The sequence below is a fragment of the Phaeodactylibacter xiamenensis genome (assembly GCF_965229835.1).
GTDB lineage: Bacteria > Bacteroidota > Bacteroidia > Chitinophagales > Saprospiraceae > Phaeodactylibacter > Phaeodactylibacter xiamenensis.
Genome location: NZ_OZ245931.1, coordinates 4010063 through 4066343, shown reverse-complemented (window position 1 = coordinate 4066343; position 56281 = coordinate 4010063). Strand labels below are relative to the sequence as shown.

At 50.3% G+C, this 56281-nt stretch carries 56 protein-coding genes and 1 pseudogene (2 of these 57 cut by a window edge); 39 read left to right on the top strand and 18 right to left on the bottom strand.

Features of this window, described 5'->3' with window-relative positions:
* On the top strand, positions 1-524 hold the 3' portion of the coding sequence (atpG, locus tag ACO08I_RS15445) for an ATP synthase F1 subunit gamma (RefSeq protein WP_282784066.1). 379 nt of this gene lie to the left of the window's left edge; 524 of the gene's 903 nt are visible here — the last part of the coding sequence; its start codon lies beyond the left edge, outside the window; it ends in the stop codon at positions 522-524.
* A 128-nt stretch (positions 525-652) separates the two neighbouring features.
* Here atpG and ACO08I_RS15440 read toward each other — a convergent pair whose 3' ends face one another.
* Entirely contained in the window at positions 653-1204 is a 552-nt protein-coding gene (locus ACO08I_RS15440; protein ID WP_282784068.1) for a DUF192 domain-containing protein, read from the bottom strand.
* A 212-nt stretch (positions 1205-1416) separates the two neighbouring features.
* Here ACO08I_RS15440 and ACO08I_RS15435 point away from each other — a divergent pair, with 212 nt between their 5' ends.
* On the top strand, positions 1417-1638 hold the full coding sequence (locus ACO08I_RS15435; RefSeq protein ID WP_044217759.1) for a hypothetical protein: 222 nt from the start codon (positions 1417-1419) through the stop codon (positions 1636-1638).
* A complete protein-coding gene (locus tag ACO08I_RS15430) occupies positions 1628-2026 on the top strand; it encodes a hypothetical protein (RefSeq protein ID WP_282784070.1) in 399 nt (132 codons plus the stop codon). Before ACO08I_RS15435 ends, ACO08I_RS15430 begins: the two co-directional genes overlap by 11 nt.
* Positions 2027-2182: 156 nt before the next feature.
* Here the strand turns inward: ACO08I_RS15430 and ACO08I_RS15425 are convergent, their stop codons facing one another.
* The 3 genes from ACO08I_RS15425 to ACO08I_RS15415 all read right to left on the bottom strand — a co-directional run bounded on the left by ACO08I_RS15425 (position 2183) and on the right by ACO08I_RS15415 (position 8076).
* Positions 2183-3307 (bottom strand): efflux RND transporter periplasmic adaptor subunit, encoded by a 1125-nt coding sequence (locus tag ACO08I_RS15425; RefSeq protein WP_421946397.1) that lies wholly within the window; start codon positions 3305-3307, stop codon positions 2183-2185.
* A gap of 20 nt (positions 3308-3327) precedes the next feature.
* Positions 3328-7614 carry a CusA/CzcA family heavy metal efflux RND transporter gene (locus ACO08I_RS15420; protein ID WP_421946396.1) on the bottom strand — a complete coding sequence of 1429 codons (4287 nt, stop codon included), beginning with the start codon at positions 7612-7614 and terminating at the stop codon, positions 3328-3330.
* Between the two features lie 66 nt (positions 7615-7680).
* Positions 7681-8076: a hypothetical protein gene (locus ACO08I_RS15415; protein ID WP_282784076.1), complete on the bottom strand. Its 396-nt coding sequence runs from the start codon at positions 8074-8076 to the stop codon at positions 7681-7683.
* A gap of 275 nt (positions 8077-8351) precedes the next feature.
* Between ACO08I_RS15415 and ribA the strand changes: the two genes are divergently transcribed.
* Genes ribA through ACO08I_RS15385 form a run of 6 tightly spaced genes read left to right on the top strand, consistent with a single transcriptional unit; the run spans position 8352 to position 13210 of the window.
* A complete protein-coding gene (gene ribA, locus ACO08I_RS15410) occupies positions 8352-8936 on the top strand; it encodes a GTP cyclohydrolase II (protein ID WP_421946395.1) in 585 nt (194 codons plus the stop codon).
* A 3-nt stretch (positions 8937-8939) separates the two neighbouring features.
* Positions 8940-9935, top strand: a complete 996-nt coding sequence (locus ACO08I_RS15405; RefSeq protein WP_421946394.1) for a RibD family protein — start codon at positions 8940-8942, stop codon at positions 9933-9935.
* A 2-nt stretch (positions 9936-9937) separates the two neighbouring features.
* Complete coding sequence (locus tag ACO08I_RS15400) at positions 9938-10891, top strand: zinc-dependent alcohol dehydrogenase (protein WP_421946393.1); 954 nt, start codon at positions 9938-9940, stop codon at positions 10889-10891.
* A 3-nt stretch (positions 10892-10894) separates the two neighbouring features.
* Positions 10895-11266 carry a 6-pyruvoyl trahydropterin synthase family protein gene (locus ACO08I_RS15395; protein ID WP_282774900.1) on the top strand — a complete coding sequence of 124 codons (372 nt, stop codon included), beginning with the start codon at positions 10895-10897 and terminating at the stop codon, positions 11264-11266.
* The gene (locus ACO08I_RS15390; protein ID WP_282774902.1) at positions 11256-12230 is read left to right on the top strand and encodes a glycosyltransferase family 4 protein; all 975 of its coding nucleotides are present in this window, start codon (positions 11256-11258) and stop codon (positions 12228-12230) included. The genes ACO08I_RS15395 and ACO08I_RS15390 overlap by 11 nt, the downstream gene beginning before the upstream one ends.
* Complete coding sequence (locus tag ACO08I_RS15385) at positions 12227-13210, top strand: NAD(P)H-quinone oxidoreductase (RefSeq protein ID WP_421946392.1); 984 nt, start codon at positions 12227-12229, stop codon at positions 13208-13210. The genes ACO08I_RS15390 and ACO08I_RS15385 overlap by 4 nt, the downstream gene beginning before the upstream one ends.
* On the opposite strand, the pseudogene ACO08I_RS15380 reads toward ACO08I_RS15385, so the two are convergent.
* The 4 genes and pseudogenes from ACO08I_RS15380 to ACO08I_RS15365 all read right to left on the bottom strand — a co-directional run.
* Positions 13203-13424: pseudogene (locus ACO08I_RS15380) on the bottom strand (Fic family protein); the annotation flags it as partial. The gene ACO08I_RS15385 and the pseudogene ACO08I_RS15380 sit on opposite strands and share 8 nt — an antisense overlap.
* A 136-nt stretch (positions 13425-13560) precedes the next feature.
* Complete coding sequence (locus ACO08I_RS15375) at positions 13561-16761, bottom strand: S8 family serine peptidase (RefSeq protein WP_421946391.1); 3201 nt, start codon at positions 16759-16761, stop codon at positions 13561-13563.
* Between the two features lie 159 nt (positions 16762-16920).
* On the bottom strand, positions 16921-17133 hold the full coding sequence (locus ACO08I_RS15370) for a hypothetical protein (RefSeq protein WP_044217735.1): 213 nt from the start codon (positions 17131-17133) through the stop codon (positions 16921-16923).
* Between the two features lie 144 nt (positions 17134-17277).
* Positions 17278-18165: a hypothetical protein gene (locus tag ACO08I_RS15365; protein WP_044217734.1), complete on the bottom strand. Its 888-nt coding sequence runs from the start codon at positions 18163-18165 to the stop codon at positions 17278-17280.
* Between the two features lie 121 nt (positions 18166-18286).
* Here ACO08I_RS15365 and ACO08I_RS15360 point away from each other — a divergent pair, with 121 nt between their 5' ends.
* From ACO08I_RS15360 to ACO08I_RS15345, 4 genes are all read left to right on the top strand, one after another.
* Positions 18287-18721 (top strand): DUF4174 domain-containing protein, encoded by a 435-nt coding sequence (locus ACO08I_RS15360; protein WP_282783166.1) that lies wholly within the window; start codon positions 18287-18289, stop codon positions 18719-18721.
* 114 nt (positions 18722-18835) lie between these two features.
* A complete protein-coding gene (locus ACO08I_RS15355; protein WP_421946390.1) occupies positions 18836-20500 on the top strand; it encodes a S41 family peptidase in 1665 nt (554 codons plus the stop codon).
* A 10-nt stretch (positions 20501-20510) separates the two neighbouring features.
* Complete coding sequence (locus ACO08I_RS15350) at positions 20511-21137, top strand: ABC transporter ATP-binding protein (protein ID WP_044217726.1); 627 nt, start codon at positions 20511-20513, stop codon at positions 21135-21137.
* Positions 21137-21931, top strand: a complete 795-nt coding sequence (locus ACO08I_RS15345; RefSeq protein ID WP_282783172.1) for an ABC transporter permease — start codon at positions 21137-21139, stop codon at positions 21929-21931. The genes ACO08I_RS15350 and ACO08I_RS15345 overlap by 1 nt, the downstream gene beginning before the upstream one ends.
* A gap of 704 nt (positions 21932-22635) precedes the next feature.
* On the opposite strand, the gene ACO08I_RS15340 is transcribed toward ACO08I_RS15345, so the two are convergent.
* The 3 genes from ACO08I_RS15340 to ACO08I_RS15330 form a co-directional block, all read right to left on the bottom strand.
* Positions 22636-24261 (bottom strand): S8/S53 family peptidase, encoded by a 1626-nt coding sequence (locus ACO08I_RS15340; RefSeq protein ID WP_282783174.1) that lies wholly within the window; start codon positions 24259-24261, stop codon positions 22636-22638.
* Between the two features lie 94 nt (positions 24262-24355).
* A complete protein-coding gene (locus ACO08I_RS15335) occupies positions 24356-25147 on the bottom strand; it encodes a helical backbone metal receptor (RefSeq protein WP_421946389.1) in 792 nt (263 codons plus the stop codon).
* Between the two features lie 3 nt (positions 25148-25150).
* The gene (locus tag ACO08I_RS15330) at positions 25151-25657 is read right to left on the bottom strand and encodes an FKBP-type peptidyl-prolyl cis-trans isomerase (RefSeq protein WP_282783177.1); all 507 of its coding nucleotides are present in this window, start codon (positions 25655-25657) and stop codon (positions 25151-25153) included.
* A gap of 307 nt (positions 25658-25964) precedes the next feature.
* Between ACO08I_RS15330 and ACO08I_RS15325 the strand changes: the two genes are divergently transcribed.
* Positions 25965-26684 carry a tetratricopeptide repeat protein gene (locus ACO08I_RS15325; RefSeq protein ID WP_421946388.1) on the top strand — a complete coding sequence of 240 codons (720 nt, stop codon included), beginning with the start codon at positions 25965-25967 and terminating at the stop codon, positions 26682-26684.
* Between the two features lie 32 nt (positions 26685-26716).
* Here ACO08I_RS15325 and ACO08I_RS15320 read toward each other — a convergent pair whose 3' ends face one another.
* Entirely contained in the window at positions 26717-27388 is a 672-nt protein-coding gene (locus ACO08I_RS15320; protein ID WP_282783180.1) for a hypothetical protein, read from the bottom strand.
* Between the two features lie 268 nt (positions 27389-27656).
* Between ACO08I_RS15320 and ACO08I_RS15315 the strand changes: the two genes are divergently transcribed.
* From ACO08I_RS15315 to ACO08I_RS15270, 10 genes are all read left to right on the top strand, one after another.
* Complete coding sequence (locus tag ACO08I_RS15315) at positions 27657-28208, top strand: DUF4240 domain-containing protein (RefSeq protein WP_421946387.1); 552 nt, start codon at positions 27657-27659, stop codon at positions 28206-28208.
* Positions 28205-28522, top strand: a complete 318-nt coding sequence (locus ACO08I_RS15310; protein WP_421946386.1) for a hypothetical protein — start codon at positions 28205-28207, stop codon at positions 28520-28522. Before ACO08I_RS15315 ends, ACO08I_RS15310 begins: the two co-directional genes overlap by 4 nt.
* A 55-nt stretch (positions 28523-28577) precedes the next feature.
* Entirely contained in the window at positions 28578-29489 is a 912-nt protein-coding gene (locus ACO08I_RS15305) for an HNH endonuclease (RefSeq protein WP_421946385.1), read from the top strand.
* Between the two features lie 206 nt (positions 29490-29695).
* Positions 29696-32434 carry a DEAD/DEAH box helicase family protein gene (locus ACO08I_RS15300; RefSeq protein ID WP_421946384.1) on the top strand — a complete coding sequence of 913 codons (2739 nt, stop codon included), beginning with the start codon at positions 29696-29698 and terminating at the stop codon, positions 32432-32434.
* Complete coding sequence (locus tag ACO08I_RS15295; RefSeq protein ID WP_421946383.1) at positions 32435-34186, top strand: restriction endonuclease subunit S; 1752 nt, start codon at positions 32435-32437, stop codon at positions 34184-34186. It abuts the gene before it with no gap.
* On the top strand, positions 34183-35787 hold the full coding sequence (locus tag ACO08I_RS15290) for an AAA family ATPase (protein ID WP_421946382.1): 1605 nt from the start codon (positions 34183-34185) through the stop codon (positions 35785-35787). Before ACO08I_RS15295 ends, ACO08I_RS15290 begins: the two co-directional genes overlap by 4 nt.
* A complete protein-coding gene (locus ACO08I_RS15285; RefSeq protein WP_421946381.1) occupies positions 35787-36629 on the top strand; it encodes a hypothetical protein in 843 nt (280 codons plus the stop codon). The genes ACO08I_RS15290 and ACO08I_RS15285 overlap by 1 nt, the downstream gene beginning before the upstream one ends.
* Complete coding sequence (locus tag ACO08I_RS15280) at positions 36630-38105, top strand: N-6 DNA methylase (RefSeq protein WP_421946380.1); 1476 nt, start codon at positions 36630-36632, stop codon at positions 38103-38105.
* A gap of 153 nt (positions 38106-38258) precedes the next feature.
* Entirely contained in the window at positions 38259-38945 is a 687-nt protein-coding gene (locus ACO08I_RS15275; protein ID WP_421946379.1) for a hypothetical protein, read from the top strand.
* 171 nt (positions 38946-39116) lie between these two features.
* Complete coding sequence (locus ACO08I_RS15270) at positions 39117-39449, top strand: hypothetical protein (RefSeq protein WP_421946378.1); 333 nt, start codon at positions 39117-39119, stop codon at positions 39447-39449.
* 170 nt (positions 39450-39619) lie between these two features.
* Here ACO08I_RS15270 and ACO08I_RS15265 read toward each other — a convergent pair whose 3' ends face one another.
* On the bottom strand, positions 39620-39814 hold the full coding sequence (locus tag ACO08I_RS15265; protein WP_421946377.1) for a hypothetical protein: 195 nt from the start codon (positions 39812-39814) through the stop codon (positions 39620-39622).
* Between the two features lie 30 nt (positions 39815-39844).
* On the opposite strand from ACO08I_RS15265, the gene ACO08I_RS15260 reads away from it, so the two are divergent.
* From ACO08I_RS15260 to ACO08I_RS15210, 11 genes are all read left to right on the top strand, one after another.
* Positions 39845-40498 carry a hypothetical protein gene (locus ACO08I_RS15260; RefSeq protein ID WP_421946376.1) on the top strand — a complete coding sequence of 218 codons (654 nt, stop codon included), beginning with the start codon at positions 39845-39847 and terminating at the stop codon, positions 40496-40498.
* A 431-nt stretch (positions 40499-40929) separates the two neighbouring features.
* Positions 40930-41856 carry an Rpn family recombination-promoting nuclease/putative transposase gene (locus ACO08I_RS15255; RefSeq protein ID WP_421946375.1) on the top strand — a complete coding sequence of 309 codons (927 nt, stop codon included), beginning with the start codon at positions 40930-40932 and terminating at the stop codon, positions 41854-41856.
* Positions 41856-42098, top strand: coding sequence for a hypothetical protein (locus ACO08I_RS15250; RefSeq protein WP_421946374.1), 243 nt, complete (start codon positions 41856-41858; stop codon positions 42096-42098). Before ACO08I_RS15255 ends, ACO08I_RS15250 begins: the two co-directional genes overlap by 1 nt.
* Positions 42086-42343 carry a hypothetical protein gene (locus tag ACO08I_RS15245; protein ID WP_421946373.1) on the top strand — a complete coding sequence of 86 codons (258 nt, stop codon included), beginning with the start codon at positions 42086-42088 and terminating at the stop codon, positions 42341-42343. Before ACO08I_RS15250 ends, ACO08I_RS15245 begins: the two co-directional genes overlap by 13 nt.
* 430 nt (positions 42344-42773) lie before the next feature.
* Positions 42774-43247 (top strand): GNAT family N-acetyltransferase, encoded by a 474-nt coding sequence (locus tag ACO08I_RS15240; RefSeq protein ID WP_421946372.1) that lies wholly within the window; start codon positions 42774-42776, stop codon positions 43245-43247.
* A 76-nt stretch (positions 43248-43323) separates the two neighbouring features.
* A complete protein-coding gene (locus tag ACO08I_RS15235) occupies positions 43324-43668 on the top strand; it encodes a hypothetical protein (protein ID WP_421946371.1) in 345 nt (114 codons plus the stop codon).
* 6 nt (positions 43669-43674) lie between these two features.
* Positions 43675-44670 carry an alpha/beta fold hydrolase gene (locus ACO08I_RS15230; protein ID WP_421946370.1) on the top strand — a complete coding sequence of 332 codons (996 nt, stop codon included), beginning with the start codon at positions 43675-43677 and terminating at the stop codon, positions 44668-44670.
* Positions 44671-44774: 104 nt separating this feature from the next.
* Positions 44775-46250 (top strand): S41 family peptidase, encoded by a 1476-nt coding sequence (locus ACO08I_RS15225; protein WP_421946369.1) that lies wholly within the window; start codon positions 44775-44777, stop codon positions 46248-46250.
* Positions 46251-46335: 85 nt separating this feature from the next.
* On the top strand, positions 46336-46692 hold the full coding sequence (locus ACO08I_RS15220) for a hypothetical protein (RefSeq protein ID WP_421946368.1): 357 nt from the start codon (positions 46336-46338) through the stop codon (positions 46690-46692).
* 85 nt (positions 46693-46777) lie between these two features.
* Positions 46778-47854, top strand: coding sequence for a ligand-binding sensor domain-containing protein (locus ACO08I_RS15215; protein ID WP_421946367.1), 1077 nt, complete (start codon positions 46778-46780; stop codon positions 47852-47854).
* Positions 47855-48267: 413 nt separating this feature from the next.
* Entirely contained in the window at positions 48268-49134 is an 867-nt protein-coding gene (locus ACO08I_RS15210; protein ID WP_044217845.1) for a hypothetical protein, read from the top strand.
* Positions 49135-49257: 123 nt separating this feature from the next.
* On the opposite strand, the gene ACO08I_RS15205 is transcribed toward ACO08I_RS15210, so the two are convergent.
* The 5 genes from ACO08I_RS15205 to ACO08I_RS15185 form a co-directional block, all read right to left on the bottom strand.
* Entirely contained in the window at positions 49258-50169 is a 912-nt protein-coding gene (locus ACO08I_RS15205) for a helix-turn-helix transcriptional regulator (RefSeq protein ID WP_350178105.1), read from the bottom strand.
* 53 nt (positions 50170-50222) lie between these two features.
* Positions 50223-51044, bottom strand: a complete 822-nt coding sequence (locus ACO08I_RS15200) for an SDR family oxidoreductase (protein ID WP_421946366.1) — start codon at positions 51042-51044, stop codon at positions 50223-50225.
* Positions 51045-51050: 6 nt separating this feature from the next.
* On the bottom strand, positions 51051-51542 hold the full coding sequence (locus ACO08I_RS15195; RefSeq protein ID WP_421946365.1) for a hypothetical protein: 492 nt from the start codon (positions 51540-51542) through the stop codon (positions 51051-51053).
* A 21-nt stretch (positions 51543-51563) separates the two neighbouring features.
* Positions 51564-52433: a DJ-1/PfpI family protein gene (locus ACO08I_RS15190; protein WP_421946364.1), complete on the bottom strand. Its 870-nt coding sequence runs from the start codon at positions 52431-52433 to the stop codon at positions 51564-51566.
* 213 nt (positions 52434-52646) lie between these two features.
* Entirely contained in the window at positions 52647-53435 is a 789-nt protein-coding gene (locus ACO08I_RS15185; RefSeq protein ID WP_421946363.1) for a hypothetical protein, read from the bottom strand.
* A gap of 232 nt (positions 53436-53667) precedes the next feature.
* Between ACO08I_RS15185 and ACO08I_RS15180 the strand changes: the two genes are divergently transcribed.
* The 4 genes from ACO08I_RS15180 to ACO08I_RS15165 all read left to right on the top strand — a co-directional run.
* Positions 53668-54105: a winged helix-turn-helix transcriptional regulator gene (locus ACO08I_RS15180; RefSeq protein WP_421946362.1), complete on the top strand. Its 438-nt coding sequence runs from the start codon at positions 53668-53670 to the stop codon at positions 54103-54105.
* A gap of 62 nt (positions 54106-54167) precedes the next feature.
* Positions 54168-55082 carry an Rpn family recombination-promoting nuclease/putative transposase gene (locus ACO08I_RS15175; protein WP_421946361.1) on the top strand — a complete coding sequence of 305 codons (915 nt, stop codon included), beginning with the start codon at positions 54168-54170 and terminating at the stop codon, positions 55080-55082.
* A gap of 50 nt (positions 55083-55132) precedes the next feature.
* Positions 55133-55783 (top strand): hypothetical protein, encoded by a 651-nt coding sequence (locus ACO08I_RS15170; protein WP_421946360.1) that lies wholly within the window; start codon positions 55133-55135, stop codon positions 55781-55783.
* Positions 55784-56026: 243 nt separating this feature from the next.
* Positions 56027-56281, top strand: partial view of a VPS10 domain-containing protein gene (locus ACO08I_RS15165; RefSeq protein WP_421946359.1) — the start only. The gene runs 2994 nt beyond the window's last position; the window shows 255 of its 3249 coding nt (coding positions 1-255); the start codon lies at positions 56027-56029; the stop codon falls past the right edge of the window.

Sequence of the window (56281 nt, the reverse complement as noted above, 5' to 3'; positions counted from 1 at the left end):
CGGAGTACTTTAAAAAGCGCTATCCGGACCTGGACTTCATCCCCGGATACATCGACTTGTTTGAGAACCTGAGCTTCGATAACGTTTCTGAGGTGCCTAAAATGCTCATTCAGTGCTTCGAAGATGGTGACTTTGATGCAGTGGATGTGACCTACGGCAAGTTCAAAAATGCCGCTACTCAAATTACTCAGGTGGAGCAGTTCCTCCCTGTCCCTAAGATTGAGGCGGAAGCTGGTGAAGAAGAAACGGAAGGCATGCTGGCTGACTATATCTTCGAGCCTGGTAAGGAAGCATTGCTGGAGTACCTTATTCCGACCATCCTTCAGACGCAATTCCAAAAGTATGTCCTTGACACCCACGCTTCTGAGCACGGTGCCCGTATGACGGCTATGGACAAGGCAACGGAGAACGCTCAGGAACTGCTGCGCGACCTCAAGATTTCCTACAACAAAGCACGTCAGGAAGCCATTACAAACGAAATCCTCGAAATTGTGGGTGGTGCGGCTGCCCTCGAGAATGGATAATATTGATCCCGCTCAGCGGGTTTTCTAGTACAATTGTTATAATCCCCCCGGCACGGCACGACCGCGTCGGGGGGATTTTTTTAGACTATGCTGGGAATTCACTCCAAAAGCGAATTCCCAGCATAGTCTTATTGGCGCTCAAATTCAATCCGGTCGCCTGGCTTTACCCCCAGCTTATCAGACAGGCCTCCAATTACCTCCAGTACGTATTTGGCATCTCCCTGACTCGTCTGCGGGCTCAGCGTTTGGGGCTGTGCATTCTTGCGGATATTCAGAATGCGCTGCTCTTCACTGATAAACATGATGTCGAGGGGGACATAAGTATTGCGCATCCAAAAGGACTGCGGCTCTGCCCGCTCCATAATGAAAAGCATGCCCTGATTGTCTTCCATGGACTTGCGCCACATCATGCCTTCCGCCCGGCCCATATCATCGGCTTTGATTTCGATATCAATGGTGCTGATCGCCTGATCGCCCTGCTCTGCATAAAACGTAAGCGTGCCCTGTTTGGTAAACTGTGGCCCCGAAGCCTTCGGCGTGGATTTTGGCATAGACATATAGATTAGCCCCCCGACTACAGGGAGTGCGAGAATAGCCATCAAAAGGATAAGGTTGCGTTGTTTGCGCTGCTGCGCTTTTCTGCGCTCCGCGCGGTTGGGAAGGTTGGATTTTGCGGTCATGGGTGTCAGGTCGTTTATGATAGTTAGCGGTAAAAATAACACACTTTGGCAAAAGATGGGAAAGGGGCGGTCTGTTTCCCGGCCTAACAGACCTGAATATTGACTTTATGATTTAGTCACACACTAGTCCGGACTCAGACCAGAAAAACAATGGAGAATTGAACTAAAATGGGTAGAGGTTTTTTGTATTATTGGATACAAACAGTTAAAAAATGGGAAAAATGAATCTTGAATTTGTGGTAGATGAAAGCGGCAACAAGAAGGCGGTAATGATCCCATTTGCAGAATGGGAAGACTTTCAAAATGAGCTGAGCGAATTCTTTGAATATAAAAAGCTTAAAGAGCGTTTAAGGAAAGCCTTCGATGAGGTACAGCAGATCCAATCCGGTGAGTTACCAAGACGCACGATGCAAAACTTTTTAGATGAGTGTTAATGTTATATTGACCCCGAACTTTGAAAGAGAAGCGAAAAAATTAATCAAAAAATACCGCTCTTTGAGGCGGGAGCTTCTGGATTTTACGGCAGAACTAGAGGGGGAACCAAGAATTGGAGTCCAAATCAGTGAAAATGTTTACAAGGTAAGGCTCGCGGTTAGAAGCAAAGGCAAAGGCAAAAGTGGTGGCATGAGGATAATTACTTACGTTGAGACTAAACTAGTCCAAAAACCAAAAGATACCGATATTTATTTATTATCTATTTACGATAAATCAGAACAAGACAATATTTCAAACCGAATGATAGCGCAAATAGTAGGAGAATTACAAGAAGAATTGAAGCAAGCTCTTTCCAGTACTTCAAGGCTAGCAAGTGAAGAAGAGTAGACTTAGCACATCAAGGGAGGTATCCAGCTATAGTTCCTTTTCGAAGACAAGGAAAAAGGCTTTTGGAATAAGAAAGTCTGCGGATGGATCAATCTACCGTGTAATACCACATAAAAGAAGGCACCCGTAATTCACAGGTGCCTCCCCACGTTCGATTTACTCTGTACCATTAATATAATACGCACCCTTAAGCGCCACCGGCGTCCGGTCGGTGATATTGTTTCCACTAATCTCTACATACCCATCGGCAGCGGTGCCCGGCTTTACCGGTATTCGCTGAAAGCCATTCCCGGTTTCCTGGAAGACAAAAGCCTCCTCCCCGGAGCGGATCAGCGCTTCTTCCGGCACGGTCAGCGCCATGCGGCTATCCGTCTGTATTTTGGCAAACAGGAAGCTGCCGATCGCCAGTTTGGAGGTACCTTCATCCAGGTGGACATGCACCCGTGCGGTCTTTTGCTCCATATCAATGCTTTGGTTCACCAGGTGCACTGTACCGGTTATCGGTGTCTCTTCGCCCGGCAGGTTGGCGATCACCGGCTGTCCTTTTTTCACGCGGTGCAGGTCTTTGGCATAGACTTGCAGCTCCAGGTGAAGGTGGCTGTCATCAGTGACCTGGAAAAGCATGGTCTCCGGCTGTACGAGCTGCCCGGAGCGGACTTCCACGTGTGTGAGCTGCCCGCCGGTGGGTGCATAAATGCCGATTGCAGACTGAATCTTCTTCGTTTCCTCCACATTTTTAGCATCGATACCGATGAGTTCCAGCTCTGCTTTCAGGCCTTCGTACCGGGCCTGCATGATGGACAGTTCCGATATCGCCAGCTCATAGTCTCTCTGAGAAGCGGCATCCGACTGAGCCAGTTCGGCCTTACGGTCCCTGTCTTTTTGAAGGTAAGGCAGCTGTGCAGCCGTTTCCAGGAAAGTCCGCTGAAGCCGCACCAGATCAGGGTGGTCAATGCTGGCCAGGCGCTCGCCCCGCCGGATCTGTTCACCAGGCAGATGGCGGATGTCGCGCACAAAACCCATCACCGGGCTGTGCACCGCCTGCTGATAAGCCGGGGGGACATCAATGGTGCCAGAGCAGGAAAGGTAAGTCGGAATTTCCCGCTGCTCGGGCTGTCCGGTTTGGATGCCTGCCTCCTTCAGTTGGGCGGCGGACAAGTGAATGAGGCCATCAGCCGCTTCGGTAGACGCCGGCGTTTCGGTGGCGTCGGTCGGTGCGGCTTCGTTTTGGCAAGCCAATAGGCTCGCGGAAAGGATGAAGATGAAAAATACGTATTTCATGGTGGTTGTTTTAAAGTGGATTACTGAGATAGAAATTCGAGGTACAGCATCGCCTGATTGTAGCGGGCCGTGAGGTTGATGCGTTCGAGCTCGCTGCTCAGGGCAGCATTTAGGCTCTGAGCGTATTGAAAGTAGTTGACTTCCCCCTGCTCCAGTTGCAGTTGGGCGAGCTGCCGCAGCTGCCGGGCCTGAGCCTGTAGTGCCGGGCCCTGTTCTTCCAGTTGCCGGGTCAGTTGCTGCCATTGCACCTGAGCCATCTGCCGTTCCTGTTCGAGCTGCTGCCGCTGCCCCTGCAGTTGCTGCGCGGCTTTGGTCGCCTCCAGTTCTGCCTGAGCGATGCGGGCGCGCTGACTCTTTTGGAAAACCGGTGCCCGTAGCCCGATCTGAACAGCATTCAGTGGGATGTCAGGTCGGATGCTTTGTTGCATATACCCAAACGACAACTGTGGCTGCAGGCGTTGGGCTTCCACCTCGGCATTTGCAGTAGCGGCCTGCATTTCCTGCTCCAGCGGGCGCAGGAAAGCCTGCAGGGCAGCCGTGGTGTCTGCCGTTCCTGAAATGAGCGCCTGCAGGGAATCAGCCGGCCGGACCGAGGCCGGACTATAGGCCAGCTGCTGGAAACGGCGGAACGCTTGTTCCTCCTGTTGCCGGGCTTGGCGGGTAGCGCTTTGGGCTTGTGTCAGTTGCTGTTGAGCCAGGGTGTACGACAAGCGGTCGATGGCACCGGCCCGCAGCTGAAGCGCTGCCCGGTCGGCCAGATTTTGGAACACCAGCTCCTGCCGTTGGTACAATTGCAGGCGCGCCTGTTCGGCCAGCCAGTTTTGTTGGGCCTGCCTGATGCCAAAGGTGACCTGATGCTCCAGCAACGCCTGTTGGCTACCAGACAGTGCCAGCTGAGCGCGGGCAGCCGCCTCCTGCTTTTTATTCAACCCGAATGGAGACAAGGGCTGCGTAATCGAAACCTGATAATCCCCCATCGTGGTGTTGTACTGTCCGAAGCCGGCCATGAACTCCGTTTGCGGGATCTCGCGGGCCGCGGTAATGCCCAATTGCGCCTGTTGGATGCTCAGTGTGCCGTTTTGGAGGTCCGGATTAAGCTCCAGCGCCTGCTGTGTGGCGTAGTCCAGTGTAAGTGGCTGTTGAGCCATCGCCGGTGTGGCCAGGAGCAGCAGGGCAATCATCGCAGCACCAGGGACGGACGGTTTCAGGTTCTTATTGGCCAGGTAGTAAAGCACCGGCAGGACGAGCAGGGTGAGCAGGGTCGCTGTGATCAGCCCGCCGATAACGACCGTCGCCAGTGGCTTTTGCACTTCCGCGCCATTAGAGGTGGAAAGCGCCATAGGCAAAAAGCCCAGGGCTGCCACCGTCGCAGTCATGACCACGGGGCGCATCCGTGCCAGCCCGCCATCAATGACGACCTTCCGGATATCTGTGTACCCTTCTTCGTACCGCAACCGGTTGAAGTGGCTAATGAGTACGATACCATTCAGCACCGCCACGCCAAACAGGGCGATAAAACCGACACCCGCCGAAATACTGAACGGCATGCCCCTGGCCCAGAGCCCCAGGATGCCTCCAACGGCGGCAGTAGGCACGGCCGTGAAGATCATCAGCGCGTATTTCAGTTTGCCAAAGGTGAAGTAGAGCAAAACGAAGATCAGTGCCAGGGCTGCCGGTACGGCAATCCCCAAACGGGCTTTGGCCGCTTCCAGGTTCTCAAACTGCCCACCGTACTTAATGTAGTAACCGGCAGGCAAATCGAGCCCGGATTTGAGCTGCGCTTCGATATCAGCCACCAGGCTTGCCACGTCCCGGTCGCGCACATTCACCCCGATGTTGATGCGGCGGCGGGTGCCTTCCCTGGAAATCTGCATGGGGCCCTCGGTGTAATGCACTTTGGCGACCTCGCTCATCGGCAGTGACCGACCGTCGGGCAGGTGGACAAACAACTGCTGCAGGTCAAGTTCCTGACGGCTTTCCTGATCGAGGCGGACCACGAGATCGAACTTTCGCTCATTCTCAAAGACTACCCCTGCCGTTTCACCGGCAAAAGCAGTGCGCACCAGGGTGTTGAGCTGTTCAATATCTAACCCGTACTCCGCAATCTTCGGCCGGTTGAATTCGACCATCAGTTGGGGCAGGCCTTCGGTTTGTTCTACTTTGACGTCGCCGGCACCAGGGATGCCTTTGATGATATCCGCCGCCCGGTCGGCCTGCTGTTTGAGCACGGTGGTATTCTCCCCGAAAATCTTCACAGCGATATCCGTCTTGGCACCGGTCAGCAGCTCATTGAAGCGCAACTGAATGGGCTGGGTAAACTCAAAAGAAGCACCGGCAATGACTTCCAGTTTTTCCTTCATAGCATCGACCAGCCCCTCCCGGTCCGTAGCGCTCACCCATTCTCCCTGCGGTTTGAGGATGATCATGATGTCGGCATCCTCGATAGCCATAGGGTCGGTGGGGACTTCGGCTGTACCGATTTTGGAAACAACATGCTCCACTTCCGGGAAATTGTCGAGGAGGATCTTTTCGGCTTTGCCAGCCGTTTTTACGCTCTCCTGCAGGGAGCTGCCTGGCTGAATAGCCATCTGCATGGCCAGGTCGCCTTCTTCCAGGGTAGGGAGGAATTCAGCGCCCAGGGTGCGGAACAGGAGCACGGAGCCAATCAGGACTGTAAGTGTGGCACCCAGCACCAGTTGTGGCAGGCGTAGCGCACCCTCAAGTGTGGGGCGGTAGAGCTTGCGTAAAAAGTTAACGATACGGTCTGCAAAAGTTTTGTGGGCTTTTATATTTCGCGGCATCACCCAGGCGGTCATCATCGGTACATAGGTGAGCGAAAGGATAAGCGCACCCAGCACCGCAAAGCTGAACGTCATAGCCATAGGTCGGAACATCTTTCCCTCAATACCCGTGAGCGTCATGATCGGGATAAACACCGTGAGGATAATAAATACCCCAAATACCGCTGCACGGAAGAGCTTGGCAGACTCGTCGATGATAATATTGTCCATCTGCGCCTGCGTCAGCTTTTTGCCGACATGGTAAGTGAATAAGCCGTGGAGCACCCCTTCCACAATAATCACGGCCCCATCCACCACAATACCAAAGTCGATAGCACCGAGGCTCATGAGGTTGGCTGACAGGCCGAAGTAGCTCATCAGGATGAGGGCAAAAAGCATAGCAAGAGGGATAACCGAAGCTACGATCAGCCCCGCCCGCAGGTTGCCCAGCAGGAGTACCAGGACGAAGACCACAATCAGCCCGCCTTCCAGCAGGTTGTTTTTGACGGTGTTGATGGTTTTGCCGACGAGTACAGAGCGGTCGAGATAGGGATAAAGCTCTATGCCTTCCGGCAGGGATTCCCGCACCTGTTCCACCCGGTCGTGCACATTGGCAATGGCTTCCGAGGAGTTGGCGCCTTTAAACATGAGGGTAATGCCCCCAACGGCTTCGCCTTTCCCGTCCATCGTCATCGCCCCGAAGCGCTTGGGGCTGCCGAGCTGCACCTCGCCCACATCGCGGATCAGCACGGGCGTGCCGTTGCGGGTCGCCACCACGATTTGCTCGATATCTTCAAAGCTCTGCACCATACCTTCGGTACGGATGTAGTAGGCATTGGTGTTTTTTTCGATGTAGCTGCCACCGCTGTTTTGGTTGTTGCGGGCCAGGGCATCGAAGACTTCACTAATGGCAATATCGTAGCCCTGCAGGGTAACCGGATTCAGGGCGACCTCGTACTGCTTGAGGTAGCCCCCGAAGCTGCTGATTTCAATGATTCCCTTAGTGCCCGCCATTTGGCGCTTGACGATCCAGTCCTGAATGGTGCGCAGCTCCATAGGGCTGTACTGATCCTCATAGCCAGGCTTCACGCGCAGGACATACTGGTAAATTTCGCCCAGCCCGGTGGTAATCGGCATCAGCTCCGGTGTGCCCAGTCCGGGTGGGATTTCCTGCTCGGCCATGCCTAGTTGTTCTTTGACATACTGCCGGGCTTGTAATATAGGTACACCGGGCTCGAATACTACGGTAACGACTGATAGCCCGAAGCGGGAGATGGAGCGGATTTCGGTAACGTCCGGTATATTCGCTACAGCGATTTCGACCGGGTAGGTGATAAACTGCTCGACTTCCTGAGGGGCCAGAGAGCCGGAGACGGTTACAATTTGCACCTGATTGTTGGTGATGTCAGGTACCGCATCAATGGGGAGACGGGACAGGCTGTAAATACCTGCGCTGATCAACCCCGCTACCAACAGGAGAATGATGAGTTTGTTCCGTACGGAAAACTCAATGATTGCTTTGATCATGTGTGGTTCAATTCAGACTTGAAAAAGAATAGCGGAGATCGCTCCGCCGGTAAAGCAGAATACTAATCAGGCCTGAATGGGTGGTCGGAAAACGTTTGTGAGGTGGTGGTGCGGCAGAAAGTTAAGCGGCTTCTCCGTAAGGAAATGGCTGTTTTCTGCCGGTGCAGGAGAGATGACATAAGGAAACTGCAAGACGAGGTGGTCGAAAGAATGGACATGCTTCAGCGGCAGATCTTTATGGCTTTGACCTCCGTCACCATGGTCGTGATGGTCAGGATTCCAGAAATGCGCCCCCATGAAGTGGTGGAATGACACTGTGTCGCCCTGATCGGCAGCCAGTTCTTTATGCAACTGAAAGTGTCGGAGTGCCGAGGGTAGTTTGCTCAACTGGCTAAAATCCGCTCCGGGCAGAAAACTGCCGAGCAGGAAATAGAATGCCATAAATTGAGCAATGTTCTTCATGGTGACGGTCTCAAATACAATCCAAAGGTAGGATTAGTTTTTTAAAAGTAAAATGATATTCGTCACAGAAGGTGAAAGTGGATAGCAGAACCATCGTCCTTTTCCAGGATGAGAAGCCCGAAGCCTGCATTTTCGCTCATCAAAACTTTTCGCGTGAAATAAGGTTTGAAAAGAAATAAAAGAATGATCAGGTGGCTGCCCCAACAACGGGCAGCCACCGCACTAATGACATAAAGGGGATGGTAAAGCAGATTCAGCAAAAAAACGCAACAGCAATGAAACGGCAGGCAGAAGCCATGATCCCAACGCCCTGGGGCGAGTTCAATATGGTCGCCTTTTCAGAAAGTGATGAGGATTGGATGCCGCACCTGGCGCTCATCCATAAAGACGCTGACCCCTCCGGCCCTATTCTGGTGCGCCTGCACTCTGAATGCATCACCGGTGACCTTTTTGGCTCCAAACGCTGCGATTGCGGGGAGCAACTGGCAGAAGCCCTGCGCCTGGCTGCTGAAAACGGGGGCGTAGTCCTGTATCTGCGGCAGGAAGGCCGGGGCATCGGCATCATCAACAAGCTGAAAGCCTATAACCTGCAGGACAAAGGCATGAATACCGTGGATGCGAATATCCACCTGGGGCTGGAAGTAGACGCCCGGCAGTACAACATCGCCATCGAAATGCTGCAGGAACTGGGGATCGACAAAATCAACCTGCTGACCAATAACCCCGACAAAATCAATGCTTTTGACGATGCGGAAATCGACGTGATCGCCCGCGTGCCGCTCATCATTAAGCCACAAAAAGAAAATTTTGATTACCTCAAGACCAAGCAGGACGAAATGGGGCATCTTTTTAAGCTGTAAACAATGACAGATGGGCTATGGAATGGGGTTTTAGCATTGCGTGTGGCTCTGTCACGCACCACTCAGCCTGTCCATTTTGCCTGCCTTTCCACATCCGGCAAAGCCGCTCTTAATGAGCCGCTTTCCGGAGACAAAGTTGTTTATATCGGGCTTGGCACAGGTACACACGATCCCCTTCCCGGTCAGGCTTACCTCCAAAAAACAGATGCTTTACGGTTTAGCATACGCAAGCACGGGGACTTCGATGCGGCTACCCTGCAATACCTGCGCACCTACCTGCCCTATCTTTTTTTGACCCAAATGGCGGACCACATGCAGCGCGCCTGTACGGTAGCCCACTTTGCACAGTCGCTGGACGGTAAAATCGCCACTGAATCCGGCCACTCCAAATGGATTGGCAATGACGAAAACCTGGTGCACGCCCACCGCATGCGTGCGCTGTGTGATGCCGTACTGATTGGTGGTGGCACCCTGGCCTGCGACCGCCCCCGGCTGACGGTGCGGCATGTCGCCGGCGAGCATCCCGTCCGTGTGGTAGTGGGCCGGCCCGATGCGGATTACGATTCCCTGCTGCAGGCCTGCGATCAGCCCATCTTTGTATACGGTGCTGCGGATGCCCGCGTGGATGCGCCGGTAGACTATACACAATTGCCAGACTTGCCTGATGAGGGCAGGGTGTGTTCCGTTCGGGTACTAAAGGCGCTGTATAGCCGCGGCATTCGGACCGTGTACCTGGAAGGAGGCCCCACCACCACTTCCCGCTTCCTGAAAGACGGCGCAGTGGATATCCTGCAGCTGCATATTTCGCCTATGCTGTTTGGTTCCGGCATGGGGGCTGTGCAATTCGCGCCAATCACCAAAGTAGACGAGGCCATTGCCTTTCGTAGCTTCACCTTTGAGCCGGTGGGCGACACCATGATGTTTGTGGGCATACCCGAAAATATACAACAGTCGGTCCCGGAAACTCCGGAAGTCACCGCCACGCCAAAAAGCCAGTAACTATGCCTCATGCCCTATGGCACCTTTCAGATATCCAATCCACTATTCAGCCTGCTGAGCAGTCTGATGGAGGCCTGCACGTACAGGCGCATTACTCCCTGGTCAGTACCGGCACAGAACGCCTTGTTGCCACCGGCGGGGTGCCCCGTTCCCTGCATGCCGATATGCGGGTGCCGGGTATGATCGGCACCTTCAGCTTTCCGCTGACGTACGGCTATTCCTGGGTAGGGCAAGTGAAGGCGCCTGGCCATCCGCTGCATAAACAAATGGTGCATACCCTCTGGCCCCATCAAACGGAAATCTGTGCGCCTGCTGAAGCCCTTTTTCCCATACCGAAGGAAGTGCCCCCACTGCGGGCTACCCTGGCGAGCAATATGGAGACGGTGGTGAATGCTGTTTGGGACAGCGGTGTCAGCCTGGGCGACCGGGTGCTGGTAGTGGGTTTCGGGATGATCGGGGGCTTACTGGCCCGGACCCTGTCGCGCATGCCGGGCGTGCAGGTGCAGGTGGCAGAAACAGATGAACAACGCCGGTCGCAGCACCTGGATATGGGGTTTGAAGCATGGGACGGACAGCCGGCAGACCTCGCTTTTCACACCACCGCCACAGGAGGAGGGCTGCAACAAGCTATAGACGCTGTAGGGCAGGAAGGCAAGATCATTGAACTAAGCTGGTACGGCGAGCAGGAAGCAAAAGTGCAGCTGGGCGGCGATTTCCACTACGGGCGCAAGCAAATCATCAGTTCTCAGGTGGCCAATCTTCCGTCAGGCCGCCGGGCACGCTGGGATTTCCGCCGCCGCAAAACCGTGGTGATGGAATTGCTCAAAGACCCGGGCTACGATGCCCACATCACCCAGGTGCTGCCGTTCGCGCAGGCTCCGGCTTTTTTTGAGGAACTGCGCTCGGGCGTTATGCCTCCCCTGGGTACCGCCTTTGATTATTCATCCAAAATCTAAGATATGTTCAGCGTTACCATCCGACAGCACATTATGATTGCCCACTCTTTGCCACACCCGGATTTTGGGCCGGCACAGCGGTTGCACGGCGCGACCTACGTTACCGATGTAACCTTCTACAGCAAACAACTCACGGAGATGGGCATCGTCATCGATATTGCGCTCGCCCACGATGCGCTCAAAAAAGCCCTCGCCCCTCTGGATTATCAAAACCTGGACGAGCTGCCGCAATTCAAAGGTAAGCTGACGACTACCGAGTTTCTGGCTCTGTACATTCACGGGCAGGTAAAGGCAGCAGTGGCCGATCAGTTTGATGGCCGGATCAAGGTCGTCCTCGGGGAATCCCACGAAGCCTGGGCGGCCTATGAAGCCTAAGAAGCAAGCGTACGCTTTCCTCATTCCCGACACCGGAGCCTTTGTGTCTGGTGGCAATCTCTACAACCGCCACCTGATCGATGCCCTGCGGGAGCTGGGGCACCCCATTTACGAAAGTGCCCAGCCGGAGGGCCTGCCGGAAGGGGTGCCGATGCTCACAGACACTCTACTTGCCCCAACGCTGCCACCTGCACTTGCGAAGCAATCCGGGCTGATCGTGCACCACCTGCAAAGCCTGCACCCACCGGCGGGGTGGAAGGGGGCAGACTGGTTTCGGGAAAAGGAATGGCCCTGGCTACGCCACTTTGGCTGGTATTTGGCGACAAGCCCCTACACGGCGGATTACCTGCAGAGCCGGGATGTTTCCAAGCCCATTGAGGTGATTGAGCCCGCTTTAAAACAGCTGCCGGTGGTGCAGGACAAAACCGCCCATCCTATTCAAGCCATAGTGGTCGCTAATGTAGTGGAAAGGAAAGGTATACTGCCCCTGCTGAACGCCTGGGCAGCCGCACCCCCTGAAGGCGTAGTGCTTAGTTTAGCTGGTAATCAGGACATGGAACCCGCATACGCCAAACAGTGCCTGTCGGTTGTGGAAAAGCTGGAAGGCGTACACTACCTGGGCACGCTGACGCAGGAAGCCCTGCAGGCAGCCTACGCCCGTTCCAACCTGTTGATTTCGGCTGCCTATATGGAGACCTACGGTATGGCCCTGCAAGAAGCAGCAGCGGCAGGGTTGCCTGTTTTGGCCTATGCCGGGGGCAATGTGCCCAACCACGTGGATGCCGGCCGTAATGGGGAGCTTTGCCCGTCTCATACCGAAATTGTATCTTGGTTGAACAAATGGGCAACGCAGCCTGAAACTTTCAAGCCTTATCTTGAACACGCCCGCGCCCTCGCGCCGAACCGTCAGCGTCTTTGGGCCGATGCTGCAGCTCAGTTTGAAGCCATTAAAATACAACGATGAAAGCCATACAAATTAAAGATTTTGGAGGCCCGGAAGAACTCTATCTGGGCGATTATGAGACCCCTACCCCTGCCGCGAACGAGATACTGGTCAAAGTGGAAGCCACAGCCCTCAACCGGGCGGATACCCTTCAGCGTATGGGCAAATACCCCCCGCCGGAAGGCGATAGCCCGATTATGGGACTGGAGGTGGCTGGCGAGGTCGTAGAAGTTGGCGAGCAGGTCATTCACTGGAAGATTGGCGATAAAGTCTGCGGGTTGTTGGGCGGCGGTGGTTATGCCGAGTATGCGGTGATTCCTGAACGACTGGCCCTGCCCTGGCCCGAAGGCTTTGATGCGGTGCAGTCCGCAGCAGTCCCGGAGGTGTTTCTGACTGCTTTTCAGGCCCTGCGCTGGCTGGCCCACCTGCAGGAAGGCGAGCGGGTACTGATTCATGCGGGCGCAAGCGGGGTAGGCACTGCGGCTATTCAACTGGCGAAGGTCATGGGCGCTCACCCTATCGTAACGGCATCGGCGGGCAAGCATGGCCTTTGTCAGGAACTGGGCGCGGAACTGGCCATTGACTACAAGGCAGAAAATTTCGCCGAAAGGCTACAAGACTATACCAAGGGGGAAGGCGTGAATGTGGTTGTGGACTTCATCGGCGGGCCTTATCTGCAGCAAAACCTCGACGTCATGGGGCTGGAAGGGCGTATGGTGCTCCTGGCTTTTCTGGGCGGGGTGAAAGTGGATAACCTTAACATCGCACCGGTTTTGCGCAAGCGTCTGCAGATCATCGGCTCCACCCTGCGCGCCCGGGACTTGGAGTACAAAATCCGCCTCTCCAGCGATTTGCAGCTCTTTGCCTGGCCCTTGTTTGCGAACGGGCAGCTGCGCCCGGTTGTCGATAAGGTCTACGATTGGTCGGAAGTGGCGGAGGCCCACCGGTATATGGAAAGCAATCAGAGCAAAGGGAAGATTGTGCTGCGGATTAGCCGATGACGGGTTTATTGTCCAGGATGGCAGTGACCTGTGCTTCCGTCAGAGTATTGCCTTCAATAGCGAGGGAGGCGCGGATGGTTTTGATCTTGTTGCGCTTGCGAAGGGTGGGCTGAGGCTTACGGAGCTGTGAGCCGTCGATCACCCCTAGCAGGTGGCCTATGTCTGTAGAAAGGTTGACGATTTCTGCGGTAGGCTCAAAATATTTGTGCTGCATGATACTATCATTTGGTGCTATTAATACGCATTTAGCGGTGGTTTAGTTCTATTGGTATTATCAAATGATGTTATAGCAAAACGGCCGGCACTTCCAATAGAAATGCCGGCCGCTGCAGGTCAGTCCGTCAAACGGGCTATTGTTTAATCACCTTAATAGTAGCGACGCCACGTTCCGTACGCACGCTTAGCCAGTACAGCCCGGCCGGCAGGGTAGCGGTAGACAGGCTGCTTTGCTGAACGCCCTGTGCCAGTGTTTCCTCCTGCTGCAGGAGCTGCTGACCAGCGGCATTGTACAACAGGTATTGCACCGCTTGCGCCTGCTGCAGTTCCAGTTGAATACCTAGGGTTTCCCGGAAGGGGTTAGGCGCAACTTCCAGGCGAAGTTGGCGGGCCAGGTTTTCGGTCCCGGTCAGGCAGGTCGTCTCGAAGTTCATAGTAGCGGAGGGCTGACTGATGTTATTGACGCCCTCGCAGGTGACCCAGATGCGGGCATCGTAGGCCGAGCAGGAATCGAGGTTCTCCAGTTGAAGTTCCAGGCCGGTGGTCGGGTAGGTATCCCAGGCCGTTGTGCCGCTTCTGCGGACCTGCAGCTCATAGCTTAGTGCAGCATCAGGTGCCGCCCAGACCAGCATAGCGGTGGTATCAGTAAGGTCAAGTACGGTTAGCATCGCTGCATCACTGTCGCAGGCCGGATTGCAGATCGTAGAGAAAAAGAAGGATTCGGACCATCCACTTGGGAAGTCACCACAGAAGCCCGACACCTGCACTTCATAACCGGTGCAGACATCCAGTCCTTCGAGGATAAGCATTTGGGCACCAACGCCCTCAACGCCGGACCACTCCGCAGCCCCTTCCGGGCGGAAGCGCAGCTGATAGACCTCACTGCTGCCTTCCCAGCTGAGGTAGGCACTCTGATAACTGATGGAGTCGGTGGTGACAGCCGCCGGTACAGGGCAGGGTGGTACCTCATCGGTGATCTCCAGGCAGTAGTCTTCCGTTTCGCCTTCAATGCTGTTGTTGCATTCTGGTAACTGGTCCTCCTGAAAAGCCATCGCCACCCGCATCCTTGTGCTGCCAGTCAGGGCATCATCCGGGATGAGGATCGGGATTTCTATACTGGTCTCTTCCGAATCGGTTACACTGCCCACCACTTCGGTGCTCAGGTCAAAGGTTCCATCCTGATTAAGGTCGATGAGGACCCAGTAGTTCTCAGAATAGGCGCTGGTCACCCAGCCGGGGGTAATGGTCAGAGTGTAGCCTGCGCCGGTTTCCAGGCTGGTGCTCAGGCCGGTGTAATCTCCGTAGCCGCCATCGTTGCCTGAAGTGTTTTCCAGGTCATTTATGGATACAGCATTGATGAATTCATACTCCGTATTGCCAGTGACCAGGCAGTAGTCGAGGTCGATGCAATTGCCACAGCCCGGTACGTCAAAGAGAATGTCCGTACCCAGGGAGTCGGGTAAGAGGTCATCACTGCACAGGCTTTGGATATTGGCTACACAGGTTTGACAGGAGTCGAGCCCGGTCACCGTTAAGGTGTTGGTGAAGACGCTGTCATAAGTCAGGGTATCCATCAGGCAGGTAACGGTCACCTGATAGGCACTTGCAGCCGATACCGGACGCCAGGACAGCACGGTACTGTCCACTGTGGATTCGGCGAACAAGTCCTGAGGCGCATCACAGCAGCCATCGGTCAGGAAGGTGGCGATGGTTGAGAAAACGGTGGTGTCTGTACAGGTTTCCTCCAGGGCAAACTCATAAGCGCTGCAAGACAGTAAGCCGCTCAGCTCAACCGGGGCCATGGCGTCCGGAATAATCTGCCAGGTCGTGTCCCCGCTTTCCCGCCAGTAGAGGCTGGACTGCAAAGTGGAGTCGGTAGACACCCAGCTGATGGTCGCGCTGCTGTCGGTTACCGCAGTAGCTTCCAGGCCGAAGGCGCCCGGGCAGGGGCCACAGTTTTGGAGCAGCATCTGCAGGCTGTTGTAAAGGTTGAGCGTGCCGCCGGTTACCGTGATGCTATCCAGGCTTGGATTGGGTTTGACCCCGTCAAAGATGGCCCGCCGGACTAAAAGGGCGGCTTCTGCCGGTGCTTCGAGCGACAGCTGTGTAAGCTGGGAGCAGGGTGCGGAGTAGAGCAGGGCAATTGCCCCGGCGACGTGAGGCGTTGCCCCGGAAGTACCGCCAAACCCACCATAGGTATTGCCCTCGGCTGCCGTCCAGGTGCCCTGCCCGGGTGCGCCGAGGTCTATGGTCTCTATACCAAAGCCTGCACCACTGACCTTATTGCCGGTACAGTTGAGGTTGGTCACGCTGATCATGAAGTCACTGCTGCAGGCGGTTGGCAGGTCGCCAACTTCATCCACATTTTGGTTTCCGTTGATCGTAGCGCCCGCATTGAGGATACCGTGCACGCCGAGGGTGTCGTAGAATGCACACCAAAGGGGCGCGTCCTCCGGCTGTCCGAAGTTGACACCCCAGGAGGAGTTGGTGGCTACTACAAAAGAGCCTTCTGCTCCTCCGGTTTCGTTGTAGCGCATGCGGTGGGCAAGCGGGAAGCTGTAGGCCTCCAATACTTCCGACTCTATACCGGAACCGCCAACTACGATCATGAGCTTAACATCCCAGTTGACACCGGCCACGCCGATGCCGTTGTTACCCTGAGCGCCAACGATGCCCGCTACGGGCGTGCCGTGCCCGTTGGATGCATCAATGTCGTCATCATCTGAGCCGGTATTCCAGCCGGCATAGTCATCAATAAAGCCGTTATTGTCATCATCAATGCCGTTACCAGGTATTTCTGCGACATTCACCCAGACGTTGTCGCCAAAGTCCTGATGATTGGGGTCGAGCCCGTCGTCTACGATGCAAACTACGATGTCATCGCCCAGTGCATTGGTGCCACCCGTAGTGATCTCCCAGGCCAGGTCCGCATCAATGTCAGCCCCTTCCACACAGCTACCGGAGCCACCATTGATGTACTGCCACTGATTTTGGAATTCCGGGTCGTCCGGCACGGTGCTCCGCAGCTCTACCAGGTGATTGAACTGAGCGACGGATATGCCGGGCATGCGGTTGAGATGGGCCAGGAAGTCAATTTCCGAGACCGCAGTATGGTCAAACCCCACACGCCAGATGCGCATGTAGGGCACGACTTCCTCAATGATTTTGAAATTGGTAGACCGCCCGTTGAAGGTTTGCAGGCGGCCGGTGAGAGATTGGACGCTGGCTTTTGGCTCCAGCCTGATCAGGGCTTCTCCAAGGACATGATTGAGCTGCTGACCGGCAAGGAGTACCGGAAGTACCAGAGCCAGCAACAGGGGTAAGCATTTTTTCATATTTCCATTTCACAAGGTTAATAATGGGCTGAAAATAAGGTAAAATGTGCGGGGCTTTCCGGTAACAGGTGTTTAGTTCGGTCTTGGCGGCTACAAAAAAAGCGGATGACCCGCCCGGGGCCATCCGCTCTGCCTGAATCTGGTATTCAGGTGATTGGTTTATCGCATGTTGTAATCCTGATAACTCTTGGTGGCAATGCGGTCAGAAAGGGTATTCATGACTTTTTGTGCATGATCGAAGAAGGTGTAGATAGCCTCTTTTTGATTGGTCATCAGCTTACTGCCTTCAATGGCATTTGCTGCTTCTTCGAGCTTTTGCAGTTGGCTTGATGCCATATACACGCCGGCTTCTGACTCAATATCCCTGATCATTGCGGTGGTGTGCGTAAACGCTTTCTTTGTCCAGTCGGCATGTTTGGTGGATGAGCCCGAAAATAAAAAACGCAGCCTTTTCCGAAGAGGGAAGGCTGCGCAGTATTTGGTTTCCTGAGGGCCGGCGCAATTAAGGCAGCCCGGTTATTTTACACGGGTATGGGCGGAAGGCTCCATGACCATTTCTGCCCGGTCATTTTGGCTTTCCAGCGGGCGGCATTTCCAGACCGGGGCATAATCTTTGCCTTCGTGGCTGTACTGGCAGACCTGAGCAGAAGAGCCCTGATTGACGATGAAAGACTCGCTGGCAATTTCATGGTCGGTGGTGTACTCTGCCTGATAGACGCGGTTGAAGTTGGCGCCATCGTAGAAGAAAAAGGCTTTTTCGATGCCGGCCCAGCATCCCACCGTCATGGTGCTGGTTTCGATTACCGGGAAGCCCTGTGTGGTGTTGATGACCCGGAGGAGGGAGCTCGAAGCGCAATCCTCGAACAGGCAGAGCCCGGGCACTGTGGTGGCGGTCAGCAGTTTGCCATCCTGTACCAGGCGCAGTTCACCGTTGATATCTCTTAATTGCTTCCGCTCATGCGTGGAGATGCCCAGCAGGAGGTACTCAGGTGTTTGGTCGTCGTTCAGGTCAGTACGGGTGTAGCCTTTGGCAATATCGGCGCCCCAGACGTAGCCCCGGAAGGGCTTTCCGTTGGCATCGCTGCCGGTCACCTGATACCAGAAATCACCGTATCCGTTAATCTCGTCTTCCGGCAGGAAATAGTCGTCGTTGTAGCTAAGGTTCGTTACCGGAAAAGCCAGCGGCAGGGTAGTCAGCACTTCAGCATCCCGGCAGGGGCCCTCATGTACTTTGGTATCAGCGGTAAAGGTGTAGAGGGTCGTATTCGGTTCGTAGTGGTCTGCTACCTGTGACTGCTCGTGAAACCAGTCGTAGTAGCCCTCCAGGTCGTGGCTGACGAAGCGTTCCTGAGCAGGGGTAGCCTGTACGGCAAAAAGGGCGGAGAGGAGGAGGAAGTTCTTCATGGGTGAAAGGGATTTGAGACGTTTTAGTAAACAATTGCGGACCTTCAGTTATTGCCTTGACTAGCAGGAAATTCTGATTTTTCAGAAAAGTAATGCAGTCATTTTAAGTAAAGCGAGAATTATGAAGAAGTTCGTTTGGTTTGTTGGGTCTTTATTATTTGCTCATTTGGGGAGTGCACAGCCCCTGCAAGAGCACCTTTGGCAGCACCGGGTCGTTTTGCTACTGGCTCCGGATGCCGAAGAAGCTGCATTGAAGCAACAACTTAACCTTTGGACGGCCACTCCCGAAGAAGTCACAGACCGCGATCTGGTTTTATATCAGCTTTTTCAACATTCGGGTACGGGGCCGGGAGGAACGCCCCTTCAGCCGGAAGTGCTCAGGCTGCTTACCAACAGATACGGGCCGGTACCGGAACAAGGATTAAAATTTGTGCTGATTGGTAAGGACGGTACGGTCAAAACAGAACAGGAAGCCGTGGTTCCCATGCAGGAGCTCTTCGGTCGCATCGACCGCATGCCTATGCGCCGCTCTGAAATGCGCCGAAGCAAAAACTAGCACATTTGAGCAACATTAAATCCCCTATTTTTGTATTAAGCTGGTATTTTACGAACTATCGCCTCAGTCCGCCGAAGCCATTATTTTGCGAAATCTTTACACCCTGTCCCGAACATGCATCAAGATCGACCTTCAGCTCCGAATAAATTCAGTATCTGGCTCCCCTTGCTGTTTGCTATTGTGCTTGTCACCGGCATGTTGCTCGGCATGCGCATGCAGTCCAATATGCCCAAGCTCGTGGTGGAGCAGGAAGCCCCCGGCCCCGAAGGCATCGGTCAGGGCAAAGTAGAGGAAATCCTGCGCTATGTGGAGGCCAAGTATGTGGACGCTGTAGATAAGGAAGCACTCACACAGGAAGTGATTGACGACCTGCTCTCCCGCCTCGATCCTCATTCCAACTACATTTCCGCCGAAGAACTACAGGCGGTCAACGAGCAGCTTAAAGGCAATTTCGATGGCATAGGCGTGGAATTTATGGTTTTGGATGACACCATCGTAGTCGTCACTCCCCTCGCCGGCGGGCCCTCCGAAACGGCGGGCATCCTCTCCGGCGACCGCATCGTGCAGATTGCCGACTCCACCATAGCCGGCGTAGGCATGGACTCCGATGATATCATCAAAATGCTGAGGGGCGAAAAGGGGACAGACGTGCAAATCGGCATCCTGAGGGGCAAAGAAACCAAGTTGCGGCAGTTCACGGTGACCCGGGATGAAATCCCTATGAATAGCGTGGACGTGGCTTATATGCTGGACGCCAATACCGGCTATATCAAGGTCAACCGCTTTAGCGCAACGACTTACGAAGAATTTATGAAAGCCCTGGAAGAGCTGGTGGAAAATCAGGGCATGGAAGACCTCGTGCTCGACCTTCGCCACAACCCCGGGGGCTACCTTCAGCAAGCCACCAATATGCTCAGTCAGTTATTCAAAGAAAAAGACAAACTCCTGGTCTACACCGAAGGCGATGCCGTCAGCCGCAGTGAGTATACGTCCACCGGGCGCAACTTCTTCGATGTGGAGGATATCGTTGTGTTGATTGATGAGGGCTCCGCTTCGGCCAGTGAGATCGTAGCGGGGGCGATTCAGGACCACGACCGGGGCGTCATTATTGGCCGGCGTTCTTTTGGGAAGGGGCTGGTGCAGGAGCAGTACAAACTCCGCGACGGAGCCGCACTGCGCCTTACCGTTGCCCGCTACTACACACCCTCTGGCCGTTCCATCCAAAAGCCCTACGATGACCCCGAGGCCTACGAGCACGAGATGTATGACCGGTACGAAACCGGAGAAATGGAAGCAGCCCAGAATATCCTGATACAGGACTCTACCGAATACTACACCGACAACGGGCGGATCGTCTACGGCGGTGGTGGCATTATGCCCGATGTATTTGTACCCATCGATACCCTCAGCCTGGACGAGGACTACCTGACGCTCCGGCAATACGTACCGCAGTACGTTTTCCGCTACCTGGGCGAAGAGGCAGACCCCGCTGCGCTGACGGAACAGGGGCTGGACCGCTTTGTTACCTCCTTCAGCATTGATGATGCCCTGCTGCAGGGCCTGATCACTTACGCTGAGGAACATGGCGATCCCCTTACCGCAGATGCACTGAGCGAGCCCGTCAAGCGCGCCACCAAACACATGCTCAAGGCCCGCATTGCCAAGCAACTCTTCGAAGACGAGGGCTACTACAAGGTATGGAATATGGAAGATGCAATGGTAAAGGAAGCCCTGAAAGCCATTGCCCGATCCACTTCCCTTACCGCCAGTCAGCAATAACTCACAGGATATGGAGGTCCGGCTGGAGCACATCACGGTCCGCTTTGGTCAGAAGACGGTCTTTGATGACTTTTCCCTCCACCTTGCTACCCATACTCACCTGCTTGTTCAGGGGCCATCGGGGAGCGGGAAGAGCACACTGCTTCGCTTGCTTCTGGGATTTTGTGTCCCTGACGAAGGGCGCATCCACATTGGTGGGAAGCCGCTGAATGCACAAACGGTCTGGTCGCTCCGGCAGTCAGTAGCCTATGTGCCGCAGCAGCTGCCACGGGTGGAAGGCACCGCCCGGCAATTGCTGGAGCAGGTCCATCAGTTTGAGGCCAATCAGCGCGCAGATTTTTCGGAACAAACGATACTAAGCCACTTCGGCCGCTTTGGGCTGCAGCCCGGGCAGCTGGAACAGCCGGTCCGGGAACTATCCGGGGGCGAGCAACAACGCCTGGCGCTCACCGGCGCCCTGCTGCTGAACCGCCCGCTCTTGCTTTTGGACGAAGCCACCTCGGCAGTGGATGCGGAGCGCAAGGCGCAGATGATGGACTATATTTCCAGCCTGAAAGACAAAACAGTAATTATCGTTGCCCACGACCCGGGCTGGCGGGCCGGCCAAACCCTGGACCTCACCTCAACGCATTCCTGATGGACCAATCTGTACCTATATCCCTGTGGGCGATGGCTGCCTTTTACGCCCTGCTGCTTATCCCGGCCGGGCTGATCTGGTACTTCCGTTTGGGCATGCTCCGGCGCATGGCTGTGGCGGTGGTGCGCATGACGGTGCAGCTGACCCTGGTTGGTGTGCTGCTGATCTACTGGTTCCGCTGGGACAATATGTGGCTGAATTTGCTCTGGGTGGTGGCTATGGTGGGCTTTGCTGCGAGCTCGGCGGTTCAGAACAGCGCACTTCGGTTGCGTGTCTTTTTTGTGCCGGTCTTTCTGGCGCTGCTGGTCAGCGGGCTTGGGGTGCTGCTGTTGTTCAATGTGCTTATCCTGCCGGTATCGGATATCTTTTCGGCTCAGTACCTGATCATCATCGGTGGGATGTTGCTGGGCAATGCCCTCAAGGGGATCGTGGTTGGGCTTTCTGATTTTTACCAGCGCCTGCAGGATCAGCAGGAGGCTTACCGTTACTATCTTGCTGCGGGGGCGTCTCGCTGGGAAGCGCTGATCCCTTTCTTCCGCAACAGCCTGCAGGCGGCGCTGAACCCTTCGGTGGCGAGTATGGCGACGATGGGGGTGGTCTTTCTGCCGGGGATGATGACGGGGCAGATCATCGGCGGGGCGACACCGGATACGGCTATTCGTTATCAGCTGGCGATTATGGTCGTGATTTTTGTCTGTATTGCGCTGAGTGTGGTGCTGGGGGTGGCTTTTAGCCTGGGGCGCAGCTTTGATGCGTATGGCAATTTGCGGGGGGAGGTGTTTCGGCCGGCTTAGGGTCTCGGCTGCCTGGGGTGAACCTGCGACTTCTACGAAGTCGGGTAAGGTGTGGTGTTTGGAGGTTAGTAACATAGGACTTCTACGAAGTCCTGCTGTGGTGGAAAGTGGTGCCTGCATGTTGAAGCACAGCAGTTTCATAACAGGCATGAAAAGCTTTCGCGGAAGTCAGTCTACCTGTTGTAACTTGGGAGAGTTACACCCTGCTATACGCAATACGAAGTGGTCACCTACTGGCGCTGACGGCCAGCACGGGGAACGATAAATGTCGGGTCGTTGATCCAGACATTCATCGTCTGGAATCTTGGATTTGCGACATCGGCCACTGACGAAGCATAGCTTGTCAGGACAGGCCGCTGATGAAGTCAAGCTTATCAGGGCAAGCGCAAGCCACTTCCCAGCGTAAATGCTGACCTGCCTGCCGAAGTACCGACACGCAGGCAGGCATTGAGTAGGTTTGCTGTGGCAAACCACTTAATCGTCAGTATAATCCTCTCAATACCCGGGGCAACCGACTTCTAGGAGTCGCATCTTTCTAACCCGGGCAACACCTGCAGAGCCGACTTCTTGGAAGCCGCAGGTTGCTAACCTCTGCATCAGCTGTGTAACTGACTTCATAGAAGTCACATGTTACTAACCCCGGCGACACCCGCGTGATCGACTTCGTAGAAGTCGCACCCAGCCCGTATCACCCGGACCAGCTACTAATACTGCAGAATAATAACCGGCTTCGTCTCCACGCTATTCCCCCTGAAGACTTCCACCACGTACATCCCCGCCTGCCAGCGGCTGACATCCACCTGCAGCTGCTTTTCGCGGAAGCGCGCCGGCGTATCGTTATTGCGGTACACCAGCTGCCCCAGCGCATTGTAGATGCGGAACTCATAAGGCTCAAAGTCCGGCGTCTCGTACTGAATAGTCAGTTGGTCCCGCGCCGGGTTAGGGTAGATATTGAGCAAGCCCAGGTCGCCCGTACTGCCCCCGCAGGCATCGCTCAGCAGGTTCATGGCACTGCGCACATTGAGGCGGCCGCCCGTAGCAGTAATATCTGCATAAGCCGGGAAGCGGTCCACGCTTTCTTCCAGAATGGAGCGGATAAACAGAGCCGTCTCCCGGGGCTTGGTCAGCGCATCAGTAGACAAAAACTCACAAGGCATACTGTACAGCAGGCCAATCGCACCGGTAAGGTGAGGAGCCGCTGCAGAGTTGCCGCCGAATAAAGCATATCGGTTGAACGGCGCTACCGTGTAGGATCCCTCCCCCGGCGCAGCCATGTCGATCGCCACCTTTCCGTAGCCTGAGCGGGTGAAGCGCTCCTCATCTTCTGTGCTGTTGAGCACCGTAATGATGAAGTCGCTCTCACAGGAGGTCGGCATATCGCCCACCACATCAACGTCCAGGTCTTTATTGGCAGTGCCCGCACCCGTAAGAACGCCCGCTTCGCCCAGCAGGTCATACATATTGCCCCAGATCGGGTATTCCGAACAGAAAAACGGATCCACCAGGCCAAAGGAAGCATTGGTAGCCACCACGAAAGCGCCTTCCGCGCCCAGGGTTTCGTTATAGCGCTGCCGTTGTTCGAGCACATATTCGTAGGCCGAAACGATGCCAGCCACAGAGCCGATGCTCAGGTACATAATTTTTGAATTCCAGCACACCCCGGCTATCCCTTTGTCGTTGTTCGCCGTTGCTGCCAGTATGCCAGAGACGCGCAGCCCGTGATCGTCATAGGCGATGTCAGGGCCGTTGCCACGGAAGTCCCACCCATTGATGTCATCGACGTACCCGTTATTGTCGTTGTCAATGCCATCGCCGGGGATCTCGTGCGGGTTGGTCCAGATATTGCCAATGATGTCTTCGTGCGAAAGGTCAAAGCCGCTGTCGATGATCGCAATGACAATCGTATCGCCATTTACCGTAAGGCCGCCCTGCCCGAGGGCCCATACTTCCGGCAGGCCGATGCGCCCGGCACCCCACTGCAAATCATAATCAGGATCATTGGGGGTAGTCCGGAAATCGACCTTGTAGTTGGCATGTTGGTAAAGGACTTCAGGTTGGGCTTCCAGCCATTGCGACAGCGCATCCGCGGGGCAGCGGGCAGGGTCGAACTCCAGCAGGTGGATGTTCAGGCTGCGGGCCACTTCCCTCTTTTGGAAAACTGCACCGTCAAAGGCCGCATTGGCACGTTTGAGCAGAGGTTGGAGTGCGGTGCCCTCCTTCAGCTGCAGCAGGCGCTGATTTTCAATCTTTCCGGTTTGAGCATCTGCCGGCTGCGCCTGAGCGGTCAGGCTGAACAGGCTGAGGGCAAGGATAAGGTACAAGTATTTCATGGGCCGTCTGTCTTTGAATCATGTGCAGGGCAATGCACGCCCCGCACCACAAAGATAACGGATTCTGCTCAACCGCATTGCCGTGAAATGGACATTAACGCCCCCGCAGCGCCCTGAAGTAGTCCGGGCTTTTCAGCAAACGGCTGCCGTACCAGGAGAAAAGCTCCCCGTCGATCAGCTGAATGTCCGAAGTCGGGCAGGCCGCCTGTAGCTCCGCGATGTGTTTTTCCTTGAACGGATAGGGTTCTGAAGAGAGTAAAATGACCTCCGGCTCCCGGGCAGCAATCGCATCGAGGCTCACCTCCGGGTAGCGGCGCTCCCGTGAGAAAACATTGCTAAAGCCCGCCCGCTGCAGCATCTCATCAATAAAGGTCTCCCGGCCCGCCACCATGTAGGGGTCGCGCCAAATCAGATAAGCTGCGCTCACCTGCGGCAGGCGCTGTATCTGCTGCCCAAGAGCGATGAAGGCCCCGTTGATCTTCCCGGCCAGCTCCTCGGCTGCCGGTTGGCGGTCCGTGAGCAAACCGATGGTGCGGATCATGTCCAGGGCATCTTCCAGGTCTTCGATATCGCTCATCCACACCGGGTAGTCCTTTTCCAGGGCGCGGATATCCTCCGGGCTGTTCTCTTCCTTGTTCCCGATGATGAGGTTGGGGGAAAGGTCGGCGATGACCTTCATTTTGACTTCCTTGGTACCGCCCACGCGGGTTTTGCTGCGGAACCAGTCTTCCGGGTGCACACAAAACTTCGTGATGCCCACTACGGCCTCATTGAGGTTGAGGGCAGACAGCAGCTCCGTTTGTGAAGGCACCAGGGAGACAATCCGCAGCGGGGGCGCCGGCAGTTGCACCTTGCGCCCCATTTGGTCAGTTACGATTGGTGGCATAGGTTAATGCTCTACGCCCCCTTTGCCATGCACGTGGCCATGCTCCACCTCTTCCTCGGTGGCATCGCGTACCTCCTCAATACGGCCGGAGAAGTACAAGTCGACGCCCGCCATAGGGTGGTTGAAATTCATTTGTACCTGCTCATCGCCCACTTCCATGACCGTGCCCAGGAGCTGATTGCCTTCGTTGTCGCGCATGGGGATCACGCGGCCCACCTGCAGCAGGTCTTCCGCCAGTTCTCCGTCCACCACAAAAGCTTCTGTGGGAATAGGCGCAATAGCCTCCGGGTCGTAGTCGCCGTATGCCTCCGCACTCGGGATGCCAAAAGCGAAGGTGTCGCCCTGCTCCATGCCGGAAAGCTCCTTTTCAAATTTCGGGATCATAGCGCCCACACCGTAGAGGAATACGAGGGGCTCGCTGCCGAAGGTCTCTTCCACTAAGTCGCCTTCCGCACTTTTTTCCTGTAATTTATAATGCAAGGTGACGACCTTGTGCTTGTCAATTTTCATATCAAAAACGAATAAATTAGGTAATTGCGGAAAGGTAGTTAAATTATGGTAGCTTTTGAAAAACTGGGTGGGCTACCCCCGAAAAGTCTGTATTTTAGCTCCGATCATACATTATACTGACGATTAAGTGGTCTCCGATAAAGATCGGAGCAGCAAACCTGCTGAATGCCTGCCTGCGTGCCGGTACTTCGGCAGGCAGGTCAGCATTCACGCTGAGAAGTGGCTTGCTACATCAGTCCGTGACGAAGCGTAGCTTGTCAGGACTGGCGCAGACCCCTTCGTATGGCGTATAAAGCGATAACCAACCATGAATACGAATACCCCGAATGTGCGCAAAGAAGCCTATCAGTTACGGCAGGCCTTTCAGTTTGATAAAGCCCGGGCCCTGCTGCAGGAAGCCCTGAGCACCGACCTGCCCCCTGCTGAGCGCTGGTCCCTGCACTACGATCTCGGCAAAGTGCATCAGGATCAGTTTGAAATGGAGCAGGCCCTGCACCACTATCATGAGGCCATCAACGGATTGGAAGCCTCCGGGGAAGGCCCTTCCCTCTTCCTCGCCCGCCTGTATGGCGCCTGCGGGCTGATCCATCAGGATGAAGGCCGGGAGGAGGAGGCATTGGAGTGCCACCACCGGGCAGTGGGCCTGCTGCAGCAGCTCCCGGAAAGCGAAGCGGCGTTCTTCCTGGCCTCCAACCACAAATACCTGGGGGAACTGTATCAGGAACAGGAGGAGCTGCCCAAATCCAGAGAACACTACCGGTCGGCCCTGCCCCTCCTGCAACAACACCTGGGCAAGGGCGAAGGCTTTCTCTACCTCGAAGCCGCCACCGTCGCCCTGCAGCTCGCCGCCGTGGAACTGGAGCTCTACCTGCAGGGCAAAGGCCGCACCACCGCCGCCGCCATCCGGCAATTGCTCACCGGCGCACAGTCGTGGCTGGAGGAGCTCGATGCTGAAGACTCCATCGTGGAGCAGCGCACGGCGGACCTGCAGCGGCTGAGTTTTATGGTAGATAAGGTGGAGGGCTAAAAAAAACAGGCTGACCGGGGCCGGCCATGCGTTCAGTTGTAATCCGGCAATTTGTATTCCTGGTCGATAGACGAGACCATTGCCGAAAACACAGCGTCTTCCCGGTGGAAAAAAAGCGAGAGCCGCAAATCATCATTGGCAGGAGAAGGCAATTGTATAAGATGCGCCTGCTGTGCCGAAACGTATTGCAGCAGCTTTGGGGTGTCCACCCGGGTGAGCCTTGACTGGGGGCGCAAGTAACCGGGGAGCTCTGCCAACAGCCCGGCAGGTGAAAAGGCAGCCGCCTGTGGCAGGATGCAGCCGAAATTAAAACGGGCATGATGGTGCCGTTCAACAAGGTAAGGGATGTTATCCCGGCTGCCCTCAATGGCCGCGCACAGCAGGGAATACCCCTCACTGATTTTCAGTTCCGCTTCCCACACCTCCTCCGGGTTCAGTCGGCCCAATTTCAGCTCCCGGTAAAGCATTTTTCTTCGGCTGCGCAGGGGGCGTATGGGCTGCGGCTTGCTTTCGATGTAAAACAAAAAAAGCTGATAGCTTTCCAGCGCATCATGAAAAATGGAGTACTGCAGGGCGGAGAAGTCACTGCTGGTTAAGCTCAGGACGTGGTAAAGGACATGCTCGTAGGCATGCAGTTCCTGTGCAACCGGCGTTTGTTGCGGGAACTGCTCCTGGTTGACTGGGCTGTGCTGGACCGATACCATGGCTTCAATAATGTGGTGCGTTATCTATGCGGTTTGAGCAGCCACTGCCTGCAAAAAAGCAGGTGGCTGGCAGACAGGGCCAATATACACGGTTTTAGGGACAAATGCCTTTCAAGTCAGGTGGCGGCTTTGGCGTTGCCGCCCGTCCTCAGGCCGCGATTCCGCAATCGCCGCCTGCGTTGTCGCTTTGGAACGATGGGCGGTTGGGATGCCGGCTTGCAAAAAGGGCCGGATTTGCCTAAATTACCCATTCATACCATTAATGCTTATGAGCACTGCCGAACGCAAACTGCGCCTGACCAAAATACTCCTGGAAACGGACGATGAAGCCACCCTGCAGGCGGTGGAGCACACCCTGGCTGAGCAACACGAGCGCCTGGCCCGGTACTGGGACGTCATTCACGCGCTCGACTGGTCGAAGGAAGGCGATGATGCAGCAGTCCTCGCTCCTGCCATAGCGCAGCTCAGCCAATTTCAGGAAGCCGACATCCTCGGCTTTTACGACTGGTTTGCCGGGCAACTCTATCACCTCGACGGTCGGGACTACGCCGAAGCCTCTGTGGCAGAGGACGAATCCCTGTCTGCCGATCTCTTTCTGTACGCCCGCTGCGCTGTGCTTGCCAACGGCCGTACCTTCTACGAGCGGGTCCGCGCCAACCCCGTCCTCTTCCCAAAAGACCTCTACTTCGATGCCCTGCTGCGCCTTCCTGAAGCGGCCTATGATCTGCGGACCGGGCAGCCGCTGCCAAGAGCGCCGAAGTATATTTATGAGACGGGGTTTAATGTGGAGGGGTGGGGAGATGAAGCGATTGTATTATGAAAAAGCACGGGAATAGCCTGGGTAACAAAAACCCACATCATCTTTATGAGATCAGGGATCAACAGGAAAAAGATGTTTTCAAATACGGTATTTCTGATGATCCCGTTGATGACGATGGTCTGTCAAACAGACTACGTGGTCAATTGAGGTTTATGAATCTTGTTGCTGGTTTTACCCGTTTTTTAGGCAGGATACTTATTTCAGGAATTCAGGGGCGCCAAAAAGCACGTGCTTTGGAAGATGAGTATATTGATAAGTATATTGAAGACCACGGACGTCGTCCAAGAGGCAATATTAGAGGCGGTAAAAAGTAGAAGCAACGACAAGGTTCGCAATCACTAACTATATCAGGTCGTATAAAAATATAGCATGCAAGGCCTACTTGAAAAATTCCAAAGCCTCGGGCGCTACAAAGACAGCGCTCCGCACAAACCACTTCTGGTGCTGGCGCTCTTGGACTGGACGGAAACGCTGAAGCTGGAGGAAAATCGCATTCCGATCAATAGTGGGCTGTTTGAGCGCTTTGAATACTACTGGGACGAGCTACATGGCAACAAAGGCAGCAAACGAATACACTATCCGCTGCTGTATTTAAAATCTGACGGGCTGGGATGGCAGGTCATTGTGAATGGCGGGCAACTGTCTGAGGAAAAAAGCAAAACCTACTTGGAGAAGCAGGGCGCAACGGGGCAGTTCTCCGAAGAAGTATGGAGCTTCCTCCAAAAGCAGGAGCACCGTGACCTGGTGCGGCTGGCTATTATGGAAACGTACTTCCCGGAAAAGCAGGCAGTAATCTTTCCAAGCCATAAACCTTATTCTCTGGAAAGCTACGAGCTGGAATTCTTTGAAGAGCCCATGGCCAAATACCAAAGTAAAATGGTTTATCAATCCGGATTTGTGCGTTCTTCCCTCTTCAAGATCCGGCTGCTTGGGTTGTACAAAAACACCTGTGCCATGTCCCGCATGCACGTTGACCCACCTAAAAGTCTGCTGCAAGCCTGCCATATCGAGCCGCACGCCGTAGCCGGCAATGACCGGGTAACGAATGGCATTGTGCTTTGCGCCAATCTGCACGCTGCATTTGATTACGGCTATGTGGGGATCAGCAAGGATTACCACATTATGGTGAATCACAAGCTGTTCGAGGAATCAGCCAGCGACTACAGCCTGAAGCAGTTGGAGGGTAAGAAGCTGTGGCTGCCGGAGCAGGAGCGGTTTTGGCCGGGGCAGGAGGGGTTGGGGTGGCATAGGAGAAAATTCTTTTATCAAGACCGCAATTGACACATTACATTCACTATTGGCTCTGAGATATGATCTTTTTATCCTATTTTACCGGTTCGCTAAGAGCGGTCCAATGGCTAAGAAATTCGAGGAGTATGATGAATTGAATCCTTGAGTTTAAAACTACGTATAACTACAAAATTACAGTACGCTCTGAAAACGATGAAATATCAGCAAATCTAGCTGGGCAACCACTTTGAAGTAAAATGAATCAAAACCCGGAACAAATAGCGCGTGATCGGATTGACCAAATGCTCAAAGCATCTGGCTGGGTGGTTCAGCACAAGAATCAGATAGATTTCAGTGCAGGCCCAGGCGTTGCTGTACGAGAATATCTCACAGAGGCAGGACCAGCAGATTACGTATTATTTGTGGATCGCAAACCCGTTGGCGTAATTGAGGCGAAACGCGAGGAGGAAGGTCAGAACATAACTGTAGTTGAACAACAGTCGACAGATTACGCTACTAGCAAGCTGAAATATATTGATAACGAGCCGCTTCCTTTAATCTATGAATCCACCGGCGTGATTACTCGCTTCACGGATGCAAGAGACCCAAAACCGAGGTCGAGGGAAGCCTTTTCTTTTCTGCGCCCTGATACGATTCGAGAGCGCCTGAAGCAGCACAAAACGTTCAGAGACCGGCTGCATGATATGCCTGAGCTTGAAAGAGACAATCTTCGTGCCTGTCAATTCGAAGCGATCACTCGATTAGAGCAATCCTTTAAAGAAAATAGGCCCAGAGCTTTGGTGCAAATGGCTACCGGAGCTGGAAAGACCTTTACTGCCATTTCTGCCATATACAGATTACTGGAATATGCCGATGCTAAGCGAATTCTTTTCTTGGTAGATACCCGGAACCTCGGAGAACAGGCCGAACAGGAATTCATGGCCTTTACACCACCGGGGGAGAATAGAAAATTTACTGAACTCTACACGGTGCAGCGATTGAATTCAAGGTTTGTCAACCCAGATGCCAAAGTTTGTATCAGTACCATACAGCGGCTTTATTCCATTTTGAAGGATGAGGAACTAGACGAGAAATCAGAAGAGGAGAATCCGAACGAAACAGACTGGCGGCCTAAAGAACCATTACCCGTAGTCTACAATGAAAAAGTTCCGGTGGAGTTTTTTGATGTCATCATCATTGATGAGTGCCACCGGTCTATTTACAACTTGTGGAAACAGGTTTTAGACTATTTTGATGCCTTCCTGATTGGCTTAACCGCTACTCCTGACAAAAGAACCTTTGGTTTCTTTAATGAAAATGTAGTGAGCGAGTACCCGCATGAAGATGCCGTGGCGGATGGTGTTAACGTTACCTACGACACCTATGTGATTGAAACGCGAATCACTAAAAGCGGTGCCATCATCGAGGCTAAAGAGTATGTAGATAAACGAGAGAAACTGAGTAGAAAGAAACGTTGGGAACAGGTCGATGAGGAAGTCATCTATACCGGGAAGCAACTTGACAAAGATATTGTCAACCCCAGTCAGATAAGAAATGTGATCAAAGCATTCAAGCAGAAGCTGCCCGAGATTTTCCCCAGAAGAGAAGAGGTTCCCAAGACGCTCATTTTTGCTAAGACTGATAGCCACGCCGACGATATTATTCAGGTTGTGCGGGAAGAGTTTGGAGAAGGCAACAACTTCTGCAAGAAAGTGACCTACCAAACTCAGGAAGACCCCAAGTCCGTATTGGCTTCTTTCCGAAACGATTACTACCCAAGAATTGCAGTGACGGTAGATATGATCGCCACCGGCACCGATGTAAAGCCGCTAGAATGCCTGATTTTCATGCGGAATGTCAAATCCAAAGGATACTTTGAGCAGATGAAGGGGCGGGGAACCCGCACTATTAAGCTGGAAGACTTGAAAAAGGTGACACCTTCGGCTATTGCTACCAAAGACCACTTTGTGATTGTGGATGCCATAGGGGTGATGAAAACAGTAAAAACCGACAGCCGCCCTTTGGAACGTAAACGGTCCGTTGCTTTGAAAGACCTTTTGAATGCTGCCATGATGGGAAGCGTTGATGAGGATTTATTTGTTTCTTTGGCAGGGAGACTGGGTCGGATAGAAAAGCAGATTTCACCGGATGAAAAAGAAAAATTCAAAGCGCTAGCAAAGGGAAAGACGATCAATCAGATGATCAAAGACCTTCTGCATGTGTACGATCCTGATCAGGTGGATGCAAAGGCAAAGCGTATGTTTACTCATCCTACGCCAGCTCAGGAAGAAGAGGCAAGAGAGGCGCTTGCCCAAGAAGCGACCAAGCCGATTAATGGCCAACTCATTGAGTATATCGATAACGTCAAAAAGAGCTTGGAGCAGATTATAGATGTCGTCAATATCGATGAACTGGAATTTGCGGGCTGGGATACCGAGCAACAAGACAGGGCTAACCTCTTGATCAATGACTTCAAAGCCTACATTGAGGAGCACAAAGACGAGATCGTCGCTTTGAGCTGGTTCTATGCACAGCCCTACCAACGTAAATCCCTTACATTTGCTATGGTCAGAGCGTTGCTAGAAAAGATGAAGGCGGATAAGCCTGCCTTAGCCCCCTTGCGCCTATGGCAAGCATACGAGCAAATTGATAAGGTGACAGGGAAGAAACCGATCAATGAGCTGACCGCTTTAGTCAGCTTGATTAGAAGGGTAATTGGGATAGACGAAAAGCTAACTCCCTACAGCAAGACCGTGGATAAACGCTTCCAGGATTGGGTCTTCAAAAAGCAAGCTGGCCCCACAAAATTTACAGAAGAGCAAATGAATTGGTTGAGGATGATGAAAGCTCATATCGCCACTTCCTTTCACCTAGATAAAGATGACTTGGATTATAGTCCTTTTGATTCGAAAGGTGGTGTGATGAAAATGTGGGACTTGTTTGGAGAGGAGATGGATGGGATTATTCAAGAATTGAATACTGAATTGGTAGCGTAGATGAATATTGAGAGAACAATACCAGAAAGTTGGGAATCCGTAAACATTGAGGAGGTTACGATTCCACCATTGAAAACCAATAAGAAAAAGGAGGATCCAAGTGGGCAGTTTTTATATGTTGATATAAACTCGATAAATAATCAAATTCAGCGGATAGAAGAGCCTAAGAGTTATACTTGGATGGATGCTCCATCGAGGGCACAACAAATACTTAAGACTGGTGACACAGTATTTTCTACTGTAAGACCATATCTAAAGAATATCGCGATTGTTGACGAAAGGTTAAATAATCAAATTGCAAGTACAGGTTTTTGTGTTGTTAGACCAATCCAAATTCACCCAAAGTACATATACTATTTTTTAACAACTAACTCATTCATCCAAAAGGTTAACAGACTGGCAAAAGGTACAAGCTATCCAGCAGTTACCAATCAAGTTATTTATGATCAAGAACTACCGTTGCCTCCCCTCAACGAGCAACACCGCATCGTAGCCAAAATCGAAGAGCTCTTCAGCGAACTGGATAACGGCATTGCCAACCTCCAACTGGCGCAGCAGCAACTCAAGGTCTACCGGCAGTCTTTGTTGAAAGCGGCTTTTGAAGGGAAGTTGACGGAGGAATGGCGTAAGCAGCATAATCCGGAACCGGCAGAAAAGCTTTTGGAGCGCATCAAAGCAGAACGGCAGGCGCGTTATGAGCGGGAAGTTGAGGAGTGGAAGGCGGCGGTGAAGGAATGGGAGGAAGGGGGGAAGGAAGGGAAGAAGCCTTTAAAACCAAGGAAACTAAAGCCTCACCTGAGCCTCAACAAAGATGAATTAGCATTATGTTCTGAAATTACAACAGATTGGTTGCTACAAAAGGTCGGGAACATATGTGAAGTGAAAGGAGGGAAACGATTACCAAAAGGTGCTAAGTATGCTGATGGCAAAACAGCACATCCGTACCTAAGGGTTACAGATTTTGGAAACTTTACAATCGACAAGCAAGATCTAAAGTTTATATCCGAATCAACCCACAAGAAAATAGAGCGATATACAATTCAAAAAGATGATACTTATATTTCGATAGCTGGAACCATTGGTGTTACAGGTGTAATACAAGATGACCTCGATGGAGCTAACCTTACTGAGAATGCAGCAAAGCTGACGAATCAAGTTTTTTTGAACAATCGCTATATGGCCTATTTTTTAGGATCTCAATTTGCACAGAATCAAATCCGCTTAAAAACCAAAGCAACCTCTCAACCTAAATTGGCTTTATACAGAATTGAAGAAATAGTAATACCAGTTCCTACCTTAAATGAACAAGCTGAAATAGTGAATGAGATTGAGGCACAATTATCCAGAATTGAAAATGCAAGCTCATCCATAGAGAAGGATTTGAAGAAAGCAGAACTGACAAAACAGAGTGTCCTTAAAAAAGCCTTTGAAGGTAAGCTTGTTGCTCAAGACCCAAGAGATGAGCCTGCCTCGGTACTACTGGAGCGAATCAAAGAACAGAAGGCGAAGTATCTGTCAGAGCAGAAGAAGTTGAAAAAGACACGAAAAAAGAAAGAACACAAAATGGCTAAAAAACTATCCGTTGAAGAAGTGCTAAAAGCTGCCAAGAAACCCATGGAAGCAAAATTGGTATGGAAAGAAAGCGAGCATCAAGATGATATAGAAAAATTCTATGCCGCACTCAAAGCACTTGGAGACAAGTTGATTGAGACAAAGACTGAAGATGGAGCAGAACTTTCGTTGAAGCAATGAGAATAGACAAAGTTTACATAGAAGATTTCAAGAACCTTAAAAAGTTCAGTATTGATCTGGATGAAAAGCAGATGAATACTGTTTTGCTTGGGCAAAATGCTACAGGTAAATCAAACTTCATTGAGGCATTGATCCAGATATTTAAGCACTTGGACTTGTCTACCTCAACTAGTAGAGTCTACCCTGATTTTAGTTACTATATAGCTTACCAATGCCATGGTAAGAAAATTGAAATTGACCATACCAAATCGAAGACATATGACATTAAAATAGAAGGTCTCAAATCGATCACCTATAAGGCATTTTTTAGCAAAGAAGGAAAGGCTCAGTACTTGCCAAAGTATGTGTTTACCTATTACTCAGGCGTTAGTAACAGGCTTGATGAGTTGTTCTGGAAGCACCAGGAAAACTTCTACAACCGAATTATTAAATCAGGTTTTGTCGGCTCCGATTTGGATGATCTGCGAAGGCTATTCTATGTAAAACAAATCCATAGCTTCTTCGTGTTGATGGCATTTTTCTCCCTTCCAAGGATGGAAAAACGTTCAAGAGAATTCTTGAATAATATATTGGGAATTGAAGACCTGGAGTCTGTTCTGTTCGTCTTGAAGAAAGCAAATTGGAACAATGAGAGAGGGGATCCTCGATTCTGGGGTGCGGATGGTTTAGTAAAAGATTTCCTGTCGGTTCTGTGGGACTATTCCCTTGCTCCTATCTATGAAGAGAAATCCGTAAAGATTGATTTTAGAAGAAACGAAACCCAAAATCGCCTCTATTTATACCTTAAAGATAAAGCTCAACTTAAAGCCTTCGCCAAAAAGTACTTTGACATCAACCAAGAAAAGCCTAACAATACGTTCTTATTCAAGGCCTTGGAAAGCACCTATATCTCAGATATGCTTGAAGAAGTCAAGGTCGTAGTAAAAAAGAAGAAAGACGGCAAAGTGACTTTCAAAGAGCTCAGTGAGGGAGAACAGCAGCTACTTACGGTTATTGGTCTTTTAATTTTCACCAGAGAAGACGAATCACTAGTATTATTAGATGAGCCCGATACCCATTTGAACCCATTGTGGAAGTATGATTATCTGCACTTTTTAAAAACGCTGGTTAAGTCGAAAGAAAAACTTCAAGCGGACGAAGGTGTAGAAGACAACGAGGAAGATGAAACGACTCAGATAATAATCAATACACACGATCCATTAATGATCGGAAGCATGGTCAAGTCTCAGGTGAGGTTGTTTGGAAAAGATGGTCCAAAGGCCTCTTCGAACGAAATTATGGATAGATTTGATGAGTTGCGAGCACAATCAAAAAATGAAGCCATAGAGCCAGACGTAGACCCTCAAGGGCTTGGAGTTGCGGGTATTCTTCGAAGCGAGCTATTCGGATTAAAGACTGTGTTGGATAGGGAAACCAACCTTCTCTTGGAAGAGAGAAATAGATTGATGTATAAACAATCAAAAGGCGAAACCACTGAAAAAGATTTGGAACGCTTGGAGGAACTATTTGATATACTAAGTAGGAAAGGCTTCAATCAAACGTTCAGAGACCCCTTGTTTGAGGAATATATTGTTGAACGTATGAAAAACCTACTTGAATAATGTTATTCGTTGACATTGATAGAATCCCACTCGACCCTTATAAAAAGGGGAAATGGATGGAAAAGGCTGAAAATTTGCTTGAAAAGCTTGAGAATGCTGGCTCCAAAAAGGAAAGGGATGAAATAATCGATAAGAATGGTAGATACTGGAAGCTCTTTAAGGAGCACTTAAAAAAAGTATCGTTCAAAAAATGCTGGTATTCTGATTCCATCAACCCTGCTTCGCATTATCATGTAGACCATTTTAGGCCGAAGAAAAAAGTTGTCAATTTTGATAAAACTGAACGCGATGGGTACTGGTGGTTAACATTTGAGTTTTCTAATTTTAGGCTTGCTGGGAGTGTTCCGAATACCAAAAAGGGTAGTCACTTTGCAGTTAGGCAAAACATGGTTACAAATCAGGGAAATTGTAGAGATGAAATAATCTACTTTTTAGATCCACTGATTTTAGAAGATACACAATTAATAAATTTTCAAGAAGACGGTCATGCTATTGAGAGCGCACCGCAGGATGAAGAACCCTGGAATTACCAAAGGGCAAATTATACGATAGAATATTACGATTTAAATTATGAAGATTTGGTTGAAGCTCGGATGGTTGAATGGGGAATCACAGCTAAGCTGGTTAAAAAAATCAATGAAAAAAATTTAGAGTTCAATCAGAATCCTTCAGCTGACTTAAGAGCCGAAATCAAAGGGTTAAAGGACCGATGTCGAGAAAGAATTGCATCATGCTCAAATCTTTCTTCAACCAATAGAGCCTGCCTCCGGGCATCAGGAAAAAGATGGGCATATGACTTACTTGAAGAAAATGTAGACTCCAAAATTTGTAACGATAGATAAATGACAACCAACAACTTAATCGCCAAAATATGGTCCTTCTGTGACACCTTACGGGATGACGGCGTCAGCTACTCCGATTATCTGGAACAGCTCACTTTTTTGTTATTCCTCAAAATGGCCGATGAACAGGAGAAAGGCCCGAAGAAAAGAGCTTCGGGGATTCCGGATCAATACAAGTGGGATACGTTGTATTCCAAGAGTGGGGTCAAGCTGGAAACGCACTACATCGAGCTGCTACGAGAGTTGGGCAAGCAAGAGGGTATGCTGGGACAGATTTTCACCAAGGCACAAAATAAGATTCAGGATCCCGCCAAGTTACATCGGCTTATCCAAATGATTGGTAAAGAAACTTGGGTCAGCATGGATGCTGATGTAAAGGGCGACCTTTACGAAGGGCTTCTCGAAAAAAATGCGCAGGATACTAAGAGCGGTGCCGGACAATACTTCACGCCGAGGGATTTGATCCAAGTCATCGTGGAATGCATCCGCCCAGAGCCAAAGAAGACCATTGCCGATCCGGCTTGCGGTACTGGTGGATTCTTCTTATCAGCCTATGATTTTCTTACGGACGAAAACAATTTTAAGCTAGATAAAGAGGAAAAGAAGTTTCTCAAGGAAGAAACCTTCCACGGTTGGGAGATCGTAGCCTCTACCGCTCGTATGGCATTGATGAACCTATTCCTGCACAACATCGGTGAAGTCAATGCTGAGCCACCCATTAAGAGGGATGATGCTCTACTGACTAAACCAAGCGAGTTATTTGACTACGTACTGGCTAATCCTCCATTTGGAAAGAAGAGCAGTATCAAAATTACAAACGAGAAAGGGAAGGAAGAAGAGCTGACTTATAACCGGCAGGACTTCTGGGCGACAACCACGAACAAGCAACTCAATTTTTTACAGCACATCGTCCAGATGTTGAACACATCAGGTAAAGCCGCGGTGGTCTTGCCAGATAATGTACTGTTTGAAGGCGGTGTGGGTGAAACGGTACGTAAGAAATTATTGGAGAAGGTCGACCTGCATACCATTCTGCGTCTGCCCACCGGGATTTTCTATGCTCATGGCGTAAAAGCAAATGTGCTGTTTTTTGATGCAAAAAAAGCATCCAAGGCCCCATGGACAAAAGAGGTGTGGTTTTATGATTATCGAACCAACATCAGGCACACCTTGAAGAAAAATCCGCTGAAGTACGAGCACCTCAAAGAGTTCGTCGAGCTATACAATCCAAAGAACCGTCACGAGCGTAAAGAAACCTGGTCAGAAGAAAACAAAGATGGGCGTTGGAGAAAGTATTCCTACGAAGAGGTTCTTGCCCGGGACAAAACCAGCTTGGATATTTTCTGGCTTCGGGATGATAGCATGATCGACCTTGATAACCTTCCTGAGCCTGAAGATTTGGCACAAGAGATTGTTGAAAATATTGAATCGGCTCTGGAGAGTTTTCGGGAGGTGGCTTTGAAGTTGGAAGAGTAGGTATTGAAACCTATTGAGGGTTGATGATCGCTGGACATGATGCCCCTTTATCGATTACTAAGTAAAGGCTAAGCTTATTCCTCACTAGGGTTAATCCTGCACATAAGCTATTTACCCAAGTTGGAGAAACTGAAATATTCAAATGGATTGAAGATGAATGTCAAGGCGAAACAACGCATTGCTAAAGAAGTAATAATCGTATTCTTTTTAATACTTGCCACTCTGTTTTTCTTTGGAAGCATATCATTATACGACTGGGTTATACAGAATTCGATAAATAAAACCCAAAAGCAAATCGCAGAGAGTCGATTTTATATCGATAGTTTAAAAAGTTTGAACCTTGAAATAATTAGTAAGGATTCTCTTTCCGAGAATCCATTCGCTGAACAGAGTAGAAAAAAGCTGTACGAGCAGTTACTCAAAGATGAGCACCCTTCATTATTGATGTCTTTTGATGAGTTTGTTGTCAAATACTCTAGCTTCGACGAAGTGAAAAATCTATATGATTCTTTTTACAAAGAGAAGCTATATTCAAAGTCTTTTATAGAATTTCAAAACCAGTTTTTTAGCGACATTTCAATGGAGTCCCATGGGGAAAACATCCCAAATTATACAGATGGGGAACTGGAGAACTTTAAGAAAGAGTATTCAAGTGCTCTCTTAAAGCTTGACGAAGAGACAGAGCTTTTGCGAAAAAGAGAATCAAAGTCTTTATCATTTAATGAACGTATAGATACAACTGTCTTTGCTGTAATTGTCATGCTGATTTTTGTGTACCCTGTCAGGTTTGCTTATTACCTCATATCGTGGGCTTTTCGCATCGTAAGACAAAAACAGTAGCATAAGCATAACCTTTCCTAAACCTTTACGGCTCACGTAAAAAACAACTTCTAAGGTTTTTTTGAGCGGCTGATAGTCAAGATGGGATAGTAAGTGGTTTTATTTTGCTTGTTTGCTGCCAGAAAAGCACTTCGACGTAGATTCAGTTGTACACAAATCAAAATTGAACAAATGAAAAACTCGAACTCTTGGGCTATTGCTTTTTTTATTCTTTTGATAATCAATGTCGTAGGTCTGGTTTATCTCAGCAGCCGAAAGGCTTCAGCCGATATTAGACTATTGAAAGAAGAAAATCACAAACTGCGAATAGACTTTGTTGAAAACGCAGAGGAGCTTAAATATTTGCTCGATTTACTATTGGAGAGCTCTGATGAGCTTAAAGATTATATGCCAGAATATAAGGATATTTCGGATGAGGAATTCGAGGAAGCTCTGAGAAAAAAAGTGGTAAAACTTAATTTGAGAATTGAAGAAGTCGAAAGAAGGAGCCTTGGCTATGAATGACTACAGTTTTAGGTATACTAAAATCACCAAGCCAACTCACCGCCCTCTATACCATTCCATGCTCCAACGCTGCCTTGCCCATTCAGCCAGATGTACAGCGCAGGATCCCCCCATCCTCGTGAACATCAGACCTGGGTCTCCCAACATTCCAAAAAAAATTAAAGCTATCTTTAAGCAGCAATGGCGGGGTTTTCCGCCTTTTGCTGCTGTTGCACAATGGTGGGCGTTTTGCCCGCTGTCTTTTTAAAACTGTAATAAGAGTACGATCTGTCCCGGAGGCCCGGGCACGGGGCTGTTGGCCGGTGGTCAGCGGGCGGGCGCGTTGGCATTTGGCGGATGGAGGGGAAGGTCAGGTATAGATTCATAGCATTTGGTTTAACGAAAAATACAATGTGATGGAAAAGACGATTGAAATACTGATTTATGTACATATATTTTTCGGTGGGATCGGGCTGGCCGCGGGTATTGGGAGCGTCATAGCAAAAAAGGGGAGCACGCTGCACAAAAATATGGGCAAGTTTTTCTCTGTGGGCATGATAGCGAGCTCGCTTTTGTCCCTGCCGATTTCACGGATGCCCAATCACGAAAATTTGTTTTTGTTCCTGATCGGGTTGTTCACGATTTACATGGTGTTGTCCGGCAACAGGGCCCTGAAATACCGGACAAAAACAAAGGCGGAGATGATTGACCGGATCATTTCGGGAAGCATGTTTGTGTTTTCTTTCCTCATGGTGGCCTTAGGGAGTTATCATCTTGGCACAGACCTTTACCAGGGCATTTTATATCTGGTATTTGGCGGTTTTGGGCTATTTTTTACGATCATAGATTTCCGGTTTTACGGGAATCCGGGAAAGACGAGAAGTGCTTATTTAGTGTCCCACATCCGTAAGATGGTAGGCGCGTTCATTGCCTCCGTTACGGCTTTTCTGGTTGCAGGCTTAGGGCTTGTGCATTTGCTGTTTTGGATACTCCCTTCTGTCATAGGTACCGTTTACATCGTTTTTTGGAGAAGGAAGGTACAGGGTAAAACGGTGGCGGGCAGGGCCTGAAGGGGTATACTGACGATTAAGTGGTTTGCCACAGCAAACCTACTCAATGCTTGCCCGTGTCTCGCCGCCTTTAGGCTTTGACCACCTTAAAGGCAGGAGGGTCAGCATTTACGCTGGGAAGTGGCTTGCGCTTGTCCTGACAAGCTACGCTTCGTCAGTGACCGATGTCGCAAACCACTTCGTATTGCGTATAACAGCCCCCGGTGGCTAGCTTGGGCAACGGGACTGGCCGCCGGAGCATGCACGGCATACCTTAAAGCAAGCGCTTCCTGCCCAAATCTACCCTCCCCCCGCTATTTATGCACAAAGCGTCAGTGTGCTGCATATTACAGGGATGCTGCCCCTTTTGTGGGTGCTGCTTTCAGAAACCAATAAAAACAAAGCAATTCAAATAATTTGCGTTTAATCTGATTTGTTCTTATCTTACATGTATGATACGGCGCGACATACTCTGGAAAGGCATTATTGAAGATTTAGCAGAAGACTTTTTGCATTTCTTTTTCTCCAAATACATTGACCGGATAGACTTCAGCCGGGGGCTGGAGTTTTTGGATAAGGATTTGGAGCGAATTATGCCGGAAGCGGATACCAAACGGCGGCATGCGGATAAACTGTTCAAGGCTTGGCTAAAGGATGGGCAGGAACAATGGTTTTTGGTACATGTAGAAGTACAAGGGTATCCGGATGATCAGTTTGCTTATCGGATGTTTCAATATTATTATCGGATCCTTGACCGGTACAACAAGCCGGTCACGGCTGTCGTCATTTATACGGATACGAACCGGGCTTACCACGCCACCGCTTATCGGACTAATTTTTTAGGTACGGAACAAATTTATCGTTTTCAATCGTTTATACTGATAGACCACACGGCTGAGGAGCTACGAGCCTCCGGTAACCCCTTTGGCTTTGCCCTCGAGGCGGCCCGCAACGCACTGGATCCAGGCAGCAAAGATGACCAGCAGCTGTTGGTCAGCAAGTTGGATATGATGCGGCATCTGCTGTCGTGCGGGTTAAGCAAAGCAAAAATCCGGCGGCTGTATAATTTTATCAACACTTACGTATCCTTTCAAAATCTGGAGAATAAGCTTAAATTTGAAGAGGAAGTGCGTAAAATCACGAAATCGAGAGAACCTATGGGAATCGAAGAAGCTATCCTAAAGGAAGTGCGTGAGCAGAGCCTTGAGCAAGGCATCGAGCAAGGCATTGATCAGGGTATTGAGCAGAACCAGCGGACCGTAACGGTACGTTCGTACAAAAAAGGCATGCCTGTAACCGATATTGCCGATATCACTGGATTAACCGTTGAGGAAGTGGAGCAAATAATAGCCGCTTACGAAGCTGAAAAACAGGCTTAATGACCAAAAGAAAAATCCATCTCCCTGAAGCGCTTCAATTACTGGCAAACAACCGGCTGGACAGCAGCTACTCCATCGAATTTTCGGACTCCGACCGGGTGGAGGCAACGGATGCGATCAAGCTTGGGGCGATCGGAGTAGATGTTCCGGAGGCTTGTATACGCTTAACAAAGTGGTCACCGACATTTATCGTCGGTGACCACTTTTCAGCGTTTATGCCGACATCAAGTTGGTTTGTTTAGACAAACCACTTTATCGTCGGTATATTTACTACGATGACGCCAATATTGCCGATGATGAAGATTTTGACGGGGAGTGGGTGTCTATTGAGTCGGATATGGCGCATTACAAAAGCCATCTTCATATTCAACTAAGTGTGGACAAGGAAGTTGAACAATGGCTCGCCTCCTCAGATATCGACTTGGATGCGCTCGTGAGTGAATTGCTGACCGGGTTTTATCGTTCCTCTAAAGCCGTGAGCAAATAGACCTTTTCAAGGCTGCACTCCGTTGGTAACATTGGCTCCGATAGCTGGTATGGACGATGGGGAAGGCAGCCGGAGCAGGAACGGCAGGCCTAAACCCCACACCCCCGCCACCTACGCACAAGCATCAATATCCGGTTCCAGGATAATGACAAGCAGGAGCGTGAGAATTCGTATATTCCTGACGTCAAAGCCATTGCGAAAAAAGAGCGCAAGCTTGTAAAATGTCTAAGACTGTGTTGGGAATTCGCTTTTGGAGCGAATGTAGTCAAATTTTATTCTGAACAAGTCTTTGATCCCGACATTCATCGTCGGGGGCGCGATGAGGGAGCCTAGCCTGAGCTAAGCGACTGAAGAGCAACGAAGTACAGGATGAAATTTGGCAAATGCAGCCCAAAGGGTGAAATCCCAACACAGTCTAAAATGGAGCCCTGTGGATGTCATTAGATTAAGAAAAGCCTCCGATAAAGACAAAGCCGTTGCCGTTGGCTTTTACAACAGCATTGAGCAGGAGGAGGAAGTCAGCCTATACCGCGAAGAAAAGATTGCCAAAGCGATATTGGAGGAGACCTGCTATATCATTTTGGCCGGCCACCGAGCCATAGGGTTTGTGATTTTTGATTACCGCTTTTTTGATCAGGGGTGGATAGAGCTGATGATCCTGGACGAAGCCTGCAGGGGGAAAGGTATTGGCGGGAAAGTATTTGATCTCTTGGGGGAGCAATGCCGGGCGGAGAAGTTGTTCACCTCTACCAATCGGTCCAATACCCGAATGCAGAAAGCACTTGCCAAAGCCGGTTTCTCTTTTGCCGGTCAGCTGACTGGGCTGGATGAGGGGGACCCGGAGCTTTTTTACTACCGGCTTAGACTACTAGACAAAAGGGTTTTAATGGATGGAAGGGATTGATTTTGCGGGCTTGCGTTCCCCCCATCAGGGGGCTAGGGGGCGCGCGGAGGCAGGAAAAATCAATCCCGCCTCAGAAATGTCCAGTAGTTTACTACCGGCTAATAAGGGAAGAGAACCAATCAACGGAGCAATCATGACGGTAAGGGCACTACGGCAAGCAGAATCGGGCTTCTTAGCGGACATGCTTTATGAGGCGATTTTTATTCCGGAAGGGCACGACTTGCTGCCCAAAGCAGTCATTCAGGACCCATCCCTGTCTATTGCTTCAGAATACCTTAAATTAGGCGTGGAATACTTGTCGTTGAGTGTCGATAAGGCCAACCCTGCGGTGAATTTGTACAAACGGCTGGGGTATGCGGCTGCCGGAGAGACGGCAACTTCACTGACGATGAGGAAAAGGTTGAAACAGGACGCAAAATAAATACCGATGCGAATAATATCAAAAATATTTAGGTGGGCTCTGAAGTCCATGGGGTTACTGTTGGCAATGGTCATTTTGGCGGGCCTTGTTTTCCGCCTGTTTGCACCTGTACCCCAGCCCCCCGGCGAGCTTATTGATGTCGGTGGTTTCAGTTTGCACATCAATGCCACCGGAGCACAAAACGACAAGCCAACGCTGCTTATTGAATCCGGGGCAGGAGCGCCCAGTGAATACTATTATTGGTTGGGTGAAATGCTGAAGGACAGCATGCGGGTTGTCCGCTATGACCGGGCGGGGATAGGATACAGCGATTTGAGCGATGCGCCCAGGGACCCGGAAACCATTGCTGGAGAATTGCACACCCTTCTGGAAAAGGCGGGGGAGTCACCGCCCTATATTTTGGCGGGCCACTCGTATGGCGGGCATTACATTCGTGTCTTCACAGCGCTTTATCCAGACGAAGTAGCGGGTCTGGTATTCATAGATGCCCCTCATCCTAATTCAAGCGAAAGGTTGAATATGCCGCCTGAGCCAAAATTCCTAAAGGCGCTATATAAAGTGGGAGCAGTTACCGGTGACCTGGGTGTCCTGGGGCTGGGCGATAGAATTCTGGGGCCGATACTTAGAGCGCCCGGACTACCAGAAGAAGTAACGAACCGCTATTTTGATTACACGCTAAATGGAAAATACCTGTGGGGCTATCTTGAGGAAGAAAAATGGTACCCGGAGTTAGTGGAAAGGTCTGGCGGGATAAATGACTTTGGTTCCAGGCCGATAAGAGTATTTGCCGGAACCAACCTGAACGAGAAAGCCCTCTTAAAAATGGGTTTGAACCCGGAAGAGATTAGGACAGAAAGAAGAAAAATGCAGGAAGAGATAGCGGGACTTTCAACAAATGGGCAGGCGTTTTTTCTGGAAGGAGGCCACATTACCATATTCAGCCTGAAAGAAAATGCAGCCATCATTTGCAAGGAAATCCTAAAGCTTTTAGTGGAACTGTAAATCGGTGCACGACACACAACACAGGCAGAAAGCGCCCTAGAGTAAGCTCTGTACAGGTGGTGAATACGAATGTTCCTGAGTCGCAGCACATTAATCAAACACCAATGAAAAGCATTTCTAAAGTCATCATCATCTGTTGTCTTGCACTCCAAACTGCCGGTGCCCAGGATTTCGGTGATTTTCCCAGGATTGAGAAAGAGAAGCTATTAGGTGACCTGGAAATACTGTATCAGGGGCTGGACAAATTCCACTCCGGCATGTATTGGTACACGCCCAAAGACAGCGTGGACAGGGCTTTTGCAGACGTCAGAAGGAAAATCACGAAGGATTTAAACGTGCTTGAGTTTCACAAGCTGATCGCGCCGTTGGTGGCCCTTTCCCGGGAAGACCATACGGATATCTTTCGCCCTGCGATCGTGAAGGAAAAAGTAAACAGCGAAGTAAGGTTGCTGCCCTTAAGCGTGGTCTTCCTGGGTAAACAACTCTACTGCGTTAAGAACGGCTCCGACTTTAAAGCCTTTGCGCTCGAAGGCCAACCCATCGAATCCATCAACGGGGAAACGCCGGAGCATATAGTGGGCAACATTGGGAATCTCTTTGCTTCCGATGGGTTTATCAAAGCCGTCAAGTATAGTGATTTGGAAGGGTTGAGCTTTTCGGTCTACCACTTCTACTACTACGGGCAGGTGGATCAGTTTGAAATTAAGTTCAAGGGCATAAACGAACCCATAACCCTTCAACCGCTGACCATAAAGGCGATTACCAGGCACCTGAACGACAGGTATGGCAAGCCCAAAAACACGGAGGAGGAGGTGTTGGAATACAAAATACTCAATGACTCGGTAGCCTATCTGGGCATTCATACTTTTGGCAATGGTGAAATAAGAGCGCATTCAAAAGAAAAGAAGCTGAGTGTTTTCCTGAGGAACAGTTTTAAATCCATACGGGAAAATGATATTCAAACCCTCATCGTGGATGTCAGCCAAAACACCGGCGGGTCGGAGGGCAATGAAGGGTTGCTGTATTCCTACTTCGGCGACAACTATCAGAAATACAAAAAAGTGAGGGTAAAGGCCCAAAAGGCGGTATTGGATAATGGAACGGACAAGCCCATTACCCTAAAGGCATTCGGCTTTTTTGAACGGCTGCTGACCAACCGGAAAATGGAGGATGGCTCTTTGGAAAGAAGAGCGGCACCCGGCAAAGGGCTGATGGCCTATAAGAAGGAGCCGGATTACAAATTCAGGGGCAAAACCTACGTCCTGATCAGCCCGGTGACCTATTCCGGGGGCAGCGAATTCAGCAATATGATGTACAGTCAGGGGTTAGCCACTTTTGTCGGGCAGGAAACCGGAGGGGGCTACTACGGGAATACAAGCGGTTACGGCCGGGCATTGGTATTGCCGCATTCAGGGATTAAGGTGTCTGTCCCGGCTTTGCAGTTTGTGATGAATGTGAAGCCCAAGCTCCCCTTTGGCAGAGGGGTGATACCTCACTATGAAGTCATCCCTACTTTTGAAGAATATATAAATGGAGAAAATGCTTATCTTAAGCATGTTTTAGAGCGATTGGAAAACTAAGCATTACTGGTTTGCAGGGTAGGGGTTCATGAGGGTAAGAGCCCGTTAGCCAATGCAGTTGAATGGAAATTAAAAAATGCAATTCATGGAATCTAAGCAAATAGGTAAAACGGAAACTATGGTGGTGGCTGCCATTATTTTTGCAATTGCTGTGGGGAGTAACTTTTCAGAGAAATGGCTAGTTGAGGCAGGTGGTCAGTTTGAAATTTTTGGAAACTTAGGCATTATATTGGTAATTGGTCTGCTTTGGAGATGGCAGTACATGGGGAGAATAGTTTCCATATTATCCTCATTGGCCATTTTAGCCATACTAATGAGCATGGTAATGACCCAGTCCATTTCAATACCCTTTCTGATTTTGCTTACAGGGCTGTCCATTGCTTTTTACCTGACCACCTTCTCTCGTGCTGTTAGTGACTATCTGAATAAGGCAGGGGAATAAAGGAGAACCACCTTTTGCAATGCATTGAATTGCTGGTTGCTGCTCCCCGGTTCCTTAGGCTCCATTACATTCCAATTGCAACACCATGACAACCATATACACCACATTCCGAAAAACAAGCCTTTTGGCCGCTATCTTGTTGTGGACAATGGCCTCTTCCTGCAACGGGCAGGCAGAGACCTGGTCGAAAACAGGGCACGCTGGATCTCCGGTCACTGACCCAATTTCCTTTAAAGACCCCCTCTTCTTTATTGACGGGCAATTGTGTCAGCACCTCCGTGAAATCTATCAGGACAAATCGGGTGATCTTTGGTTCGGTACGAATGTATACGGGCTGATGCGCTACGATGGGGGCACGCTGGAGTACATCACAAAGCAAGAAGGCTTCAGCGGGGGCAGGGTGACCGGGATTGCAGAGGATAGCGAAGGGAATCTATGGGTAGCTACCGGTTTTGGGCTTAACAAATACGACGGGCAATCCTTCACGGTATTCAAAGAAGAAGACGGGCTGCTGAATAGCGAAATATGGTCGATGTATATCGGCTCCGGAGGGGTGATTTGGATCGGGCAGAGTGAAGGGCTTAGCCGTTTTGATGGCACGCAATTTGAAAATATTGCTATCCCAAAGCCTGAAGTCAAAGCGCCGAATACGGTCTACTCTGCCAATCGGATAACAGATATAGCTGAAGATCAAGCCGGAAATCTATGGTTAGGCACGGATGGCTACGGCATTATCAGGTACGATGGCCGAACCTTTACCTCGTTCACCACGGCAGACGGGCTTTGCGACAATACCATTTACGATTTGATGGTTGACCGCAAAGGAAATTTGTGGATTGGCACCTTTTGGGGCGGCGTCTCCAAATACGATGGGCAAACCTTTACGAATTATACCCGGGATGGCCTCATCAATGGCGTTGAAGCCGGCGACTTCTATGAGGATACTAATGGTGATATTTGGTTTGGGGTGGAAAACAACGGGGTGTACCGGTACGATGGGAAGGCTTTTCAGCATTATAAGCAGGAAGACCTGTCCGGGGCTTCGGTTCTGAGTATTCACAGAGACCGGGAAGACCGCTTGTGGTTGGGCGGATGGGGCGGCTTGTTCCGCTATGACAAGGGAATCTTTGCCCATGTGACAAAAGACGGGCCATGGGAATAAAGGCATCTATACTCGGAACGGAGAGGTTTGGGCGTTCACCCGACGCACGAGTATGCCGGTACGCACAGGTATGCCGACACGAAGTCATGTTTGGTCCCAAACTACTTCGTCGTCGGTATAATGACAAACTTGCTTCGAAGAGGGGCTTCAGTATCTCTTGATTTTCAGGGGTAAATTGCTGGTGTGAACGGGGAAGTGTGGCCTGAGCTTCAAGGCAGGTGGCGACTTTGGAGTCGCGGCCTGACAGGCAGGGCATCGTTTAAAGCATATTCCGTATATTCAGGCAGTGCTGCCCACCGTTTATGCAGGGGGCACTATTGAGCAGTTTATCAGCTCCTTAATTACTCAGACTCAACCACAGATCAAAAACGGTCATTTTGACCCCGGAAAACGCAAACCTGACAATATCAGACATGAACGAAAAAGACCTGCAAAAACAGCTCGATCAGCAAATGAAGGCGCAGAACAACCGGGCAATCGCCGATTTTGAAGGGTATTCCCCTCTGGAAATGCGCCAAATCATGTATGACACCTTCGGGGCGGAAAGCCCGCTGCAACTTAAAAAGGCAACGGAGGCAGACTACCGGAAAGTGCCCCTCCTCAATCAGGTGAAGTACCTGTGCGGGCTGATTGAGCAAAGCGGGGAGCTTAAACTTACTGCAAAGGGTTTTCTGCCGACCAAAATAGTGGCGGACATCTATCAGCAGGGGTTTATGAAAGAGATGCAGTTTGAAAAGGGCATCTCTAAGCTGTACAAAGAGACGGATTCCCTGACCATCAACCTGACCCGCTTGCTGATTGAAATAGCAGGCCTGGTAAAAAAGCGGCAGGGGAAATTAAGCCTGACTAAAAAAGGGACGCAAATCCTGGCCGATGACCAAGAGCTGCTCCGCCTGCTGTTGCTGACCTTCGCCACCAAATTCAACTGGGCGTACTATGATGGGTACGGTGAGAATCAGATCGGGCAGCTGGGGTACGGGTTTTCCCTGATCCTGCTGTCGAAGTACGGAGCGGAAAAACGATTGGAATCGTTTTATGCCGAGCGGTATTTTAGGGCTTTCCCGCAGCTGTTGCAATCCATTCAACCGACCTCCTATCGTACCCCGATGGAGTATGCAACCGGGTGTTACGCCGTCCGGACCTTTGAGCGTTTTCTGGATTATTTCGGTTGGATAGAAATCGAACACCGGGGCATGGGGTTTGACCGAAAAACCTATATCAGCAAGACCGATTTGTTTGACTGCTTCATTCAGTGTTTACCGCATGGCACCGGGCTGTAGTGTTGGCAGAATGAGGCGGTTGCTTAGAGCATGTTTGGAGCGGTTTTGTCATGAAAATCAAGGATTTATGGCTCTGGCGAAGTCACTAAATTTGAGTTTAGCGGGCTAAATGAAAATTTAGTCTTAATTCAGGTTTCTGAATTCACTTGGGCTAAAACCGGTTTTTGACTTGAATAAGTTACTGAAGTGCTGAGGATATTCAAACCCCAGAGTATACCCAATTTCACTGATGGAGTGATTAGAGCTTAAGAGCATATTTTTCGCTTTCTCAATGACAAAAAGGTGTATGTGTTCCTGGGCAGTCTTTCCGGTTTCTTTCTTCAAAAGATCGCTCAGATAGTTGGAAGAGAAGCTTAACGCTTTTGCCAGGTACTGTACACTCGGTATGCCTGAGTCATGTAGTTGATCTGTTTGATAATAAGCTTTTAAAAGCCGCTCAAATTTTGAGACGATGTCGGTGTTGAGGTTCGTTCGGGTATAAAACTGACGGTCGTAGAACCGGGTACAATAATCCAGCAAGAGTTCGATGTTGGATATAATCAGGTTCTGACTGTGCTTATCCAAATTTTGGCTGTATTCCTTCACTATTTTATCCAGCAGGCCCTCTATCGTATCTAGTTCTTCCTCTGACAGGTGAAGGGCTTCATTGACATCGTAATTGAAAAATGAATACCCATCTATTTTAGCGGATAGGGGTGATTTCCTGATTAAATCCGGGTGAAAAGCCAATATCCAACCTCTGGGGTCATCTTCTGATTCCGGCATGTCGCCATCGGACACCGTAACCTGGCCTGGTGCAGTGAAAACCAAGGTTCCTTCTTCATAATCGTAGGAGTTTTTGCCGTATAACAAATTGCCACACCCAGGTTGCTTCAGCGTAACCTGATAAAGATTGTTGATGACTTTCACGCCTTTAAAATCGAATTGGGCGTTAAAGTCTTTGGTTAGCACTACCGTAACCAAAGGATGCTTTGGCGAGGGCAGCCCCATAGCCTGATGCGCCTGAGCAATTGAATTTATTTCATAGTAATCCATGCGGCCACTTTTTTTTACGGTTCAAACATACGAGCATATTTGTAGTGCGGGATTTACATCCCCATCATCTGTTTTTGCATAGCGAAGAATTCCTCATCAGACATCTTGTCTCTTGCCCCCAGCAATTGCTCGCAATCTGCACCCGCTCTGTAGCGTAGTTGGTCCGAACCATCGGTTGCCGCTTCAAAAATAACTTCAGCAATCTGTTCAGGCTGCGTCATCGTTTCAGGATTCATAGCTTGTGCCATGGCAGCCATAAAAGTATTTACGAATGCATTGTATTCGCTGAGCTCCTGATTGTGCTGCATATCCAGGGACCGGCCTCCAAAATCGGTGGCAACGCCTCCCGGCTCAATTATCTTCACTTTTACGCCAATTTGTGCCATTTCCCATCGCAGGGATTCAGAGAAACCCTCCACAGCCCACTTGGTGGAATGATACAAAGGCATTAACGGATACGTCATTCTTCCGCCAACTGAAGAAATGTTGATAAACATTCCGTTTTTGTTTGCTCTAAAATGCGGCAATGCTTGTTGCGTTACATCGAATAGCCCCTGCACGTTCACACCAAACTGTCGAATGATGCTTTCACGGCTCGCAGATTCGAAGGTGCCCATGAGCCCGTACCCGGCATTATTGAGCACCACATCAATATTGCCGAATTGCTCAATGCCTTCCTTAATGGCACTTTTTATGGTGTCTAATTCCAGTACATCAAGTTGGGTAACAAGTGTATGGTCGAGTGCATTAAGTTCAGTTTCTTTTTCGGGTGAACGCATGGTGGCGATCACATTCCACCCTTTTGCCTGGAATAACCTGGCAGTAGCTCTTCCGATTCCAGAGCTTGCTCCGGTAATTAAAATGGTCTTATTCATGCTTGTTTAATTTAAAAGTGATTCCAGGTAATTTTTGACCGAGAGGAAAGAAATGGACTCAAGAATTAATAGCCCTAAAAGGTAGATGGCTACACTGAAGGATACGCCTTTCCAAAAGGGCGGATGAATGAAAAACATCAAGGCCAGGATTAAAAGTATAAGGGTAACCGATAGCCCAAAAATGATTTTTGGTACGTTGCTGTGGACTTCGTGCATTCTTTCAACTTCTTGATTTTTGAATTCAACCTCATCTGCCTGATAGACCTCTGTTTTCGTTTTCGACAGTTTATTCTGATTCAGTGTAAAACCCACTCCGCTGGCAATAAGGAGCATACTTATTACAAAAAAGCCATTTCTTAAGCCCTGGGTAATCGGATTGAGCTGGCTAAAATGTAGAAGAACTGCTGCTACGAGAAGTAGTACGCCAAAAATAATAAACTGTATTCCCGTTGCTTTCTGGGCAGCGATGTAAGTTTCAAACTGCTTTAGGACTTCCATTTATATGGTATTAAAGGGTTATTAACGAACCTGCAATTCTTTAAAAAGGGCGGCAACCGTTATCTTCCCCAGCTCATCACAAGCCTTGGGGCTATCTCCAGAAATGAGCTTCCTGTCAACGTGAGTGGCTCCCGTTATTTTATCGTTGATTACTTCAATGCCCTCTTTTTCTAAAGCTTCACACTGAAACCAGGTCAACTGTCCGGGCAGATAGCCCAGTGAAGGTGACTGCTTATCGAATTTATCCGGGAAAGCCACCATTTTATACCCTCTGTAAGGATTGGGGGCATTGCTTTGGTCTTTTGCTATCATAGCAGCAGGGCCATGACAAACGGCAACAAGGTACCGGTCAGAGGTTTCTATCCAGCGGAGCAGTTTGCCAACATTTTCATCGTCCGGTAGCCCGACCATAGAGCCGTGCCCACCCGGAAGAAAAAGAGCGATGTAATCCGAATCCCCTTTTAAGGCATTGCCTGCAACGAGCGCTTTTAGGGAGAGAGGGGTGTCGAATTTGGTTTGATGTTCTTCCCGGAATGACAGTACTGCCTTATCTTTTATGGGTACCGACCACTCTTCAAGGATCGCCGGTTTACCGGTTGAAGTGGCTACATCAAAACTAAACCCTCCATTGACGAGATGCATCAATGGAACCATAGTTTCCTGCACATTATTTCCTGTGGAAAAGAGCTTTCCATTGGCCATTTCAAAGTAACGCTCTTCGGTGCACAGCACTAAAACCTTCTTGTTCCCTTGATACTTCCTGCCCCCAAAATCGGTCGCTTTGTAACCGCTTACTTTGTCTACACCAAACTTTCTTCCCATTGGGGAGGGGATATAGCCGGGGCCATTTTTTTCTTTGGTGGGTGCTATTCCGAGTACTTTCCTGATCATTGCGTTTTGTTTTTAACTTTTGTTCCACAAATATCAGTTGAGCAAAGTGAGGGCATTAAATGATTTCCCGGAAAGGCTAAATGAAATTACGGAAAGCAGTGCAGCAGGTATCTTTCAAGTTAGGCCAAGACGTCAGCCCCAATAGTCACCAAGGTCACCATTGAGGCCGGAGCCGTCATATAACGTTAGGAAAAGTACAGAAAAGCTCCTCCGTTAGTCGTTCTTGAACCCAAACATCCCATTGTCATTCGCCAAACCCTCGGTGGGGATGGGCTGAATGACATCCCAGTGCTCTACCGCTTTTCCATTCTCAAAGCGCAGCAGATCGTAAAAGACGTTGGTGGTACCGTTCCATTGCCCTTCACTCACCGTAAGAACGAAGTTGCCCTCGCCCAGCACTTTGTGGATTTTGGTGTACCGGAACATATTGTTCTGAGCAGTGAGGTATTCAACGGCTTCCACGATACCGGCCAATCCGTCCTTTATACCAGGATTGTGTTGGTCGTATTGTTCCGCACTGATGTAGTCGGTAATTTTATTCGGGTTTTTGCCCATCAGAATGTCTTCCACCATAGCCCTTGCCAGCGCCTTGTTCGCTTCGGTTTGATCTAAGTCCGTTGCCACAGTGGGGCCATCCGTCTGCGTCCTTCCACTTGCTGTTTCTGTCACTAATGGGGTCATGGCATCCCAGTGTTCGGCTACCTTGCCCTGCTCATCCAGCCGGATGATATCAAAGGAGACCATCTCGTCTGCCCCAAAGGGCTTGGCATTCCGCCAGATGTTGTGCATGAACACGTACTGGCCGTCCTGGAACATCCGGATGTTTTCAGCCGTGGTGCCGTTTTCCTGCAGGACCGGCAGCATTTGGATGAAAGGCTCGAGCCCGGTCGGGATGAATGGGTTGTGCTGAATATAATCGGCATTGGCCAGTTCCCGCATCGTCGCCGGGTCATTTTGTAAAACGGCGCCAAGGAAAGTGCCTACTGTTGCTTTGGTACTCATGGTTGAAGGTTTTGCATTAGCGTGATCAGATGAAGCAGCCGCGGGGGACTGCGCTGTTGAAGGGCTGCAGCAGGCCAAAATGCCCGACAGCAGTAGAAGAGGTATTGCTTTTTTCATTGCTTGAAGTTTATTACTTTTGTTATGCAAGCAAAATTACACTTTAACTTTCAAATTGCAAGTAAAAACAAAATAACTTTTAATTTGCAAGCAATATTTAACAGGAGCTTAACATATGCCACAGGATTTCAGATGCGACTGCCCGTTTACTTCCGCCCTCGACATCTTAGGGGATAAGTGGATGCTGGTGATCGTAAAGCAGATGCTGGTCGAAGGCAAGGAGACCTTCAAGGACTTTACGGAAAGTGAGGAGGCCATTGCGACCAACATTCTTTCCACTAAACTCAAGCTATTGGAGGAGGTAGGGATCATCATCAAGACCAAACGGCCGGGCAACAAAAAGACCAACCTCTATCTTTTAACGGATATGGGGCTCGCCCTGACGCCCATACTCGTGGAATTGGCCTCTTGGAGCGACAGCCACCTCAGGGGCCTGAACCCGTCTATCGTGGATGGGGAAGCTATGGAGTTGATGCGCAGGGATAAAGCTGCATTCGCGAGTGCGTTGGAACAGAACTACCGGGCAAAGCTGGCTTCAATGGTTTATGAGTAACAATTGAAACAAAATTATTCAAATAATTTGCGTTTTATCCAGTTTGTTCTTATCTTACCTGCATGATACGGCGCGATATACTCTGGAAAGGTATTATTGAAGATTTAGCAGAAGACTTTTTGCATTTCTTTTTCTCCAAATACATTGACCGGATAGACTTTAGCAAGGGGCTGGAGTTTTTGGATAAGGATTTGGAGCGAATTATGCCGGAAGCGGATACCAAACGGCGGCATGCGGATAAACTGTTCAAGGCTTGGCTAAAGGACGGGCAGGAACAATGGTTTTTGGTACATGTGGAAGTACAAGGCTATCCGGATGACCAGTTTGGTTATCGGATGTTTCAATATTATTATCGGATCCTTGACCGGTACAACAAGCCGGTCACGGCTGTCGTCATTTATACGGATACGAACCGGGCTTACCACGCCACCGCTTATCGGACTAATTTTTTAGGTACGGAACAAATTTATCGTTTTCAATCGTTTATACTGATAGACCACACGGCTGAGGAGCTACGGGCCTCCGGTAACCCCTTTGGCTTTGCCCTCGAGGCGGCTCGCAATGCACTGGATATAGGCAGCAAAGATGACCAGCAGCTGTTGGTCAGCAAGTTGGATATGATGCGGCATCTGCTGTCGTGCGGGCTAAGCAAAGCAAAAATCCGGCGGCTGTATAATTTTATCAACACTTACGTATCCTTTCAAAATCTGGAGAATAAGCTTAAATTTGAAGAGGAAGTGCGTAAAATTACCAAATCGAGAGAACCTATGGGAATCGAAGAAGCTATCCTAAAGGAAGTGCGTGAGCAGAGCCTGGAGCAGGGCATCGAGCAAGGCATTGATCAGAACCAGCGGACCGTAACGATACGTTCGTACAAAAAAGGCATGCCTGTAACCGATATTGCCGATATCACTGGATTAACCGTCGAAGAGGTGGAGCAAATAATAGCTGCCTACAAAGCGGAGCAACAGGCCTGATGGACCCAGGAAGAACCCCTCCGGGATAAACTATTTCAACGCAGAAGAAAATGAAGGATATCGACTTGTCCCCACTAACTGATGAGATTCCAGCTTTAGCGTTTAATATGTTCAGGGATTGGAACAAGAAGGCGCTGCCCAATGAGAAAATTCATATTAAAAACGAACTGCTTTTGGTAGAAGACTTGAAGGCTGCCTTTCGAAGTGCAATTGTTGCTATCAGAAAGAAAGAATTAGAACGCACCCCTCCTGGCTGGGATGTAGGTTTTATTATTGGCTTCATAAGTGGCAGCATGGGTGTGAAATGGTATAATGAGTACATCGCCAGAAATAGTGAGCAGTACAAAATACTTTCTGCGGTGAAAGCCCTTAGCTCGTATTTTGAAATAAAAAAGATCGAGTTGCTCAAAGTCGACCAGTTGTATGAGCACTATTTAAAAGCGGATTCCAATCTGATCATTGAAAACATTGAGATTGATAAACAGCTATTCCCCGATGATGAAGGTCGATACAATGACCTGATCGAGGAGACCTCTGCTAATGGAATTGTTGACACCATACTCAACAATATTGCGCTGGAACAAATCGCTCAGATACTGAAAGATGGAAAGAATACGCCAAACGTGCCTGTTGATGCCTACCTCTCAAATGAACTGATCGAAGCGGTCTTGAGGTTGAATGTTTACAATCAGGGTGGATGATTCAATATGCCACCCAATTACAGGAAAGCGAACTGCTGACATGCTTTTTTGAAGCAATAAGCGGGCAAGCGCTACCCCAATCCCACCCTGTTTCACCATCAGGTCTCTGCGCTAAATCAATCATTATAACGTCTCAGAAGAATATACAAGGTTGGATAAGCCTATGGATGGATAGCTCAGAAAACCAAATTTGGCTATTTTGCAGTTCTGATCCACCAAAATTGTCAATCCAATCTTGTTCTAATGAAACATTGCTCCATACTCACTTTCCTGTTCCTATTCGTTATTGCTGCCCCGCAGGGCTTTGCGCAAAAGAAGCCAACCGGTGGACAGGGCATCGACTCCAAACTGTTTGACCAGCTGAAATTCCGCAGCATCGGCCCGGCCTTTATGTCCGGCCGCATTGCCGACCTGGCTATTGACCCGACCAACGAGAACGTATGGTACGTCGCAGTAGGCTCGGGAGGCGTTTGGAAAACCACCAATGCCGGCACCACC

What these genes read in the sequence shown, in the direction of transcription:
- ACO08I_RS15440 (WP_282784068.1), bottom strand. Translation starts at nt 1,204, where the DNA reads ATGACCGCAAAATCCAACCTTCCCAACCGCGCGGAGCGCAGAAAAGCG.
- ACO08I_RS15435 (WP_044217759.1), top strand. Translation starts at nt 1,417, where the DNA reads ATGGGAAAAATGAATCTTGAATTTGTGGTAGATGAAAGCGGCAACAAG.
- ACO08I_RS15430 (WP_282784070.1), top strand. Translation starts at nt 1,628, where the DNA reads ATGAGTGTTAATGTTATATTGACCCCGAACTTTGAAAGAGAAGCGAAA.
- ACO08I_RS15425 (WP_421946397.1), bottom strand. Translation starts at nt 3,307, where the DNA reads ATGAAATACGTATTTTTCATCTTCATCCTTTCCGCGAGCCTATTGGCT.
- ACO08I_RS15420 (WP_421946396.1), bottom strand. Translation starts at nt 7,614, where the DNA reads ATGATCAAAGCAATCATTGAGTTTTCCGTACGGAACAAACTCATCATT.
- ACO08I_RS15415 (WP_282784076.1), bottom strand. Translation starts at nt 8,076, where the DNA reads ATGAAGAACATTGCTCAATTTATGGCATTCTATTTCCTGCTCGGCAGT.
- ribA (WP_421946395.1), top strand. Translation starts at nt 8,352, where the DNA reads ATGAAACGGCAGGCAGAAGCCATGATCCCAACGCCCTGGGGCGAGTTC.
- ACO08I_RS15405 (WP_421946394.1), top strand. Translation starts at nt 8,940, where the DNA reads ATGACAGATGGGCTATGGAATGGGGTTTTAGCATTGCGTGTGGCTCTG.
- ACO08I_RS15400 (WP_421946393.1), top strand. Translation starts at nt 9,938, where the DNA reads ATGCCTCATGCCCTATGGCACCTTTCAGATATCCAATCCACTATTCAG.
- ACO08I_RS15395 (WP_282774900.1), top strand. Translation starts at nt 10,895, where the DNA reads ATGTTCAGCGTTACCATCCGACAGCACATTATGATTGCCCACTCTTTG.
- ACO08I_RS15390 (WP_282774902.1), top strand. Translation starts at nt 11,256, where the DNA reads ATGAAGCCTAAGAAGCAAGCGTACGCTTTCCTCATTCCCGACACCGGA.
- ACO08I_RS15385 (WP_421946392.1), top strand. Translation starts at nt 12,227, where the DNA reads ATGAAAGCCATACAAATTAAAGATTTTGGAGGCCCGGAAGAACTCTAT.
- ACO08I_RS15375 (WP_421946391.1), bottom strand. Translation starts at nt 16,761, where the DNA reads ATGAAAAAATGCTTACCCCTGTTGCTGGCTCTGGTACTTCCGGTACTC.
- ACO08I_RS15370 (WP_044217735.1), bottom strand. Translation starts at nt 17,133, where the DNA reads ATGATCAGGGATATTGAGTCAGAAGCCGGCGTGTATATGGCATCAAGC.
- ACO08I_RS15365 (WP_044217734.1), bottom strand. Translation starts at nt 18,165, where the DNA reads ATGAAGAACTTCCTCCTCCTCTCCGCCCTTTTTGCCGTACAGGCTACC.
- ACO08I_RS15360 (WP_282783166.1), top strand. Translation starts at nt 18,287, where the DNA reads ATGAAGAAGTTCGTTTGGTTTGTTGGGTCTTTATTATTTGCTCATTTG.
- ACO08I_RS15355 (WP_421946390.1), top strand. Translation starts at nt 18,836, where the DNA reads ATGCATCAAGATCGACCTTCAGCTCCGAATAAATTCAGTATCTGGCTC.
- ACO08I_RS15350 (WP_044217726.1), top strand. Translation starts at nt 20,511, where the DNA reads ATGGAGGTCCGGCTGGAGCACATCACGGTCCGCTTTGGTCAGAAGACG.
- ACO08I_RS15345 (WP_282783172.1), top strand. Translation starts at nt 21,137, where the DNA reads ATGGACCAATCTGTACCTATATCCCTGTGGGCGATGGCTGCCTTTTAC.
- ACO08I_RS15340 (WP_282783174.1), bottom strand. Translation starts at nt 24,261, where the DNA reads ATGAAATACTTGTACCTTATCCTTGCCCTCAGCCTGTTCAGCCTGACC.
- ACO08I_RS15335 (WP_421946389.1), bottom strand. Translation starts at nt 25,147, where the DNA reads ATGCCACCAATCGTAACTGACCAAATGGGGCGCAAGGTGCAACTGCCG.
- ACO08I_RS15330 (WP_282783177.1), bottom strand. Translation starts at nt 25,657, where the DNA reads ATGAAAATTGACAAGCACAAGGTCGTCACCTTGCATTATAAATTACAG.
- ACO08I_RS15325 (WP_421946388.1), top strand. Translation starts at nt 25,965, where the DNA reads ATGAATACGAATACCCCGAATGTGCGCAAAGAAGCCTATCAGTTACGG.
- ACO08I_RS15320 (WP_282783180.1), bottom strand. Translation starts at nt 27,388, where the DNA reads ATGGTATCGGTCCAGCACAGCCCAGTCAACCAGGAGCAGTTCCCGCAA.
- ACO08I_RS15315 (WP_421946387.1), top strand. Translation starts at nt 27,657, where the DNA reads ATGAGCACTGCCGAACGCAAACTGCGCCTGACCAAAATACTCCTGGAA.
- ACO08I_RS15310 (WP_421946386.1), top strand. Translation starts at nt 28,205, where the DNA reads ATGAAAAAGCACGGGAATAGCCTGGGTAACAAAAACCCACATCATCTT.
- ACO08I_RS15305 (WP_421946385.1), top strand. Translation starts at nt 28,578, where the DNA reads ATGCAAGGCCTACTTGAAAAATTCCAAAGCCTCGGGCGCTACAAAGAC.
- ACO08I_RS15300 (WP_421946384.1), top strand. Translation starts at nt 29,696, where the DNA reads ATGAATCAAAACCCGGAACAAATAGCGCGTGATCGGATTGACCAAATG.
- ACO08I_RS15295 (WP_421946383.1), top strand. Translation starts at nt 32,435, where the DNA reads ATGAATATTGAGAGAACAATACCAGAAAGTTGGGAATCCGTAAACATT.
- ACO08I_RS15290 (WP_421946382.1), top strand. Translation starts at nt 34,183, where the DNA reads ATGAGAATAGACAAAGTTTACATAGAAGATTTCAAGAACCTTAAAAAG.
- ACO08I_RS15285 (WP_421946381.1), top strand. Translation starts at nt 35,787, where the DNA reads ATGTTATTCGTTGACATTGATAGAATCCCACTCGACCCTTATAAAAAG.
- ACO08I_RS15280 (WP_421946380.1), top strand. Translation starts at nt 36,630, where the DNA reads ATGACAACCAACAACTTAATCGCCAAAATATGGTCCTTCTGTGACACC.
- ACO08I_RS15275 (WP_421946379.1), top strand. Translation starts at nt 38,259, where the DNA reads ATGAATGTCAAGGCGAAACAACGCATTGCTAAAGAAGTAATAATCGTA.
- ACO08I_RS15270 (WP_421946378.1), top strand. Translation starts at nt 39,117, where the DNA reads ATGAAAAACTCGAACTCTTGGGCTATTGCTTTTTTTATTCTTTTGATA.
- ACO08I_RS15265 (WP_421946377.1), bottom strand. Translation starts at nt 39,814, where the DNA reads ATGAATCTATACCTGACCTTCCCCTCCATCCGCCAAATGCCAACGCGC.
- ACO08I_RS15260 (WP_421946376.1), top strand. Translation starts at nt 39,845, where the DNA reads ATGGAAAAGACGATTGAAATACTGATTTATGTACATATATTTTTCGGT.
- ACO08I_RS15255 (WP_421946375.1), top strand. Translation starts at nt 40,930, where the DNA reads ATGATACGGCGCGACATACTCTGGAAAGGCATTATTGAAGATTTAGCA.
- ACO08I_RS15250 (WP_421946374.1), top strand. Translation starts at nt 41,856, where the DNA reads ATGACCAAAAGAAAAATCCATCTCCCTGAAGCGCTTCAATTACTGGCA.
- ACO08I_RS15235 (WP_421946371.1), top strand. Translation starts at nt 43,324, where the DNA reads ATGTCCAGTAGTTTACTACCGGCTAATAAGGGAAGAGAACCAATCAAC.
- ACO08I_RS15230 (WP_421946370.1), top strand. Translation starts at nt 43,675, where the DNA reads ATGCGAATAATATCAAAAATATTTAGGTGGGCTCTGAAGTCCATGGGG.
- ACO08I_RS15225 (WP_421946369.1), top strand. Translation starts at nt 44,775, where the DNA reads ATGAAAAGCATTTCTAAAGTCATCATCATCTGTTGTCTTGCACTCCAA.
- ACO08I_RS15220 (WP_421946368.1), top strand. Translation starts at nt 46,336, where the DNA reads ATGGAATCTAAGCAAATAGGTAAAACGGAAACTATGGTGGTGGCTGCC.
- ACO08I_RS15215 (WP_421946367.1), top strand. Translation starts at nt 46,778, where the DNA reads ATGACAACCATATACACCACATTCCGAAAAACAAGCCTTTTGGCCGCT.
- ACO08I_RS15210 (WP_044217845.1), top strand. Translation starts at nt 48,268, where the DNA reads ATGAACGAAAAAGACCTGCAAAAACAGCTCGATCAGCAAATGAAGGCG.
- ACO08I_RS15205 (WP_350178105.1), bottom strand. Translation starts at nt 50,169, where the DNA reads ATGGATTACTATGAAATAAATTCAATTGCTCAGGCGCATCAGGCTATG.
- ACO08I_RS15200 (WP_421946366.1), bottom strand. Translation starts at nt 51,044, where the DNA reads ATGAATAAGACCATTTTAATTACCGGAGCAAGCTCTGGAATCGGAAGA.
- ACO08I_RS15195 (WP_421946365.1), bottom strand. Translation starts at nt 51,542, where the DNA reads ATGGAAGTCCTAAAGCAGTTTGAAACTTACATCGCTGCCCAGAAAGCA.
- ACO08I_RS15190 (WP_421946364.1), bottom strand. Translation starts at nt 52,433, where the DNA reads ATGATCAGGAAAGTACTCGGAATAGCACCCACCAAAGAAAAAAATGGC.
- ACO08I_RS15185 (WP_421946363.1), bottom strand. Translation starts at nt 53,435, where the DNA reads ATGAGTACCAAAGCAACAGTAGGCACTTTCCTTGGCGCCGTTTTACAA.
- ACO08I_RS15180 (WP_421946362.1), top strand. Translation starts at nt 53,668, where the DNA reads ATGCCACAGGATTTCAGATGCGACTGCCCGTTTACTTCCGCCCTCGAC.
- ACO08I_RS15175 (WP_421946361.1), top strand. Translation starts at nt 54,168, where the DNA reads ATGATACGGCGCGATATACTCTGGAAAGGTATTATTGAAGATTTAGCA.
- ACO08I_RS15170 (WP_421946360.1), top strand. Translation starts at nt 55,133, where the DNA reads ATGAAGGATATCGACTTGTCCCCACTAACTGATGAGATTCCAGCTTTA.